Raw genomic sequence first — 46890 nt, 5'->3', positions numbered from 1 at the left:
TGAGATTTCCCTTTGAGCAATCAAGAAAGACCCCTCAGAGACGATGAGGTAGATAGGTCATGGGTGGAAGCACGGCGACGTGTGGAGCTGAATGATACTAATCGGTCGAGGCTTTGATCTAGTCTAATGGTTTGTATGAATTGATGAGTCTTCAGTTTTGAGAGAACAATCTCTCTATGTCTGGTGGCGATGGCGAAGTGGTCACACCCGTTCCCATGCCGAACACGGAAGTTAAGCACTTCAGCGCCGAAAGTAGTTGGGGGTCTCCCCCTGTGAGGATAGGACGTCGCCAGGCAAACGGTGGTTCTGGAGCATTCGCTCAAGGGCCGCCGCTTTTTTTATTTATATCGTGATTCAAATGAAAGAGAGGAAGAACAGATGGCCAAAAAAATCAAAGTATACGTCGAGCCAAACGAGACGATCGATGAGTGTTTAAATCGAATTGCTCAAATGGGGTATCGCCCGGTACGTAGGATTGAAAAGCCTGTCTTTGAACAAACGGGAACCAAAGACGAACCTGTACATTCCCATCAGTCGATTTTATTTGAGTGCGTCACTCTCGAATCATAATGCCAAACCGTCACGAACGAGTGACGGTTTTTTTGTATTTTGATAGCGCTAAAGACGAACGATGAATATTCAGACAATTAAATTGTTCGCAGTTTGTTGACATGTTTTAAAGGAACAAGGTACGATAGGCGTGTGAGTTAAGAAAATTAAATAGTGCTCCATATAATCGCGAGGAAATGGCTCGCAAGTTTCTACCTGATCGCCGATTCTGATCAGACTATGGGGTATAGTCGACATTTTTTTGTCGTGGTCTATACCCTAAACTGGTTATTCGGTTTAGGGATTTCTTTTTTTAAGGGGGACATTTAAGTGAAGGCAACAGTAGGTGTGATCATGGGTAGTTCATCTGATTGGGAAACAATGAGCCACGCTTGTGAAATCCTTGAAGAGTTGAGTATTCCATATGAAAAACAAGTTGTCTCGGCGCATCGGACGCCGGACTTAATGTTCGACTACGCCGAGGAAGCACGAGCACGTGGCATACAGGTCATTATCGCAGGAGCGGGAGGGGCAGCCCATCTACCAGGCATGGTCGCCGCAAAGACGACGCTTCCTGTCATCGGGGTCCCCGTACAATCCAAGGCATTAAATGGACTCGATTCATTGCTCTCGATTGTTCAAATGCCGGCAGGTGTGCCGGTCGCAACCGTCGCCATCGGTCGAGCTGGGGCGACAAACGCAGGTCTTCTCGCGGCACAAATCTTGAGCCTCCAATCTCCTGAATTGATTGAACGTCTCGAGAAGTACCGTCAAGCGAAACGAGATATGGCACTCAAAGCGACGGAGGAGCTGATTTGATGAGAATAGGAATTTTAGGCGGAGGTCAGCTAGGTCGGATGATGTCACTTAGTGCGAGTGCTATGGGATACGATACGCTAAGTCTTGATCCAAACCCAAACGCACCGGCCGCTCAGGTCTCACCAAGCATCGTGGCTACATTTGATGACGTCACAGCAGCTCGTGAACTCGCTCAACGTTCAGATATTATCACATACGAATTCGAAAATATCGATACAGCGATGATTGAAGCCATTGCTGATAAATGCCCGCAAGGGATGGATGTCTTGAAGGCGACACAGCATCGAATCTTTGAAAAGCAAATGATTGAAGGGGCAGGTCTTCAAGTCGCACCGTACATTCCAGTCCGTTCCGTCCGTGATGTCATTCGAGCAAGAGACGTGTTAGGTTTTCCGTTCGTGATTAAGACGTGCCGGTTCGGATATGACGGGAAAGGTCAAACGGTACTGAAGTCGGAACAAGATATTCGCGCATTTACGGATCAGTTCGAAGAGACGGAGTACGTGGCCGAAGCTTGGCTACCTTTTAAAAAAGAAATCTCTGTCATCGTAACGAGAGGGACGCACGAGACGACAACGTTCCCGATCAGCGAGAATATTCACCGGAACAATATTTTACACTTATCGATCGTGCCAGCACGAGTGGACCAAGACATTTTGGAAGAGGCCCGGCATTTGGCCCTTCAACTCGTAGACCACATCGGATTGATTGGAACGCTTGCGGTGGAATTATTCATCATGGAAGACGGTTCATTGTATGTGAATGAACTAGCCCCACGCCCCCATAACTCAGGGCATTATACGATTGACGCCTGTGAGACGTCACAGTTCGAACAACACATTCGGGCGATCGTCGGGATGAACCTTGGGAGAACGACGCTACGTACCCCGGTTGTCATGGTCAACTTGTTAGGCGAACACCTGGACGAGCTGAATCCGCAAACGTTACCGTCGAATGTTAAACTACATTTGTATGGGAAAGAAGAAGCGAAGGTTGGTCGGAAGATGGGGCACTTGAACGTGCTCGCCGATTCCGTCGAAGAAGCGCTTCAGACCATCGAACAATTGGCAATTTGGAAGGAGACCGTTTTATGATTTCACGTTATACCCGTCCCGAGATGGCGGCGATTTGGACAGATCAAAACAAATTTGAGGCATGGCTTCAAGTAGAGCTTTACGCATGTGAGGCGTGGAGCGAACTAGGCGTTATTCCGAAAGAAGACGTCTCGGTATTGTGGGACAAGGCATCGTTTGATGTCGAACGCATCCTGGAGATTGAACAAGAGACACGCCATGATGTCATTGCCTTCACTCGTGCCGTCTCAGAGACACTCGGCGAAGAGAAGAAGTGGGTACATTACGGATTGACTTCGACGGACGTCGTCGATACGGCCTTGTCGTACTTGATTAAGCAAGCGAACGACATTTTAGAAGCCGATATCGACCGTTTCATCGACATCCTCGCCGAGAAAGCAAAAGCACATAAGTACGACATCATGATGGGACGTACACACGGCGTTCACGCAGAACCGACGACGTTCGGATTAAAGCTCGCCCTTTGGTACGAAGAGATGAAACGTAACAAGAAGCGATTCATGGCCGCCCGTGAGACAATCGAGTTCGGAAAGATGAGTGGTGCGGTAGGCACGTTCGCAAACATCGATCCATTCATCGAATCGTATGTGTGTGACAAGTTAGGAATTCAAGCAGCGCCAATTTCGACACAGACGTTACAACGTGACCGTCACGCCGAGTACATGTCGACGCTCGCGTTAATCGCCACATCAATCGAGAAGATGGCGACAGAGATTCGCGGACTCCAAAAGACAGAGACACGCGAAGTCGAAGAATTCTTCGCCAAGGGCCAAAAAGGTTCGTCAGCAATGCCGCATAAACGTAACCCAATCGGTTCAGAGAACATGACAGGCCTTGCCCGTGTCATTCGCGGTCATATGGTGACGGCGTATGAGAACGTCCCGCTCTGGCATGAACGTGATATCTCGCACTCATCAGCCGAACGAATCATCCTTCCGGATGCGACGAGCCTCCTCAACTATATGTTGAACCGATTCGGCAATATCGTGAAGAACTTGACCGTCTTCCCGGACAACATGCGACGGAACATGGACCGGACGTTTGGTATCATTTTCTCACAACGGATTTTGCTCGCGTTGATTGAAAAAGGATGGTCGCGCGAAGCGGCGTATGACGCTGTTCAGCCAAAGGCGATGCAAGCGTGGGAAGAAGAGACGATGTTCCGCACCTTGATTGAACGAGACGAAGAGATGGGCGCGCTCTTCACGAGTGACGAGCTCGACGAACTATTCGACCCGAGCCATCACGTGCGACGTGTCGATACAATCTTTGAACGCTGTGGTTTGTGATCGTTGAGGGGCATCATGCCCCTCTCACTTTTAAGGGGGACGATACAGATGGAAGCAATTTACGAAGGTAAGGCGAAAGCGTTATTTGAGACAGAAGATCAGGGTGTGCTCCGCGTCTATTACAAAGACGACGCGACAGCATTTAACGGGGAAAAGAAAGAATCGATTGCCGGAAAAGGTGTTTTGAACAACGCCATTACGACGCGTTTGTTCGAGCTCATGCACGACAACAAGATTCCGACACATTTCATTAAGCGTCTATCGGACCGCGAGCAACTCGTGCGCCGTGTAAAAATCATCCCGCTTGAAGTCGTCGTGCGAAACGTCGCCGCCGGAAGCCTTGCGAAACGACTCGGTTGGGAAGAAGGGACACCGCTCCTGTCACCAATCGTCGAGTTCTACTATAAAGATGACGCACTTGGAGACCCGCTCTTAACAGAGGACCATATCCGTTTACTACAAGTCGCCACACACAAAGAAGTCGAAACATTGCGACAACTCGGCCTGTGGGTCAACGATGTACTGCTCGATTTCTTTAATGAACATGGCATCGATTTAATCGATTTCAAACTTGAGTTCGGTAAAGTCGACAGCACAATCATCCTTGCCGACGAGATCTCACCAGACACATGCCGCCTCTGGGACAAAGAGACGAAACAAAAGCTCGATAAAGACGTTTTTCGTAGAGACCTCGGATCTCTGACAGACACGTATAGCCAGTTGTTAACACGCATAGGGGGAATGAACTGATGAAAAAAGTAAACGTGTACGTGACATTACGTGAAAGTGTACTCGACCCACAAGGGGTCGCCGTCAAAGGCGGACTCGAACATCTCGGTTTTACAGGCGTTGAATCAGTACGGATCGGGAAAGTCATCGAACTCCAAGTTGAAGATGCAACGACCGAAGCGATGGTCCGTGACATGTGCGAGAAGCTACTCGTCAACACGGTCATCGAGAACTATCGGATCGAGATGGGGGTACTCGCATGAAATTCGCTGTCATCGTCTTCCCGGGATCAAACTGTGACCTCGACATGTACCATGCTGTAAAAGATGTCCTCGGCGAAGAAGCAGATTATGTGTTCCATACGGAAACGTCGCTTGACGGTTACGACGGTGTGCTCCTTCCAGGCGGATTCTCATACGGAGATTACTTGCGCTGTGGCGCCATCGCCCAGTTCTCGCCAATCATGAGTGAAGTCAAACGGTTCGCCGAAGAAGGGCGTCCAGTACTCGGCGTCTGTAACGGTTTCCAAGTGCTCGTCGAAGCGGGACTTCTCCCAGGCGTGTTGATGCGCAACCGAGACTTGAAGTTCATGTGCAAGACGGTCGAATTGAAAGTCGAGACGAACGAGACGATGTTTACGAACGATTATGGGCTCGGGGAGACGATTCAAGTCCCGATCGCGCATGGAGAAGGCAACTATTACTGTGACGAGGCGACGCTAGAGGAGCTCCGAGCGAATGGGCAAATCGCCTTCACATATACCGACAATCCGAACGGATCGGTCGCGAATATTGCAGGAATCACGAACAAACAAGGCAACGTGCTCGGAATGATGCCACACCCGGAACGAGCGGTCGAAGCATTGCTCGGCGGGGAAGACGGCAAACGATTATTCACTTCGATGGTGAAATGGGGGACTCGACATGCTACTTACAACTGAACCGACAGCAACACACATCCGTGAAGAGCGACTTTACGCCACGATGGGCTTGACCGACGAAGAATACGCGCTCGTTGTCTCACTCCTTGGACGTGAGCCGAATTACACAGAGATCGGGTTATTCTCGGTCATGTGGTCTGAACACTGTTCGTACAAAAACTCGAAGCCTGTCCTGCGGAAATTCCCTACCACTGGGAAACACGTCCTTCAAGGACCTGGGGAAGGTGCTGGCATCGTCGATATCGGCGATGGTCAGGCCGTCGCATTTAAAATCGAGAGCCATAACCATCCGTCGGCCATCGAGCCTTACCAAGGAGCGGCTACGGGTGTTGGCGGGATTATCCGTGACATCTTCTCGATGGGCGCGCGTCCGGTCGCACTCCTCAACTCGCTTCGCTTCGGAGATTTGAACGAATCACGTGTGAAACATCTCTTCGGACATGTCGTCTCAGGCATCGCCGGGTACGGCAACTGTGTCGGCATCCCGACAGTCGGCGGGGAAGTCGCCTTCGACCCGGCCTATGCCGGTAATCCACTCGTCAACGCCATGTGCGTCGGACTCATTCGCCATGAAGACATTCAAAAAGGAATTGCCGAAGGGATCGGCAACTCGGTCATGTATGTCGGTGCGACGACCGGACGTGACGGCATTCACGGAGCGACGTTCGCCTCGGAAGAACTCGGTGAGGATGCGGACGAGAAACGTCCGGCCGTCCAAGTCGGTGACCCGTTCATGGAGAAGCTATTGATTGAGGCGTGTTTGGAAGTCATCAAGCACCCGTCGCTCGTCGGCATCCAAGACATGGGGGCAGCCGGTCTCACGTCGTCTTCGGCCGAGATGGCATCGAAAGCGGGGATGGGCATCGAGATGAACCTCGACCTCGTGCCACAACGCGAGGCGGACATGACGCCTTACGAGATGATGTTGTCCGAGTCACAAGAACGGATGCTCCTCGTCGTTAAGGCAGGACACGAAGAGGAAATCGAAGCCATCGTCACGAAGTGGGGACTTCATGCAATCAAAGTCGGCGAAGTCATCGAAGACAAAGTGCTCCGTCTTCTTCATCACGGGGAAGTCGCGGCCGAAGTACCGGTCGACGCGCTCGCAGAAGACGCACCGGTTTACCATAAGCCGTCGAAAGTACCGGCTTATTATGAGACGTTCCAAGCGATGGAACCGGTCCAACCGGTCGTCACGGACGTGCTCACGACATGGAAAGATGTGCTCGCCATGCCGACCATCGCTTCGAAACGCTGGGTGTATGAGCAATACGATCATATGGTCCAAACGTCGACCGTGGTCGCACCAGGCAGTGACGCGGCCGTCATCCGGATTCGTGACACGGACAAGGCGCTCGCGATGACGACGGACTGCAACGCCAAATACGTGTACCTTGACCCACGTGTCGGCGGTGCGATCGCGGTCGCAGAGGCGGCGCGCAACATCGTCGCGAGTGGCGCCACGCCGCTCGCGCTCACCGACTGCTTGAACTTTGGTAGTCCGGATAAGCCAGAAGGCTTCTGGCAGCTTGACCAAGCGGTAGAAGGGATGGCCGAGGCGTGCCTTGCCCTCGACACACCGGTTATCGGTGGAAATGTGTCACTTTACAACGAATCGAACGGGGCGGCAATTTATCCGACTCCGGTCGTCGGTATGGTCGGTTTGATCGACAAGCCGGAACATATCACGACGTCGTTCGCGAAAGCGACAGGCGATATCATCTTCCTTCTAGGCGAGACGAAACCTGAATTCGGGGGCAGTGCGCTTCAAATGCTGCAAGATGGTAAAGTGAGCGGTCAAGCGCCGACGCTTGACCTTGAAACAGAGAGCCGTCAGCAACAAGCACTCCTCACGGCAATCCGTGAAGGACTTGTCACGGCGGCCCATGACGTCTCGGAAGGCGGACTCGCCGCGGCACTTCCTGAGCTCGTGTTCGGCACGGGCTTCGGCGCAGACGTCACGGTCGACACAGATCTCGTGACGACGCTCTTCAGTGAATCACAGTCACGATTCCTCGTCACGGTCGCGCCAAGTCATGCTGACACATTCGCCTCATTGACGAAAGCGACACGCATCGGGCAGGTGACAGACACGACACAACTGACGATCCGTGCGAGCGATCGTTTGATTGAAATGAACGTCACGGAACTTGAACGGGTATGGGAAGGAGCTATTCCATGTTATATGACATCCGAGGCATGAACGAGGAGTGTGGAGTGTTCGGGGTGTTTAATCACCACGAAGCGTCACACCTCGCCTACTACGGCCTCCACAGTCTGCAACACCGGGGACAAGAAGGCACGGGCATCGTCACGGCTGACGGTGAGCACTTGCACGCCAAACGCGGGCTCGGGCTCGTTGCCGAAGTGTTCGACGAACCGTCGCTCGACGCATTGACCGGGCAGCACGCCATCGGTCATGTCCGTTATTCGACGGCAGGCGGTAACACGCTCGAGAACGTTCAACCGCTCCATTTCAAGTCACTCACAGGTGACCTCGCGATGGCGCACAACGGCAACCTCGTCAACGCCAACGAGTTGAAACATATGCTCGAAGCGGAAGGGGCTATCTTTCAGACGACGTCCGACACGGAAGTCGTCGCCCACTTGATTAAGCGGAGCCGCGGTAATTCGATGAAAGAGCGAATCGCAGACAGCTTGGCTCGTCTCGTCGGCGCGTTCGCCTTCCTTTTCTTGACGGAAGACGCGCTCTATGTCGGCGTTGACGTCCATGGGTTACGTCCACTCTCGCTCGGGCAAACTGAGGACGGGGCTTACGTATTCGCCTCAGAGACATGCGCGTTTGACGTCGTGGGGGCGACGTACGTACGCGATGTCGAGCCAGGAGAACTGTTGATGATCACAAAAGACGGGATTGTGTCGGAGCGGTACAGCGAAGCAGCGGTCCGCGCGATGTGTTCAATGGAATACATCTACTTTTCGCGGCCGGACTCCATCATCGACGGGATTAACGTGCATACGGCTCGTAAGGCGATGGGGAAAAAAATGTTCGATGAGGCGCCGGTCGAAGCGGATGTCGTCACCGGCGTCCCTGACTCGAGCATTTCGGCGGCCATCGGTTATGCCGAGGCGAGCGGGATTCCGTACGAGATGGGACTCATCAAAAACCGTTACGTCGGGCGGACGTTCATTCAACCGTCGCAAGAATTACGGGAGCGCGGCGTCAAGATGAAACTGTCGGCGCTTCGAGGCGTCGTGAGCGGGAAGCGGGTCATCATGGTCGACGATTCGATCGTCCGCGGTACGACGAGCCGACGCATCGTCAAGTTGCTCCGTGAAGCCGGGGCGACCGAGGTGCACGTGCGCATCACGTCACCACCAATCAAGCATCCGTGCTATTACGGCATCGATACATCATCAAAGGAAGAGTTAATTGCGGCCACCAAATCCATCGAAGAGATTAAAGAAGAGATTGGGGCCGATTCACTAGCGTTCCTCACATTGGACGGGACGGTCGAAGCGATTGACCGTCCGTTTGAAGGGAACTTGCGCGGGCAGTGTGCCGCTTGCTTCACCGGACTTTATCCAACTGAACTGGCGGAACTTGTAACCGAGACAAAAGCTTGAGGGGGACTGACGATGAGTTTAAGATATGAACAAGCGGGTGTGAATTTAGAAGCAGGCTATGAGGCAGTATCACGTATGAAGCGTCACGTTGCACGGACGATGCGTCCAGAAGTGATGACTGGGCTCGGCAGTTTCGGGGCGATGATTGACCTTGGCTCGATGCAGTTGAAACATCCGATTCTCGTCAGCGGAACGGATGGGGTCGGCACGAAGCTTAAACTCGCGTTCGCGCTCGACCAACATGATACGATTGGAATTGACTGTGTAGCGATGTGTGTCAATGACTGTCTCGTCCACGGTGCCGAACCGCTTTATTTCTTAGACTATATCGCGACCGGCAAAGCGGAACCGGCCAAACTTGAGCGCATCGTCGCAGGCGTCGCCGAAGGATGTGTCCAAGCAGGCTGTGCCCTCGTCGGCGGCGAGACGGCCGAGATGCCGGGTATGTATCCGGACGGCGAGTATGATATCGCCGGATTCGCCGTCGGTGTCGTCGAGAAAGAAGCACTCATCGATGGACGAACGATTGAAGCGGGGGATATCGTCCTAGGGTTAGCATCATCGGGTGTCCACTCGAACGGTTTTTCCCTCGTCCGCCATATCGTCGAGTCGCAAGGACTTGCCTACACCGATGAGATCGCCATGCTCGACACGACGCTCGGGAACGCCCTCTTGTTGCCGACGCGCATTTATTCCGAGGCGGCGAAAGCGGCCATCGCGACGGGACGCGTCCAAGGCATGGCCCATATCACGGGCGGTGGGTTTTACGAGAACGTGCCACGCATGCTGCCGGAAGGCTTTGGTGTCACATTTGATGCCTCGAGTTGGCCGAGCCTGCCGGTGTTCGACTGGCTCGAACAAGTCGGACACGTCTCGAAACAAGAGATGTTCAACGTCTTCAACATGGGTATCGGCTTCATGATCACGGTCCGTCCTGAAGATGTCGAAGCCGTCGAAGCCGCACTCGAGCGCGCCGGCGAGACGTCACATCGCATCGGGAAAGTCGATGCCAAACCAGGAGTCCGCATCATGGGGGTCGACCAGTGAAAAAGTTTGCCATCTTCGCCTCCGGGTCCGGTAGCAACGCCGAAGCGATTTGGCAAGCCATCGACCGAGGTGACTTGTCAGGGGAATGCGTCCTCCTCGTCACGGACAAACCGGAAGCAAGAGTACTCGAACGGGCGGAGCGATTCAACATCCCGAGCTTCTCGTTCGAACCGAAGACGTATGCATCAAAAGTAGAATTCGAACAAGAGATTCTTGTCTTATTACAGGCACTCGGCGCAGACTATATCGTCTTGGCCGGGTATATGCGGTTGATTGGGGACGTGCTGCTTACCGCGTATCCAAAGCACATCATCAACATCCATCCGTCGCTCTTACCGGCATTCCCTGGTAAAGATGCCATCGGACAAGCACTCGCGGCGAACGTGCCGACGAGCGGCGTCACCGTGCACTACGTCGATGCCGGGATGGATACGGGACCGATGATTGCGCAACAAGAAGTCGTCATTTCAAGCTGTGATGCGGCCGAAGCGACACGACGCATCCAAGCGGTCGAGCATCAGCTCTATCCGCGCGTACTACAACAAGTGTTTATCCAACAGGAGGTTTTCAAGTGAGAGCATTACTGAGTGTGTCAGATAAAACTGGAATCGTTGAACTCGCACAAGCATTGCATGAAGCGGGTATCGAACTCATTTCGACAGGCGGGACGGAAGCGGCGCTCATCGCGGCCGGCCTTCCCGTGAAAAACATCTCGGAAGTGACATCGTTCCCAGAGATGCTCGACGGTCGCGTGAAGACGCTCCATCCGCTCGTGCATGGCGGACTTCTCGGACGCCGTGATTTGGACTCGCACGTCGAGCAGATGAAAGACCACGACATCGAACCGATTGACTATGTCGTCGTCAATCTGTATCCGTTCAAAGAGACGATCGCGAAAGAGAATGCGACGTATGATGAAGCGATTGAAAATATCGATATCGGTGGGCCGAGCATGCTCCGTTCGGCCGCGAAAAACCATGCCAGCGTGACGGTCGTCGTTGACCCGGCCGACTATGGTCATGTGGCCGAAGCAGTTCGTGACGGCGGGACGACGTTCGAAACACGTCAACGTCTTGCGACAAAAGCGTTCCGTCACACGGCGGCGTATGACGCCTTGATTGCCGACTATCTAGGACAACAGATCGGCGAGACGTTCCCAGAGCAGCTCACGGTCACGTATGAGAAAGTACAAGACCTCCGTTACGGGGAAAACCCGCACCAGCAGGCAGCGTTTTATAAGACGCCCCTCTATCACGGGATGACGCTCGCAAACGCAGTGCAGCTCCACGGCAAGGAACTTTCGTATAACAACATCCAAGACACGAACGCTGCGCTCGAGGCGCTAAGTGAATTGACGGAGCCGGCTGCCGTCGTCGTCAAACATATGAACCCGTGCGGCGTCGCCGTCGGACGGACGATTAGCCAAGCGTTCTCAAGAGCCCATGCGGCCGATCCGGTCTCGATTTTTGGTGGGATCGTCGCTTTGAACCGTGAAGTCGATGTAGAGACGGCAGAGGCGCTTCGTAACATTTTCTTAGAAATCATCATCGCACCATCCTTTAGTGAGGCAGCACTTGACCGATTGAAAGAGAAGAAGAATCTTCGGTTATTGACGCTCGAAATGGGTCAGATGACCGGTATGCGTTTGACCGCGGTCGCAGGTGGCCTTCTCGTGCAAGACGGGGACGACGTCACACTCGACGATGCGTCATGCCAAATCGTGACCGACCGTCGCCCGACGGCGTCTGAGTGGGAAGACTTGAAACTCGCGTGGCGCGTCGTCAAGCACGTGAAATCAAACGCCATCGTCGTAGCGAAAGATGAGACGACAATCGGTATTGGCGCTGGACAGATGAACCGCGTCGGCGCGGCGAAAATCGCTTTCGAACAAGCCGGTGAACGTGCGCAAGGGGCTGCGCTCGGTAGCGATGCGTTCTTCCCGATGGGGGACACGGTCGAAGCCGCAGCTGCAGCCGGGATCACAGCCATCATCCAACCAGGCGGATCGATTCGTGACGAAGAATCAATCGAAGCGGCGAACCGACACGGAATCACGATGGTGTTCACGTCAGTTCGACACTTTAAACACTGAGAGGAGCGATACGATGAACGTACTCGTCATTGGACGCGGCGGGCGTGAGCACGCACTCGCCTGGAAGTTGAGACAAGACGGACATGAAGTGTTCGTCGCTCCGGGTAATCTTAATATGAGCGGAGTGACGTGTGTGCCGATCGAAGAGACGGATGCTTCGGCTCTTGTCGCGTTTGCGAAGCGTGAAGCGATGGACTGGACGATTGTTGGTCCGGAGTCATCTCTCATGGCCGGCGTCGTCGATTTGTTTCAAGACCATGGTCAAAAAATCTTCGGACCGACGAAGGCAGCGGCGTTGCTTGAAGGCAGTAAAGCGTTCGCGAAAGAAGTGATGCGCGAAGCCAATATTCCGACAGCGGGGTATGACACGTTCACGGACGCAGCGTCAGCGCTACGTCATATCGATCAGTCGGCAGCCCCACTCGTCGTCAAAGCGGACGGGCTCGCTGCCGGCAAAGGCGTGACCGTCGCGTTCACACTCGATGAGGCGCGGGCTGCGATTCACGACATCTTCGACACCGATAAGTTCGGAGACCAGTCTCGTGTCGTCATCGAAGAGTTTTTGGATGGGGAAGAGTTTTCGCTCATGGCGTTCGTCTCAGGAGAGCACGTCATCCCGATGATCACGTCACAAGACCATAAGCGCGCTTATGACGGAGACGCGGGACCGAACACGGGTGGCATGGGCGCGTATAGCCCGATGCCTCACTTAGATGATGCTGTGTATCAAGAGGCGGTCGAACGTGTGCTCTTCCCGCTTGCACGGACGATGGTCGAGCGGGGCACCCCGTTCGAAGGGTTCTTGTACGCGGGTCTCATTCTAACAGAGGACGGTCCGAAAGTGATCGAGTTCAACGCGCGGTTCGGCGACCCCGAGACCGAGGTCATTCTCCCGAACTTGGCGTCCCCGCTCCTCGAGGTCATCGAGGCGGTCGTGGAAGAGAAGCCGTATCCGATTGAATGGGTGGATGGCTACACGATCGGTGTCGTCGTCGCAGCGGAAGGGTATCCTGATAAAGCGGCGACCGGCCAAGTATTGTCAGGTTTTGAGCGTTTACCAGACGATGTGATTGTGTTTCATGCAGGGACGACCCGTGACGGATCCCACATCGTCGGTAACGGGGGACGATTGTTCGTGCTCACGTCGACGAAACCAACGTTGCTCGAAGCGAAGACGGCCGTTTATACGGCACTCGAACAGCTCGAATTGCCTCAGACATTTTATCGTCGAGATATCGGTGGACGGGCATTGGCACAGATTTTTTAAAGGATGGGTCAACCCGTCCTTTTTTTCATGCGAAAAGAAGGGAATTCTCGCTTCCTGCTCTACAATAGTGGAGTAGATTGAAGGAAGAAGGTGGTCGACGTGCGCATTCGGACGAAGCTCATGATTGCAGTGGCCGTGAATATAATTGTGTTTGTCGGTGTCATCTTTTTTGGGGTCCGCCCTTATTTCATTGAGAAAAGCATGGAGCAAGACCGCCAAATGGTTGAACGGCGAATCGCCAGTGTGACTGAGACGTTGGTCAATCGAAAAAGTACGCTCGAACGGACGCTCGTCGATTGGGCGGTCTGGAATGATACGTATACGTTCGTTCAAAATCAGAATGATAAGTATATAAATAGCAACATCAGTGAGGAGACACTTGAAAATTTGGGTGTACAGGCGATGGTGTTTTTAAATCGTACAGGCGAGGTCGAATACTCGACATTCCGTCAAGAAGATTCGCCATTATCAAAAGCGAGTCAGCAAACGATTATCTCTGATATTACGAAACGGTTGAGACCGAACCTAGAACTACAAGACGGTGTATATGATAGCGAGTACGGGCCAATTTTATACGCCAGTCATCCGATTTTACGAAGTGATTCGAGCGGACCCGCACAAGGAACACTCGTCATGCTTAAATTCGTTGACGTTGATTTTTTGGCAGACTTAAGTGCTCAAACGAAAATCCAGCTGACCATTCAGCCTGCTCAATATAGCGAGACGAAGATGACGCTTCAAAATGATGGGACCGAGGTGGTCGTGCCTCTCGATACTGTTTTTCAAACAACAGACTTCGAAGTCAGTTTTATCGTTGAACCGACTCATTATCAGAACACGATTTCGATGCTGCGACTAGGTATGTTTGCGTTACTTGTGCTCGGGTTAGGTTTGTTTTTATCGCTTCTATGGACGATTCATCATGTTGTGATTCGACGATTGATAGAAATTGTCGATGAGTTGAAACAAATCACGCTCGAGCGAGATAGCCGGCTTCGACTCAGTCGTGACAAACATAGCCGAGACGAGATCGAACAGATGGCAATGAGCATGAACGAAGTGCTGTCTGCACTCGAAGATACACGGGCAGAAGTACTCGATCGCGCGTTCCGCGACGCATTGACCCAACTGCCGAACCGCCTCGGTCTCGAAGACTATTTTTCAACCGTGAGAGGAAGACATGGACGAATCGGTGTGATTGGTTTGGATTTGGATGACTTCCGACGGATCAACGACCAATACGGACATCGAACGGGTGACTCGGTTCTGATCTATATCGCCTCGCGACTCAATTTCTATAAAGAAGCCGGATTCGTCGCCCGCATCGGAGCCGATGAGTTTATGCTCGTGCACCCGGGGTGGACGCTCGAGCAGTTACAGCCGGTCGCCCGGCACTTGACGAAAGATTTGAAGGACTGGGCCGATGTCAACGGAGTGAAAGGGATGGCGGTGACGATTGGAATCGATGTGTTCACTTGTGCCGAACCGCACCATACGTACGAGATCATGATGGGGCGGCTCGACGTCGTCATTCATGAGGCGAAAATGTCCGGGAAAAACCGTGTCCTCACATTCCAAGAGATTGAGGATGGGAGCCATTATTTACAGACGCTCGAGATGGAACGCGATTTGCGACATGCCCTCGAGCATGATGAGTTTGAGTTATACTATCAGCCCATCGTATCGCCTCGACCATTTTCGGTGCGAGGCGTCGAAGCACTCATCCGTTGGAATCATCCGAGCAAAGGTCAAATCTCACCGGGGTTGTTTATCCCGGTCGCTGAACAGCTCGGTCTGATTTCAGACTTGGGACGTTGGGTGCTCGAACAAGCAGTCATGGAAATGACAGAGCAAGTGAAGCGCCATCACTTGTTCCTTTCGATTAACGTATCGAAACGCCAAATTGCCGACGGATCATTTTTAGATTCATTGGAACACGTACTGACCGAAACGGGATTTGACCCTCATCGTCTTCATGTTGAAATCACTGAAAGTGAGGTCGGTGGGAACTTGTATGAACTTCAGCAGTTCATCCACGCACTAAAAGCAATTGGTGTTAAAATCTCGCTCGACGACTTTGGTGTCGGCACGTCGTCGTTGTCCTTTTTACAGTCGCTTCAACTCGATATTATTAAAATCGATCAAAACTTCGTCAAAGGGATTCCGGAGAATACGTTCGACCGGGCCCTCCTTGAAGGACTTTACCAGACGTTCCACACACTCGGTCTTGATATCGTCACCGAAGGGGTCGAACGTCCCGAACAGCTCGCCTTCGTGCTCGAGCATAGTAGTTCACTCATTCAAGGTTATCATTACAGTAAACCGGTTCCGCTCGCTCAACTCGAGCATTATTTGAAGCAAACGGTCATGATGTATGACTGATGAAGACGCCTCCCGAGGGAGGTGTCTTTATTTGTGTGAATTTCATGTGAATTCCGTTACAATGGTCAACATAGCTTGCGACCCTTTCATAGAAAAGGTAAACTTGAAACAGATGAAAGAAAACGCTTACAAAATTATTGTTTAATAATAATGGCGAGGCGATTAAGGGAGGATTGGGTTCGATGCCAACAAAACGATCGGCGCGGGCACCGTGGTCTAAAGCGATGATTCGGTCACAATTAGAAGTCGTGAGCCAAGTCAGGCCACCTTCGCTCGTATTGACGAATGCCACATACTTGAACATGTACGTGAAGCAATGGAAACAAGCAAATATTTGGATCGAGCATGACCGAATCGTCTACGTCGGGCCGGATTTGCCGAAAACGGCCGTCGAGACGGTGGACGTATCCGGAAAATATATCGTCCCCGGCTATATCGAGCCACACGCTCATCCATTTCAACTTTATAATCCGGCGACGCTGTCGAAGTATGCAGGCGAGCGGGGGACAACGACGCTCGTGAATGACAACATGCTTCTTTTTTTACAAAATAAGGAGCAAGCGTTTGCACAACTCGACGCGATGCAACAGTTACCGACGAGCACGTATTGGTGGGCCCGTCTTGATACACAAACCGAACTCGACCGGGACAGTGTCCTTGTCGATTCAGAGCGGATTCACGACTGGTTCAATCATCCGGACGTCATCATGGCCGGTGAGTTGACGGCATGGCCGCGTACATTGAAGGGCGATGACGAGATGCTCCAATGGATGCTCGACGCGGAGACGTGCGGGCTCCCGGTCGAAGGACATTTCCCAGGTGCTTCGGCGAAGACATTGACGAAGATGGCGTTGATGGGTGTTCACAGCGACCATGAAGCGATGACAGCAGACGAGGCGCTATGCCGGCTCGAACACGGCTATACGACGACGCTCCGTCATTCTTCGATTCGTCCCGATCTTCCAGGATTGATCCGCGGTCTTCTCGACGCCGGACTTGAGGCGTTCGATCATGTGATGGTCACGACGGACGGATCGACCCCAGGTTTTTATCAAGACGGGCTTCAAGACGCGCTCGTCAAGATTATGATTGATGCCGGGTTGCCGCCGATTGAGGCGTATCGGATCGTGTCGTTGAATGTGGCGCGACATTTTGGTCTCGACCACGTCCTCGGTTCGATTGCGCCGGGGCGCATCGCCCATCTCAATATTCTTGATGCGATCGACGAGCCACGTCCGACCGCCGTCATCGCCAAAGGTCAATGGATTTATCGGGACGGGACGTCATTGTTCCCGAACGAGCTCGTCGATGCGGCGCTCGCGCTCATGCCATCGACGGACGTCGATATCGAACTGACGCCGAACGATCTGTCGTTCAGCATGCCGGTCGGGCTTGATATGGTCAACTCGGTCATCATGAAACTGTTCAAAATCTCGCACGACACCGGGCAAGATGAACTGCCGCGTGACGGGGACGAATCGTTCCTCATGTTGCTTGATAAAGAAGGGAAATGGCGCCTCAATACGGTGTTAAAAGGGTTTGCCAACGACTTTGGCGGTCTCGTCAGTTCGTATTCAATCAGTGGTGACTACTTGATTCTCGGAAAATGCAAACAAGATATGTTGATGGCGTTCGAACGAATGAAACAGCTCGGCGGCGGCATCGTTCTCGTCGACCGTGGCGAGATGATCGCGGAAATTCCGCTCCCGCTCTGTGGCATGACGTCGCAAGAGCCGGTCGAACAGTTGATCGTCCAAGAAGAGCGGTTGCGGTCTGAGCTGCTCGCGCGCGGATACAAGTTCGAAGACCCGATCTATACGCTCTTGTTCTTGGCATCGACACACTTGCCGTACGTCCGGGCCACACCGCTCGGAATTTACGAAGTGATGAAGAAACAAATACTATTTCCGGCGATTTTACGATGAACAGTTGAGTCCGAGCCGGTCGTGCTTTAGAATGATAAAGAAGTACGATGGAGAGAGGATGCTTGCGGATGCAACTCGATAAATTACGAGGACGAGAGCTCGATCAGCTGTTTGAGGCGATTTTGAAGCTCGATACACTCGAAGATTGTTATCAACTATTTGAAGATTTAGCGACCGTGAACGAAGTGCAGGCGCTCGCCCAACGGCTAGAAGTGGCCCGCCAAATTCGTGAAGGTAGCACGTACCATAAAATTGAAGAAGCGACAGGAGCTTCGACGGCCACGATTTCCCGCGTCAAGCGTTGCTTGAACTACGGGTCAGGCGGCTATGATCTTGCCCTTGAACGTCTACAACAATCAGAAGGTGGCTCATAAGAGTCATCTTGTTTTTGATGGGAGAGGAGGGGCGAGATGCAAGACAAGTTTATGAAGCGAAATTTACAGCTGTTCTTTCGGAAGCTGACACCGGTCCAGACACTCGTGTTGATTTATAGCGCGGCGGTCGTGTTGGCCGTCATTTTGCTCGCTTTACCGATTGCGCGACAACCGGGCGTCTCGATTACGTTCACCGATCTCGTCTTTTTCGCGGTCAGCTGTGTCAGCGTCACCGGATTGACCCCGATCGTCGTGACCGATACGTTCTCGACGTTCGGATTATTTATCATCTTGTTCATCGTTCAAGTGAGCGGGGTCGGTCTGATCAGTCTTCACGTCATCATGTGGATTTTGCTTGGCAAGCGCATCGGTTTTCGCGAGCGCCAGCTCATTTTACGTGACCAAAACCAGACGTCGATGTCTGGGATCGTCAAGTATATCACCGAGATCGTCATCACCGTTATCGCGATTGAAGCGGTCGGTGCGGTATTGCTTGGGGTCCATTACTTAAATTACTTCGATACGGCCAGCGAGGCGTTCCTGCAAGGCCTGTTCGGTTCGATCAGTGCGACGACGAACGCCGGCTTCGACATCACCGGCAGCTCGCTCGCACCATTCCGGGAAGATCCGTTCGTTATCTTTACGCAAATCGCGCTCATGACCGGTGGTGCCATCGGGTTCCCGGTCCTCGTCGAGATTCGCACGTATTTGACGAACCGGATCATTCGGAAGCGCGAGAATTTCCCGCGCCGGTTCTCACTGTTCACAAAACTGACGGTATCGACGTTCTTCATCTTGATTGCCATTGGGACCGTCGGCTTGTTCCTGTTTGAGTATGATAACGCGTTCAAAGAGTTACCGCTCTGGCTCGCACTCTCGGACTCGTTGTTCCAGTCCGTGACGACGCGAAATGGGGGGTTGTCGACCGTCGATGTCAACTTGTTCTCGGAAGGTAGTATGTTGCTACTGTCGATTCTCATGTTCATCGGGGCGTCACCGTCCTCGGTCGGTGGGGGGATTCGAACGACGACGTTCGCCGTCGCCGTGCTCGGGGTCATCGCGTTCATTCGCGGGGACTCGTCCATTAAAATCTTCGGACGTGAGATTGTGCTCGAGGACATTTGGAAAGCGTTCGTCATCATCACCGTATCACTGGCCGTCCTGTTGACCGGGGTCATGGTGCTGACGTTCTTCGAGGATGCATCGCTCACCCGGATTTTGTTCGAGGCATGTTCGGCGTTCGGGACGACCGGATTGTCGGTCGGCCTATCGTCTGAATTCAGTAACGTCGGCAAGTGGGTGCTCACCATTTTAATGTTCATTGGACGCATCGGTGTCATCGCCTTCATCTTGATTTTGCAGCGGAGACAGCCGAAGCGGATGTACAACTATCCGAAAGAATCGATCATCTTAGGGTAAGGAGATCAGAACATGAAAGCTTTTTGGATCAATTTCGGTTACGTGTTCGCCGTCCCGGTGTTGCCGTTCATCGCAGTCGTGAACGGAACGGCGCTCTGTTCACCAGATTCACCGCTACTTGATATTCCAGTGCTCGGCTTTTTCTTGGCCAACCCGCTTTGGTTCATCCCGGTGTACGGGCTGTTCGCGCTGCTCGTCGCCAAGTGGATGACGGCCCGCGAACAAAAGACGCACGCCAGACGTGCTTGAGACTTGCCTCGGCAAGTCTTTTTTTTGTTCAACAGATGCAAGCGACGGGAAAAATCGCTACACTAGAGAAGGTATCGAAGGGGAGGGAAGTCGAATGGATTTTCAATCGTGGCGCCACGTGTTTAAACTAGATCCGAATAAACCGCTCGATGATTCGGCGCTCGCGGCGCTCATTCGCTCTGGTACGGACGCCTTCCTCATCGGAGGGACCGACGGGGTCGATGCGGAGAACACATTCGCGCTCTATGCCCGACTCGAAGGGTGCGGCATTCCGCTCGCGCTCGAGATGAGCCATCCTGAGCAAGTGATTCGTGGTTTCGATCACTATTTTATTCCGACCGTCCTGAATGCTGGAACGGTTGACTGGCTCATCGGTCATCAAGTGAAGGCGTTTGAACGGCATGGACACTTGTTTCATGACCATGTGACCGGACAAGGCTATATCGTTTTGAACCCTGAGGCGAAAGTGGCTCACGTGACCGAGGCGAAAAGCAATCTCTCGATCGAGCAGGCGGTTGCGTATGCGGAAGCAGGTCATCGCTTGTTCCGTTTGCCTTCGCTCTACTTGGAGTATAGCGGCACACTCGGGTCCGTCGAGCTCGTCAAAGAAGTTCGCTTGGCGGTGCCGGACGCCCATTTGTTTTATGGGGGCGGTATTACCGGGTACGAGTCGGCCCGGATGATGGCCGAACACGCGGACACGATTGTCGTCGGCAATGTGATTTATGACAATTTCGAAGGAGCGCTTGCGACTGTCGCGGCACTCCGATAAAATAAGAACAAACGTTTGGTTATAGAAAGGAAACGATTATGTACAACTTGAGTGAAGAATTAGTCAAAGGCATGAACCCCCCGCAGGCGGAGGCAGTCAAATATACGGACGGTCCGCTCCTCATCATGGCCGGGGCAGGGTCTGGGAAAACGCGTGTCTTGACACATCGCGTCGCCTACTTGATGGCATCGAAACAAATCGCCCCGTGGAACATTCTCGCCATTACGTTCACGAACAAAGCGGCCCGCGAGATGAAAGACCGGATCGCCCGCCTCGTCGGTGGCGTCGCGGACGATATTTGGATTTCAACGTTCCACTCGATGTGTGTCCGGATTTTACGCCGTGATATCGATCGCATCCGCTATGACCGGAACTTCTCGATTCTCGATTCGTCCGATCAGTTGACGGCAATCAAGCAAGTGCTCAAAGAGTTGAACCTTGACCCGAAAAAATATGAGCCGCGGACGCTCCTCGGCATGATCTCGAACCATAAGAACGAACTCCGCACGCCGCAAGACGCAGCCGCACTCGTTGGCAACAACCCATACGAGAAAGTCATTTCGGACGTCTATACGGCGTATGAGAAGAAGTTGAAGCAGAACAACGTGCTCGACTTTGACGACTTGATCATGAAGGCGATCCAGTTATTCCAAGAAGCACCGGACGTACTCGCGTTTTATCAGAAGAAATTCCAATACATCCACGTCGACGAGTATCAAGATACGAACCGGGCCCAATATACGCTCGTTAAACTGCTCGCGCAAGCGCATGAGAACTTGTGTGTCGTCGGTGACTCGGACCAGTCGATCTATCGCTGGCGCGGGGCCGACATCGCCAACATCTTGACGTTCGAGAAAGATTACCCGAGCGCGCACGTCATCTTACTCGAACAAAACTATCGATCGACGAAACGGATTTTGGAAGCGGCGAACGGTGTCATTCAAAATAACTCGAGTCGTAAAGACAAGAAGCTCTGGACGGAGAATGTTGAAGGGGAGAAATTGCTCCTTCACGTCGCTTCGGACGACCGGGATGAAGCGTTCTTTATCATCAATCAGATGAAAGAACTCCGCCAAGAAGGCGTCGATTACGGCGAGATGGCCGTCTTGTATCGGACGAACGCCCAATCGCGTGGACTCGAAGAAATGCTCCTCAAGTCGAACATTCCATATAAGATGGTCGGTGGGACGAAGTTCTATGAGCGAAAAGAAATCAAGGATATCTTGGCGTATTTACGCTTGATCGCCAATCCGGATGAGGATATTTCCTTCGTCCGTGTCGTCAACGAACCGAAACGCGGCATCGGCGCCGCGACGGTCGATAAGCTCGGTGACTTTGCCGGGATGCAAGGCGTGTCGCTCATGGAAGCGATCCGTGACATCGAACTGTCTGGGATTGCCCCACGCACAGCGACGAAGCTCGCCGAGTTCCGTCAATTGATGGTCGATTTGCGTCAAATGGCCGATTACTTGTCCATCTCGGAATTGATTGAAGAAGTATTGAAGAAGTCAGGGTACGAAGAGATGCTTAAAATCGAGAAGACGCTCGAAGCCGAGAGCCGACTCGAGAACTTGCAAGAATTTCTCTCGGTCGCCCAAAACTTTGAGAAAGAGAGTGACGAACAGACGCTCGTCGCGTTCCTGACCGATTTGACACTCGTCTCGGACCTCGACACACTCGAAGAAGTCGATGAGTTGCACCAAGTGACGCTCATGACGCTGCACTCGGCCAAAGGACTCGAGTTCCCGGTCGTCTTCTTGATCGGGATGGAAGAAGGACTGTTCCCACACAGTCGTGCCTTGAACGACCCGGAAGAGATGGAAGAAGAACGCCGCCTCGCATACGTCGGCATCACCCGGGCCGAAAAGCGTCTCTATTTGACGCGGGCCCAGTCGCGTATGTTATACGGGCGTTTCCAAAACAACCCGGAATCACGATTCTTGCATGAGTTGCCAGAGACGCTCTTAGAGCGGTCGGGCAAAGCGAAAAAGCCGATGCCATGGAATCCGGTCGAGTCGCCTGGGAAACTTCCGGTGAACGGATTCAGCTCGAAACCAAAACCGAAACTCGCCCAGTCGTCCGGTGCCGAATCAATTGGTTGGGGAGTCGGAGACAAGGCAAATCATAAAAAGTGGGGACAAGGCACGGTCGTTCAGACGCGTGGCGAAGGCGATCAGCTCGAACTCGATATCGCGTTCCCGGCAGTCGGCATCAAACGCCTGCTCGCCAAGTTTGCCCCAATCGAAAAAGCGTGAGGTGATTCTATGGAGATGGCAGAACGTGTTGAAGCGATTCGTCAAAAGTTAAATCAATACGGGTATGAATATTATGTGCTCGACCGGCCTAGTGTTCCGGATGCGGAATACGACCGTCTCATGAACGAATTGATTGAAATCGAGACGGACTATCCAGAACTCCGCAGTCCGGACTCGCCGACGCAACGTGTCGGCGGTGCCCCGCTCGACGCGTTCGTCAAAGTGACGCATGACACACCGATGCTGTCGCTCGGGAACGTGTTCTCGAAAGAAGAGCTCGTCGAATGGGTCGAACGCATTGAAAAAGATCTCGGTTACAGTCCACTCTTCGTCGCCGAGCTCAAGTTTGACGGACTTGCCGTATCGCTTAAATACGAAGACGGGCGGTTCGTCCGTGGTGCGACGCGCGGTGACGGGACGACGGGGGAAGACATCACACAAAACTTGAAGACAATCCGCTCAATCCCGCTCCGATTGAACGAGGACGTGACGTTCGAGGTGCGTGGTGAGGCATATATGCCGAAGCGGTCGTTCGAACATTTGAACGATGAGCGGGAACGCCTTGGGGAACCGTTATTCGCCAACCCACGAAATGCGGCTGCAGGCTCGCTCCGCCAACTCGACTCGAAAGTCGCGGCGTCGCGGAACTTGGCGTTTTTCGCCTACGGGCTTGTCTCGACGGACGATCTCGTCGCCTCGCACGACGCGTCGCTTGCGTACTTGGGCCGTCTCGGAATTGCCGTCAGCCAAGAATACACGACGTGTCATACGGCCGATGAGTTATGGGACTATATTGAAACGTACGTAACGAAGCGGTCGGAACTGCCGTACGAGATTGACGGCATCGTCATCAAAGTCGCGGCCTACGAGGAGCAAGAACAGCTCGGCTTTACGGCGAAGAGTCCACGCTGGGCCGTCGCGTATAAATTCCCGGCCGAAGAAGTCGTGACGACGATCGAAGACGTCGACTTCAGTGTCGGGCGGACTGGAAAAGTCACGCCGCGGGCGCGGTTCGCACCGGTCTCAGTCGCAGGGTCGACCGTGACGTACGCGACGCTCCATAACGAGGACTTCATTTTAGAGAAGGACCTTCATATCGGGGACCGCGTCGTCATCAAGAAAGCCGGCGATGTGATCCCGGCCGTCGTCTCTGCGCTCGTCAGTGAGCGGACAGGCGATGAGACGGAAATCGTCTTCCCGACCCATTGTCCAGCTTGTGAATCTGAACTCGTCCGGTTAGAAGGGGAGGCGGACCATCGTTGCGTCAATCCGGAATGTCCGGCCCAACTGCTTGAAGGGCTGATTCATTTCGTGTCGCGCCCGGCGATGAATATCGATGGCCTCGGCGAGAAAGTGATCACACAACTCCACGCGTCCGGGCTCGTCCACAACGTGGCCGACCTGTACCGTCTCGACCGGGACGCGCTCCTCGCGCTCGACCGGATGGGCGAGACGTCGGTGACGAACTTGCTCGCGGCGATTGAACAGTCGAAACAGAACTCGCTCGAGCGTGTCTTGTTCGCCCTCGGCATCCGTCTTGTCGGCCAGAAAGCGGCTGTGTTGATTGCGGAGCGGTTCGAGACGATGGACGCGGTCATGGAAGCATCCATCGACGAATTGACGTCAATCGATGGCATCGGGACGAAGATGGCGGAATCGATCGCCTTATACTTCGAGAAGCCGGAAGCCCGTGACCTCGTCCGTGACCTCGGTGAGGCGGGTGTCAATTTGACGTTCAAAGGTGCAAAACGACCAGTTGATCTGGATGCCCCACTCGCCGGCAAGACGGTCGTCTTGACCGGGAAACTCCATGAGATGACGCGCGGCGAAGCCGGGAAGCGACTTGAGTTGCTCGGTGCGAGCGTCACGGGAAGTGTCAGCAAGAACACCGATATTCTCGTCGCTGGCGAGAAGGCCGGGTCGAAACTGACGAAGGCCGAATCGCTTGGCATCGAAGTCTGGGACGAGGCGGCGTTGCTCGCTTTCTTAGCAGAACAGTCTTAACAGAAAGGTCTTCCATGAGAAGGCCTTTTTTTCATTGACCTGATTTTCAACGGTTTTGAGATGGCGACGGGTTCGTTGGAACGTGCGATGGGTAATGAATAGTATCTACAAATACTTTTTGACACCAAGAACTCACACCACGACTCGCGCACAATCATCCTCCATTCCTCTCCCGTGCCGGAGCGTGTCATCGCAGACGTTCGTCACAGTTTGGCAGACACCTTAGAGGAGGAACCATCATGAGAAACACAAAACGACGTATGTTTGCACTCATCACATTCGTCCTCGTATTGATTAGTATGTGGGCACCGAATAGTATTTATGCGAACTCGACGATGACACCGACCACGATTTACGCACAAATTGAGTTGAGCACCGACGAAATCGAGGTGTACGAGGAAGCGAGCCTAATCTACGCGGACGTGACGTATTATGGGGCTCGTGAAACGGAAACGGTTTGGCGGTTCATGATTGACGCGACCGAGGTCGACGTGACGACTATCGATCAAGTCACGTTATATAACAATGAGGGCGTTCCGTATTCATTTCCGAGTGCCGTCTATGCGTTCGAGATGGAGGAACTTGCAGATGAGTCGAGTGAACCGGGTGACGATGGGACGGAGACGGTTCCGGACGTCGAAACACCAATCGAGCCTCCGCTCGTTGAACCGGAAGCATCGCCAGAAGAACCTGTGACAGAAGAACCTGTGACAGAAGAGGTGACTGAACCGTCCGCCACACCCGATGTGACGAGTGAGACGGATGTGACGAACGAAATGATTGGCCTCGAGGTCGGAAAAGAGGCAAATATTGACCAAGCCGTCGTCGGTGGGATGATCCCGTATACGTTCGTCATCGAGAACACAGGCGAGACGACACTCACGATTACATCCATCGAGGATGAGTTCTTTAGTGGCGACATCGACGCTGACAAGGTCGAAGCATTCAATGCTGACGTGCGTGAGCAGTTGATGGCGCTCATCGGGAAAAACGGCCTCGCTGCAGGTGAACGTGTCGAGACGACGGTCCACTTAACAATCCCGAGCGACTATGACCGAACGAACGCGCCTGAAATCGGGAACGTGTTCCGTGTCGCGGCGACTGATACTTACGGTCGGGTCATCGATGCCGAGAGTCAACAAATCGTCTTGTTGAATCAGGCCGATTTCACGGTCACGAAGACGGCGCGCCCGGAGACGGTGCACCCGGGAGAGACAATTCGTTACACGTATACGATCACGAACACGTCGAACGTCACGTTATATTTTGTCGACGTCATCGATGAATGGACGAGTGGGGCGTTGACGACCGAGGAACAACGCGAGACGACCGAGACACTTCGAGACGGTATGCGGGCCCTCGCTGAAATCGAGAACGGGCTCGTACCAGGTGAAGGAGTTGTGCTTGAGATGGAAAAAGTGCTTTTGCCGTCCTATGATGTGCGAGCGGGCGCGATCTTGACGAACCGGACGACGTTCACGTTCGAGGTCAATCGTGAGGCGCGTGTGTCGCGGACGGTCGAGGCGACCGTGCACGTGAAGCAACATATTCCGAAACCGGACAACGATAACCATGATGACCAAGATGAATCGGTCTATGTGCCGGAACCGACGACCCCGGTGACACCGGACCAAGCGACGTTGCCGATGACAGGTTCGACGGAAACGCGGGGGACGGTCATTGGTCTCATCTTGATCGGACTCGGTCTCTTGTTCGTGACACATCGACGCCGTCCAACCTCGAAAGCGTGAACGTGGCACCCTTCAGCGTGAGTTGGAGGGTGTTTTTTTATGAATCGGGACTGATTCCGCTTCGACACTTTTTTCGGCGGACGATTTTGTTATAATGGACGAAGTGTAACGAAACGAATCATCAAAGGAGTTTAGACATAGATGAAATGGAAACAATTGATCATCCCAGCTCTCGCCGCGACAGTTTTTCTCGGCGGATGCTCCATGAAAATCCCGATGGGGGAAGAGGAAGTCACACCGACGGGCGAAGAGACGGCGGCTGAAGGGGTCACGCAAGCGATCGAAGCACGCGACTCGTATTATCAAATGGTCATTCCGTTCAAACCTGCCGCGGCCCGAGGCTTGGCGCAGCGCCAAGTGAGCTCGTCGCTCGAACTTGAAGAAGTCGAACTTGGACTCATGCGTCATTCGACCGGTGCATTCAAACCGGGGGACTATGCGTATCAAGAAGGACAGCTGTTGACGAGCGAAGACGTCTCGCGTCTGCTCAGTCGTAAAGACAAAACAGCAGAGGGGCTCGTTCCCCTCAACCCGTCGTACGCGAACGGCACAGCCGAAGTGGCCGAAACCAAGTTCGTCGAAGAGAACAAAAAGTCTCCGCTTTATTTGGCGTCTCTCGTCGAACAGAATTACATGACGAAGACAGATAGCGGTTATGAACTCGGTGGCGTCTCATTCGCTTTGATTTTGAACCAGGAGTATGTGTTCCAAGCGCCGAACTTTGGTCCCACGTACACGGAGAAGCTTGACGAGAAGAAAGTCATTGCCGAAGGCGAGCGTATGGCCAACGAACTTATCGCCCAGCTACGTAAGCGGGAAGACTTCAAAGATCTCGACATCAACGTCGCTCTCTATATGAAGGCACCACAAGGCTCCCCGACGCCTGGTAACTATGTCAAATCGGCATTCGTCGGTACGGCCGAAGAGGTGACAGCGAACGACTGGAAAGCCATCGACGAAACGTATTATTACTTCCCGTCCGCGAAAGCGACGACGGAAGTGCGCGATGACGCCCAAAAATTCTCACTCTTCAGCGACCGGATCGCCGATGTGTTCCCGGATTTCAGTGGGATGATTGGAAAAGGGTTTTATCAGAACGGGGAGTTGTCACGGATTGAAATCGACATTCCGATCCAGTTTTATAGCCGGGCCGAACTCGTCGGTTTCACTCAGCACGTCGTCGGTCTGCTCGAAAACCGATGGGAGTATAACCGGAACGTACCTGTACGCATTAACGTCACCTCGCTCGGTGGCAATCAGGAAGTGACCATCGTGTTCGAAGAGGACATGGATAGTCCAAAAGTGTATTTCTAATCAACAAGAGGGCTTCGTGATGAAACGAATGCCCTCTTTTTTTCGTATGACAAGTAACGAGGAAAATCTTTGACCTTCTTTGACCAAATCGGTAGAATAGACTTAACAGAATCGGGAAAGGGATAGGTGAGGTGAAACGAGATGGCAAAAAACTATTATGACGTCCTTGGCGTGCCTAAACAGGCATCCGACCAAGACATTAAACGAGCGTATCGAAAGCTGGCAAAACAATACCATCCGGACGTGAACAAAGACCCGGGTGCCCAAGACAAGTTCAAAGCGATTCAAGAGGCGTTTGACGTGTTGAGCGATCCTGACAAGAAAGCGAACTATGACCGTTACGGAAGTCCGGATGGGCCGACGTTCGGCGGAGGATACAGCGGCGATGGTTACGGGGAAGGGTCGGCCCAGTTCGAGGACTTGTTCCGTCAATTCGGCGGCGGATCACGGACGACATCGCGGACGTTCGGGTTCGAGGACATGTTCGGCAGCTTCTTTGACCAGTCGGTCGAGGAAGACCTCGATGAGACGGTCCGCGTCAATGTCCCGCTCAGTCAGTTGACGAGTGAGGCCAAAGTGAGCCTGCGCCTACAGACGGGAACGGTCAACGTCAAAATCCCGCAAGGCGCCCATGAAGGACAAAAGCTGCGGCTTAAAGGCAAAAGCAGTAAAGTCGGACAATCGGGCGATCGTGGCGACGTGTACGTCGAGCTCCACTTCACCGATGACGACACGTATCGGCGGGAAGGAGCGAACGTCATCACTGTCAAACGGTTGCGACCGCTCGCTTTCCTTGACGGTACGGAAGTCGTCGTGGCGACACTCGATGGCGGTCGGGTCAAACTAAAAGTCAAACCGGGATCACGTCCTGGTCAACGGATGCGCATCCCGGGACGCGGATTCATGACCGCCTCAAAAGTCCGGTCAGATCTGTTCGTCCAACTCGAAGTTGATTTGCCGCTAGACGCCGCCCACCGATCTGTTTACGAACAACTCGAGCGCTGAGCCTAAGGAGGAAGCAGAATGGATTTCAATCGATTTACCGATAAAGCACATGAAGGCATCGTCAGCTCGCAGGCACTTGCGAAACAGTACCACCATAGCGAGATGAACGAATGGCACGTCTTGGCGTCGATGATCTCACAAACGGACGGCATCGCGCCGCTCTTACTTCAAAAAATGGAACTGAGCGTCGCCGATATCGAGGCCGAGGTCGCGATGGCGCTCAAAAACGCACCGAAACTTCAAACGCCGCCGACGCCGATGATTTCAGCCTCGTTGTTGAACGTGTTGACGACGGCGGAACGTGAAGCGACAGGGATGAGTGATGAATACGTCTCGGTCGAGCACATCCTGCTCGGGATCGTCATGAACAAGAGTCAAGCGCAAAGCATGCTCGAGCGTAAAGGCGTAACCGAGGAGAGATTGCGTGAGGCACTCGTCGCCGTTCGCGGTAATCGACGGATCACGTCGAAATCACCGGAAGCGACATACGATGTCTTGACGAAGTACGGACGCGACTTGATTCAAGAAGTGAAGACCGGAAAAATCGATCCTGTCATCGGGCGCGATAGCGAGATTCGGCGTGTCATTCGCATTTTGAGCCGGAAGACGAAAAACAACCCGGTCTTGATTGGAGAACCAGGCGTCGGGAAAACGGCGATTGTCGAAGGGCTCGCCCAGCGCATCGTCCGCGGCGATGTTCCAGAGAGCTTGAAAGATAAGACGATTTTCAGTCTCGACATGAGTTCGCTCGTCGCCGGGGCCAAATATCGCGGCGAGTTCGAAGAGCGGCTCCAAGCTGTGTTGAACGAAGTGAAAGAAGCGGAAGGGAAAATCATCCTCTTCATCGATGAACTACACACAATCGTCGGGGCCGGCAAGTCCGAAGGGGCGATGGACGCCGGGAACATGCTCAAACCGATGCTCGCTCGCGGAGAGCTTCATTGTATCGGCGCGACGACGCTCGACGAATATCGGCAATATATCGAGAAAGATCCGGCGCTCGAGCGCCGCTTCCAACAAGTGATTGTCGATGAACCGGACGTCGAGGATACGGTGTCGATCTTACGTGGTTTGAAAGAGCGCTTCGAGATTCACCACGGGGTGCGGATTCACGATAACGCGCTCGTCGCGGCTGCCGTTTTATCGAACCGTTATATTACCGACCGGTTCATGCCGGACAAGGCGATCGACCTCGTCGACGAATCGTGCGCGATGATTCGGACGGAGATGGAGTCGATGCCGGCCGAGCTCGATGAACTCGTCCGTCGCGTCATGCAACTCGAGATCGAGGAGGCGGCTTTGAAGAAAGAGAGCGATGACGCCTCGAAGAAACGGCTCGACACACTGCAGCAAGAACTCGCCTCGATTCGCGAACAGTCGGACGCGCTCCGGCTCCGTTGGGAGAACGAGAAAGAGTCGACGCACCGCGTGCAACATATCCGTGGGGATTTAGAGAAAGTGAAACTCGAACTGCAAGAAGCCGAGAGCCGCTACGATTTGAACCGGGCCTCTGAACTCAAATATGGTCGTATCCCTGAACTCGAGCGCGAACTTGCGGAAGCGGAACGGCTTGCCGGGTCCGTGACGCGTGAACTCGTCCGCGAGGAAGTGACCGAGGAAGAAATCGCCGAGGTCGTCTCAAAATGGACGGGCATTCCCGTGACGAAATTGACCGAAGGCGAGCGGGATAAATTGCTCAATCTCGAGACGGTACTTCACCAACGCGTCTTCGGACAAGACGATGCAATTCGTCTCGTCAGTGATGCCGTCATTCGGGCTCGGGCGGGTATTAAAGATCCAAACCGCCCGATCGGTTCGTTCCTCTTCCTCGGACCGACTGGTGTCGGGAAGACCGAACTCGGAAAAGCGCTCGCCGAGGCGATGTTCGATTCGGAAGACCATATCGTTCGTCTCGACATGAGCGAATATATGGAGAAACATGCCGTGTCGCGTCTCGTCGGGGCGCCTCCCGGCTATATCGGTTATGAAGAGGGCGGTCAATTGACAGAAGCAGTCCGCCGCAACCCGTATTCGGTGCTCCTGCTCGACGAGGTCGAGAAAGCGCACGCCGATGTGTTCAACATCTTATTGCAACTGCTCGATGATGGACGCTTGACCGACTCGCATGGGCGTGTCGTCGACTTCAAAAACACGATCGTCATCATGACGTCGAACATTGGTGCCGACATCTTGCTCGAAGCGGCGAAAGACGGCATCATCGATGAGGCGGAAGAACGCCAAGTCATCGAGCGACTCCGTCGCCACTTCCGTCCCGAGTTTTTGAACCGGGTCGATGAGACGATTTTATTCCATCCGCTCACGCGTGCTCAAATCGGTCAAATCGTCGAGAAAGCGGTCGCGCGCATGGGCAGTCGCTTGACGTCGCGATCGATTCAAATCGAGATTACGGATGCCGCGAAAGTGTTCATCGCCGACGAGGCGTATGAGCCACAGTTCGGGGCCCGTCCGATCAACCGGTACGTGCAACGGACGATTGAGACGAAACTCGCCCGTAGCATTCTCGCCGGAGACATCGAGGACGGCCAGACAGTCGTCATCGATGTCGAGAACGACGAGTTGACGCTTCGTCCCGCGACGGTCACTCACTGAATAAGGAAAGAGCGCTGGCTGATGCCGGCGCTCTTTGTTTATGCAATTGGTTCGGGTTGATAGATGCAATACGGTTCCTCGGCCTTATAATCGCCGGTGACAGCATAAGCGCGGGCTCGAGAACCTCCGCACACGTAGCGATATTCACAGTAGCCGCATTTCCCATGGTGTGTATCGGGATCGCGCAGCGACTTGAAGACCGGGTGGTGCCGGTAAATCTCGGCGAGCGGTGTCTGTTTCACGTTGCCGCACGGGATCGGCAAGAAACCGGACGGCTGCACGTCGCCCGTATGCGAGATGAAGACGAAACCGTTCCCGTCATTCGTGCCGCGGGGTGCCTTGGCGAGATCGTCATGCGGATGGCCGATGGGCGACAATCCAACTTGTTTTCGTTTCAAGTTCTCTTGCCGGGCGATGCGCCGATAAAACTGCGCCTCGGTCGTTGAGATGATGAACGGGACGTGTTCTTGCAACGCGAACGCCCAGCGGAGCACATCTTCATGCCGTTCCGGTGAGATTGGCTGTAAGAGCGACCCGCGACCGGTCGGTACGAGGAAGAACAACGTCCACACCGAGACGCCGAGTTCACCGACGAGCTTGGCAATCTCCGGGAGTTGGTCGACGTTATATTCCGTGACCGTCGTGTTGATTTGGAATGACATCGCTTCTTCTCGGAAGTAAGAGATGCCGCGCAGTGTCCGCTCGAAACTGCCGCGCGTACCGCGGAAGTAGTCGTGCGACTTGGCGTCCGGCCCGTCGAGCGAGAACGCCCAACGTGTCAAACCGGCGTCTTTTGCCCGTTTGACGGCGTCATGGGTCACACGTGGTGTCGCCGAGGGGGTCATTGACACGCGCATGCCGAGCGAGGCGGCATATTCCGTCAACTCGAACAAGTCTTCGCGCATGAGCGGGTCGCCACCGGTGAAGACTAGAATCGGATTGTCCATCGCGTGGATGTCTCGGATGAGTGCTTTACCTTGCTCCGTATCGAGTTCACCCGGATACCGATGGAACTGGGCCTCGGCCCGGCAATGGACGCACGACAGCGCACAGGCGCGCGTTACTTCCCAGATGACGATGAACGGGTTCTCATTGTAATCGACTCGCTTCATACGGACGCCGCCTGTCTCGCCATTACCCGGGAGACGGCTTGTTTGGCCGAGTCGACGCAGTCTGGGAGACCAACGCCATGCAAGATGGCCCCGCATGCCTCGACCCCGTCGAGCGTGGACAACTGCTCTTCGAAGGCACGCACGTATTGTTTATGTCCGACCTCATATTGAGGCATCGTATCGATATGTCGCTCGACTTTCGTGAAAATCGGAGTACCGACGTGTTGAATTTTCCGAAGCTCACGCAGCGCGAAGTCGGCGATGGCCTCGTCTGACTCCGCCAACAAGGCGGGGACGAACGCAGAGCCGATGTAGACGCGTAATAGCGCTTTGTTTTCGGGCGCCATGTGCGGCCACTTCTTATGCATCCAACTGCAGGCCGTCAAGGCATTCCCTTCCGCTTTGGCGATGACGTAACCGGTCCCGTCGAGTGCCGCCACATCTTTCTCGTCGAACGCCGCGAGCACGGTGATGGAAGACGTTCGTTTCAACCCGGACAATGTTTCTGCTTCCGGGAGACCGAGAATCGGGCCGAGCATATCCGGTGAGGTCGCCAAAATGATGCCATCGAACGATTCGGTCATCCCGTTGGCAAGCGTGACTTCATGGGACCGGACCGATGCGACTTTTGTCTCTGTATAGAGGCGGTCGATCGACGGACGAAGCGCCTCGATAAGGACGCCGAGACCTTGCCTGAGCGATAGGAATTTCCCGGATTCACGAGGTTTGACGCCGGCTTGAACGGGCGGGGTCAATGCTTTCATGCCGAGAATCAGGCTGCGTGTTTTCTGTTCAATCGTGATAAACTGAGGGAAAGTAGACTCGATGCTCATATCGTCGAGCGTCCCGTTGTAAATCCCCGAGAGAAGCGGTTCAATCATCGCATCGACGACTTCGGATCCGAGCCGGGTTCGGAAAAAATTGTCGAGCGAGATGTCGGTTCCCGTGTAGACGCGTGGAAGCACCAGGTCCATCCCGGCCCGAAGCTTGCCACGCCACGTGAACAGGTCGGTCTTGACCATCGGCCAAAACTTGGTCGGGATGCCCATGACCGATCCGTCCGGCATTTGTCGAAGCTGTTGACGGACATAAATATACGATGTTCCGGTCATCGATCGGACGAGATCATCGTCGAGTCCGAGCTCGGTGATCAGTTCGGTCAAGGTCGGTTTTCGGGCCATGTATCCGTCCGGTCCGCATTCTAAGACGAAGCCGTTTCGATAGACGGTCTTGATTTTACCGCCGACTCGATCGCTCGCTTCGTACAAGGTGACGTGCGCCCCGGCTTGTTTCGCGTAATAAGCGGCAGCCATACCTGTGATTCCTCCACCGATAATTGCAATCTTGTTCAATCGATTCACCCATTTCTATGTAGTGTTCTCCTAACGGTACCGAGAATATCGATGTAGACATAGGATAAGTCTCACGTGGTTCTAGACAAATTTGTCACGAATGGGAAGGAGAGGCTCCATATGGTTTGGTTCGGTATAACGGCGACGATCGTCGTGGTCGGGATTATCGCTTTCATCGCTTCGATGAATCGACACGGGGAGAAGCTCGAAGGGGATGAAGACAACCCGTCGGTCCTTTGGGCCGATGAGGAATGGTATAAACCAGAAAAAGAAGACGGGCCACTTGATGGTTAACCGTCTTGGAATATGATAAGATGACCCGGTTGAAAACTATCGGACACGAGGTGATTGGATGAACGTATTGGAACAACAGTTGGCGCATTTGGTCGACGAGTGTCGTCCGTATACAGCACAAGGAAAAGTTGCCGACTACATTCCTGAGCTCGCGCATGTACAGGACGATTTGCTCGGTGTGGCGATTTGCCTGCCTGATGGTTCATATATACATGCGGGGGACGTCCATCATAAATTTACGATTCAAAGCGTCTCGAAGGCGTTGACGCTCTGTTACGTCTTGATGGAATTTGGGGAAGATTACGTGTTTTCGAAAGTCGGGATGGAACCGACAGGCGACGCGTTCAACTCGATTGCCAAGCTTGAAGAGACAGTGCCATCGAAGCCGCTCAATCCGATGATCAACGCGGGGGCACTCGCTGTCACGAGCATGATCTTAGGGGACACGGCGGAACTGAAGATTTATCAGTTTCGCCAGTTTTTGGCGACGTTGCTTGACGTCCCGGTCGAGGAAATCACGTACAACGAAAAAGTCGCCCGCTCGGAATACGAGACGACCGACTTGAACCGGGCCTTGCTCTATTTCATGCGCCATCACGGAATCGTCGAGGGCGATGTTGATGAAATCATCGATGTGTACACGAAACAGTGTGCGATTGAGATTGACTGTTTTGACCTGGCCCGTATCGGTCGGATCCTGTCCGGTAATGGGGAAGACCCGGTCACAGGTGAGGAACTGATTCCGCGTCGCGTCGTCCGGATCGTCAAAGCGATCATGACGACGTGCGGCATGTACGATGCGTCTGGAGAATTTGCTGTCCGTGTCGGGCTCCCAGGAAAAAGCGGGGTGTCGGGTGCGATTCTCGCGACCGGTAAACATGAGCTCGGCCTGAGTGATGTCGGCTTCGGGATTTTCGGACCGGCCCTCGATTCGAAAGGGAACTCGATTGCCGGAATGAAACTACTCGAACTGCTCGTCGAGCGTTACACGTCCCGCTAAAGTTGGAGGGCGTTGACTGATTCGTTGAGCCGGCTCTGTAGCTCGTGCAAGACTTGTTCGTAATCATCGGTCAGCGTGGCCGGTGGAGTGAACTCCGTCCAACGTAGCAAGAGTTGATGCCGATCGTTCATATCGCCAAGCTCGGTCTGGAGCCGTTTCAGCTTTTGGATTTGATCTTTTGAAGCGCTCTCCTCGTAGTTCAACAAGTATTCGTTTAAATAGCGCTCGCGCTTCACGGCAAGCCTGACTTTGTGGAGCGTTTCGAGCCGGTCGGACATCTCCGTCGCGTCTCGATGCGTCTCGATGCGTCGTTTACGCTCACTCCTCGCTTTATCGATAAATGACGCGGCGTCCTGCTTTTTGAAGGCACGGAACAACTGTCCGCCGATAAAGCGACGAACTTGTTGGTCGAGCGAGGGGGTCATCTTTTCAGTGACGCGCGTATTTAACATCGTTCGGTCTTTGGCGCGGCTCGCTTCTACGTGTTCGGCGAAAGCCTGATCGAGCTTGGTCTCGACGGCGAGCCCTTCGAGAAGAACGTCCCCGTCACGCACTGCGCCGAGCGCATCCATCAACTGTTTTAACTGGCGATAGGTGGAAGGTTTCGTATCGTACAGGTGCATGAACGTCAATAGTTTCCGAAGGTGGACCCGCGCTTGGTGGATGTCTTCGCTGTTTTGGAACGTGAGCGCCTCGGTCATATAATGATTGAACGTATTCCACGTCTCCAAAAGCTCATATTTTAGTTTCTCCGCATTCCGTTGATTCATTCTAATTTTTCCTTTCTGAAATGAGATGAGGTTGTCCATGTATCAAACACATTCACTTAATGAAAAAATTAAACTGTTCTTCACCATCTTCTTCCCGATTTTGGTGACACAAGTATCCTTTTACTTAATCAGCTTTTTTGACACGGTCATGTCAGGCCGGGCCGGTGCCGTCGATTTGGCCGGCGTCGGTGTCGGTTCAAGTCTATGGATGCCAGTCTATACGGGGCTAAGCGGGATTTTGCTCGCTGTCGCACCGATTGTCGCGCAGGCGCTCGGAGCCCGTAATATCCAACAGATTCAACGCACACTGTATCAAGGGGTATACTTAGCGATCGGACTGAGCGTCGCGACGCTCGTGCTCGGCTTCCTTCTCGTCCCGACGGCTGTTGACGGCATGGGACTGAGCGAGGAAGGGAAACGGATTGCCAAAGGGTATTTGCTCGCCCTCGGATTCGGGGTGTTGCCGATGTTCTTGTTCAACGTGCTGCGCACGCTCATGGACTCACTCGGCAAAACGCGAATCTCGATGCTGCTTATACTATTAGGGTTACCCATTAACGTCGGGTTAAACTACATCTTCATCTTTGGAAAACTCGGAGTCCCGGCGTATGGCGGTGTCGGTGCGGGAATCGCCTCGGCCATCACGTATTGGTTGCTCTTCTTTATGGCGTTCGCGTTCGTTCGGAACGGCAAGCCGTTCCTCGAATATCGCTTCCTGCGGTCGGTGGAACGTGTCATGTGGCCGAGACAAAAAGAGTTGCTCAAGCTCGGCACGCCGATTGGTCTCGCCATTTTCGCCGAAGTGAGCATCTTTGCCGCGGTGACGTTGCTCTTGAGTGAATACGGCGATAATATCGTCGCCGCCCACCAAGCGGCGATCAACTTCGCGTCATTCGTCTACATGTTGCCGTTGTCGGCATCGAGCGCGCTGACGATCGTCGTCGGCTATGAGCTCGGGGCCCGGCGGCTGAAGGATGCCGTGCGCTATGCCAAAATCGGCATCGTCCTTTGTCTCGGTGTATCGTTGTTCTCAGGAGCGCTTCTGTTTTGGCAAAATGAACGGGTTGCTGCCATCTATACGAATGATGCGGCCGTCGTGGAACTCGCGGCTCACTTCATGATTTTTGCGGTCTTCTTCCAATTATCGGATGCGGTCGCCGCCCCGATTCAAGGGATTTTGCGCGGGTTCAAAGACGTCAACGTGACGCTCATCTTGTCGCTCATCGCCTATTGGGTCATCGGTCTCCCGCTCGGCTATGCGCTCGCCGAACAGTTCGGCTTCGGACCGGACGGTTATTGGATTGGGTTGATTGCGGGTCTAGCGGCCGGAGCCGTGTTGCTCGTCATGCGTCTCATCCATATCGTCAAACGATATGAGCCTAAACCACTCACGAACGAAACATCCTAACCGAGAAAGGTTGACGTTACGACGTCAGCCTTTTTGTTGTTTGAGGGAGAAACAGGACGGGCAAAGGATGGGGGAAATGGCGTTTAACTGTTAATTAAATTGGTCTATACAACTATACTGATTTTTGATATGATAACGATGAAGCTACTTGAAGAAAGGTGGATGACCGATTATGGTGATCATCAATGCACATATCGTTTCGGGGGACAACACGTGGGAACGAGGCTATATCCGGTTCGATGGCACGACGATTGTGAGCGTCGGTGCGATGGAGGACTATCAGGCAGGAACAGATTCAGAGCTCGACGTGCGCGGGGCGCTCGTGACGCCAGGAATGATTGACGTCCACATCCACGGCGGTTACGACGTCGATACGATGGATGCGGATGTGGACCGACTCCGTCACCTCAGCCATTCGATGTTCGCAGAAGGCGTGACGTCTTATTTTGCGACGACGATTACGCAGTCACCTGCTGCCATCACGAAGGCGTTGCAATCAGCCCGGACCGTCATCGAGGCGGGAGACACGTCACTCGTCGGCATCCATCTAGAGGGACCGTTCGTCAACGTCGATAACGCTGGCGCACAGCCGGCAGAATATATTATCGATCCCGACGCGGAACAGTTCCGGACGTGGCAACAGGAGGCAGGCGGACACATTCGTCTCGTCACATATGCCCCTGAACGTCCTGGGGCACGTGAACTCGAACGAGTGATGCGTGAGACCGGGGCGATCGGGTCGACCGGACACACGAACGCCACGTTCGCCGAGAACAAGGAAGCGAACGTCAAACACGCGACGCACTTATACAATCAGATGCGCGGACTTCACCATCGGGAACCGGGGACGGTCGGCTATTGTTTATTGGAGCGTGACGTCATGGTCGAAATCATTCCAGACGGGATTCACAGCCGTCACGAGATGGTCGACTTCGCCTATCGCATGAAAGGGGCGGACGGTCTCGTCGTCATCACGGACGCGATGCGCGCCAAAGGGCTTCCGGACGGTCGCTATGAACTAGGAGGCCAACCGGTCATCGTTGCGGACGGGGCAGCTCGCCTTGAAGCTGGAAACTTGGCAGGTAGCGTCTTGACGATGGACGCGGCATTTCGAAATGTGGTGACGTTCACAGGGTGTACGTTACCGGAGGCTGTGAAGATGACGTCAACGAACCAAGCGCGTGAATTCGGATTGACGAAAAAAGGGTCGATTGCGGCCGGATTTGATGCGGACCTCGTCATTTGGGACGATACGCTGTCGGTCACGACGACGATTCATCAAGGACGCGTCGCTTATTCGAAGGAGGATATGACATGAACATATTAGTCGCGAAAACGCCGACAGATGCAGAAACCATCGCTTATACGCTCATCACTGAACGATTGGCCGGGAAACGGGAGTTCGTGCTCGGACTTGCGACCGGCAGCACGCCGGTCGGCATGTATGAGATGTTCAAACGTGACGCGCTCGACTGCAGTCATGTGACGAGCGTCAATTTAGATGAATACATTGGACTCGCACCGAGCCATCCGCAAAGTTATCATCATTTCATGGAAGAGAAGCTGTTCCATGACGTCCCGTTCAAAGAGAGCCATGTGCCTCGTGGTGACGCAGCCGATCCGGAAGCGGAAGCGGGCCGCTACGAACAACTCGTTCGATCAATCGGGGTCGATCTTCAATTGCTCGGTATCGGGGAAAACGGACATATCGCCTTCAATGAGCCGGGGACGGCGCTCGATGCGAAGACGCACGTGATCGAGCTGACCGAATCGACGCGGGAAGCGAACCGTCGTTTCTTTGATACGATTGAGGAAGTACCGACGCATGCTATCACGATGGGGCTCGATACGATCATGAACGCACGCGAAATTGTTCTCGTGGCGACAGGTACTCGAAAAGCAGAAGCGGTTCACCATATGATTGAGAGCGTACCGACAATCGAGTGGCCGGCCTCCATCTTACAGGCGCATCCGAGCGTCACGATCGTGCTCGACGCCGAGGCGGCGTCCGGATGTAGTGACGTGTTACAAGCACGCGGCAGCGAAGCGGGCGACCGATTCTTTTCAATCCGTGCTTAACGACCTGGGGACAAACGTCTCCAGGTTTTTTTGTCGTCAACTGTGGGAAATTGTATGGAAATGGTTTTGTAATCAAAACGTTTTCGACAAAAGTCGAGGATTCCTCTATAATAGGTGAAGCTCATATCAATCGACCGTGAAGGAGAAAATCATGAATTCAAGAACCCAGGCTCGTAGACGTCGCAAAGGCCCGTCTGCGTTTTATAAGCTGTTCAGCGCCCTCGTATTGATCGCCGTCATCGTTGGCTCGAGCATGTATGGGACAGCGTTTTATCAAGCACATAACATGTTGTCCGGTACGCAAGTGACACTTGAGGATGATCCGACCCTCGAACCGACCCGATTCGATAAAGAGGATACCGAGAGCTTCCTCGTGCTCGGAACGGACTTGTCGCCGCAAAAGAAAGCGCGCGGTGAGTATGGTCGTTCAGATGTCATGATCGTCGTCATCTTGAATAAGAAGAACAAACAGACGACGATGCTAAGCATCCCGCGCGACTCGTACGTCAATATCGACTACACGGGCTTTAACATCCCATATGGTAAGACCGGTCTCGATCAAGATAAGATTACGCATGCGTATTACTTCGGATCGATGGACGAATCGAACCCGAACAACGGGATGCGGATGGCGACGAATACGATTGAGGATCTAGTCGGTATCGACATCGATCACGTCGTCTCGCTCAACTTCCAAGGGTTCGTCGACTTTATCGATGCCGTCGGCGGCGTCGAAATCGATGTCCCGTTCTCGTCTGAACAAAACAGTTATGACGCTTCTCGCGAAGTCGTTCAAGTCGAAGCAGGGCTGCAACAGTTGTCAGGTGAAGAGGCACTCGCTTACGTCAGGAACCGCTATGATGACCCGCGTGGGGATATCGGACGCGGACAGCGCCAGATGGAAGTGATCAATGCGGTCCTTGACCAAGCGCTCGGCACATCGCTCATCAACAACTACGACAAAGTGTTGAAAGCGGTCGGTGACAACATGCAGACGACGCTCGGTCCGAACGATTATATGCGTTTGATTGAAGACATCGGTGCCCTCAACAACACGGTCCAATATCAGTTGACCGGTGAAGGGGCCCGCGGCAATGACGGTCATTTCTATTACTTCTTGAACGAGCCGTTGCTCGAAGAAGTCCGTTATCGCGTCCAACAGGCCGATGCGGGCAATGAAGTGGAACCGATGACCGATACAGAGCTCGAAACGTATATGTACGACCCAGCTGGAATCACATACGAAGCACAATAAAAAATGGTTTGCCGTCCGCGGCAAACCATTTTTTACGTCCGGTCCATGGCCACGGTGAACGAGTAGGCGTCACCACGGAACAAGGAGCGGCTATATTCGAACATGTCCCCATTTTCGAGATACGTTCGTTGATCAATCAATAGGACAGGAGCGTTTGGAGAAATCGTCAACAACGTTGCGTCCTCAAGTCCCGCACTCCGTGCTTCGAGCGTTTGGGTCGCGTTTTTCAGCCGAAGGCCGGACTGCTCGGCAAACTCGTAAATCGAGCCGATGGCATCCGTCTCGGTCAAGTCCGGCAATAAGGCGACCGGGATGTACGCCGTCTCGAGGGCGAGAACTTGTTCATCGGCGAGCCGCAAGCGGCGCATCTCATAGACGGGGGTATCGAGGGACACGCTCAACTTTTGAGCGATTTTTGCCGGGGCCGGGATGGTCTGGAACGATAATAGGCGACTGAACGGACGCATGCCCCGATGTTTGATTTCTTCGGAGAAACTCGTCAATCCGGATAAGGCCATCGTGATTTTCTTATTGGCGACAAACGTTCCCCGGCCTTTTTGCCGGCTCAAATAACCGGCGTTGACCAAGTTGGTGATCGCTTGACGGACCGTCATCCGACTGACGTTATAGCGCTCGGAAAACTCTCGTTCGGACGGAATCGATTCACCGGGTTGGAGAATGCCGGCATCTATTTGTTGCTTTAAATAGGCTTCAATTTGATAATAAATAGGTAGCGGTGATTGTTTATCAATCTGTAACATGCATATCGCTCCTGACTTCAAAAGTAAGTGTTTCTTATTATAGACTAAATTAGACTAGTTGTCTGAACATATCCTACAGAAAAGGCGGCGACAGCAATGAATCCATGGCAATTTGAAACGACGGTGACCGAGACCCGCACCGATGCGCGCGGAACGTGGGTTGCGCTTGAATCAACGTTATTTTATGCGGAAGGAGGAGGCCAACCGCCTGACGCCGGTACACTCACCGGCGAGCCCGTGCTCGATGTGCAACAGGTCGATGACGTCGTTTGGCACTTGCTTGAACAGGAACTCGAACGTGGAGCGCGTGTGACCGGCGTCGTCGATGAGGCGGTCCGTCGCGACCATTCGATCCAACATACGACTCAACATGTGTTGACGGCCTTATTAGAAGACGAGTACGGCATTCAGACGTTAAGCTTTGGCATCGGACAAGAAGAATCGTCGCTTGAAATCGGGACAGAGACGTTCGATTGGATTCAAATCGAGTCGTTAGAACGAGACGTGCAACGCATCATCTTTGAAAACCGTCCCGTCTCCACATACGAACTCGCGTCTGAAGAGGTCGAGGTCGCACGGTTACGTAAACCGACCGATCGCACCGGGATGGTTCGGATCGTCGACATCGACGGCCTCGATTACAACGCGTGTGGCGGGACACATGTCGAGGCGACCGGTCAACTCGGGATCGTCCACGTGACCTCGATGAAGAAAGTCCGCGGGAACGTCCGTCTGACCTATGTCGCCGGTCACCGTGCTTTGTCCGCCATCCATTCGTCGCGAACCGCATTACGGACGATTCATCAAACGTTATCGACGACGAACGAGACGGTCGCTGCCCGCGTGATCGAGGAACGTAATCTTCGTCTAGAGCGGGACAAGGAAGTGAAAGCGCTCGAGGCACGGGTGGCGAAAGCGAAAGTCGCTGCCTTTTTGCAAGAAGACAATTATGTCATCACCCACATTGGCAAGACGGAAGCGGAGACGTTGACGACGACGATCGTCGAGCGCATCGCCGCGACGGGCCGGATTGCCGTCGGGGCAAACCACTCGGGACAAAAGTTGTGGCTCATGCATGACGGGACGCATGACATCGCCATCGGTAAATTTTTGAAACGGACGCTCGATGACCTCGGCATCGGTCGTGGCGGCGGTAGCCATAAACAAGCCCAAGCCCGCTTCGAATCGGTCAGCGAGTTGGAGCGCGCGACGGCAGAAATCGTGAAACGGCTTCAGGAAGGAATGGTATCATGTTGAAGATTGAACACGGCACGGAAGCAGAACTGATTGAACAGGCACGGGTTGTGCGAGCGACGGTGTTTATTCACGAGCAAGGCATCGACCCTGACCTCGAGTATGACGAGCTCGACCCAGATTGCATCCATTTCGTGGGGACAGTGAAAGGTGAGCCCGTGACGACGGCGCGTCTGCGTCCAATCGGCGATGGGATTGGGAAAGTGGAGCGAGTCGCCACACTCGCCACGAAACGCGGCAACGGATACGCCAAGGACATCATGCTCGCGATTGAATCTGTCGCACGGACAAGCGAGTTACACGAGCTCAAACTAGGGGCCCAACTGACAGCGCTCCCGTTCTATGAGCGGCTCGGGTATGAGGCGTACGGCGATGAATTTTTAGACGCGGACATTCCACATCGAATGATGCATAAGGTGTGGTGACCATTATTTGAAATTTTGCTTTTTTCTAAAAAAAGGTTGGCAAGCCGGGAAGCATTTGTTATAACTAAAACTAACAACTGACAGATAGAGGTTGCGAATGACATGAGTACGCTTGATCGACACGGACGCATTCCGGATCGAGCCGAAAGGGGAATTTCGCCGAAGTCGACGTTCGCATGCGTACGAACGAAGGCTGGGGTAGTCGTGAATAACGCCTACACTGCCATGGATGAAATGCCATGGAGCGCTATCTACGGAACGATTTTTTAATCGTTTTTCAACTGCGCGTACAAGCGGCAGACCGTAGGGAGAGTGCTTCCTACCGGTCTGCCGTTTTTTCTGTTGGTGGACATCATGAAAGTGGGGAACCTGATGACAACCGTATTGAAATTTGGAGGTAGCTCCGTTGCCACGATTGAACAACTCCAAGCCATTTCTGAATATTTACAGACACGGGCCGCGGCTGGAGAAAAGCTTGTCGTCGTCGTTTCCGCGATGGGGAAGACAACCGACTCGCTCTTGTCACTCGCCAAACAAATCACGGAACGCCCGATGATTCGCGAACTGGACCGCTTGCTCGCGGTCGGTGAGGAACAGACGATCAGTCTGCTCAGCATCGCCTTGAACTCACGAGGCGTCGCCGCCATCTCGCTCACCGGCCAACAAGCCGGAATCGACACGATGGGGATTCACACGAAAAGTAAAATCAAGGCGATTCGCAAAGAAGTGCTCGAAGAGAAGTTGCGGACATATGACGTCGTCATCGTCGCCGGCTTCCAAGGCGTCAATGAGTTCGGTGATGTGACGACGCTCGGACGAGGTGGATCGGATACGACCGCCGTCGCCTTGGCCGCTGTCCTTAGCAAACGTTGTGAAATCTACACGGATGTCGCCGGCGTCTACACGGCTGACCCGCGCATCCATAAAGCAGCACGCCGGCTAGATACCGTCTCGTACGACGAGATGATGGAGATGAGTGCACTTGGGTCGAAAGTGATGGAGATGCGTAGCGTCGAGCTTGCGAAAAAATTTGATGTGAACATCTTTGTAGGAAAGACGCTTGCGAGCGAAGGAGGAACATGGATCATGGATATGACACAGGCGATGGAACAAAAAGCGGTGACGAGCGTGAGCGTCGTGAAGAACGTGCTCAGCGTATCGATTAAACATATTCCACATTCGGTGGCAGGAGTCGCCGACATTTTCGAGAAGTTGTCACAGCGTCATGTCAATATCGATATGATCAGTCAGACGGCGTTCGACGGGGAAGTGTTCTTATCGTTCACGTGTCCGCTCGATGAAGAGGCGTTTCTCGAAGAGGCGCTCGCGGAATTGACCGAGACGTTCCCACAAATCAAAATCGACCGTCATACCGAGCATGCCAAAATCTCTGTCGTCGGCATCGGCATGCGTGACGCGACCGGGGTAGCCGCCGAGTTGTTCGCCACGTTCCGCGAGAGCGGGATTCCATTCTATCAAGTCACGACATCCGAGATCAGCATCTCGTACACGATTAACGAACAAGACGTCGAAGCAGCCGTCGCGGCCATCGCGACCCGCTTCAAGTTATAAGGAGGACGCCACATGTATAACGTAGCCGTCGTCGGTGCGACCGGTGCCGTCGGCCAAAAAATGATTGACGTATTGACTGAGTATGAATTTCCGATCAACGAATTGATGCTGTACGCATCGTCCCGTTCAGCTGGGAAGACCGTGAACGTGAACGGTACGGACGTCGTCATCCGAGAATTATCGGACGCGATTTACGCAGATCCGATTGATATCGCCCTCTTCTCGGCCGGTGGGAGCATCAGCGAACAATATGCGCCTCGCTTGAGTAAACAAGGGGTCATCGTCATCGACAACTCGAGTGCATTCCGGATGCAAGCGGACATTCCGCTCATCGTCCCGGAAGTGAACCGGGTCGAACTGAGCCCGGACAAGACGCTCATCGCCAACCCGAACTGCTCGACGATCCAATCGGTCGTCGCGCTCGCGCCGCTCGCCGAAGTATACGGGTTGACTCGCGTCGCCTATACGTCGTATCAAGCCGTCTCCGGATCAGGACAAAAAGGGATTGAAGACTTGGAGCGTGGCGCACGTGGGGAAGAGCCGAAGAACTATCCGTATCCGATTTATGATAACGTCTTGCCACATATTGATGTGTTCTTAGAGAACGGTTATACGAAAGAAGAGCAGAAGATGATCGAGGAGACACGCAAGATTTTAAATGCGCCGAACCTCGGTGTCACAGCGACGTGTGTTCGTGTCCCGGTCCGCAACAGCCACGCCGTCTCCATCACGGTCACGCTCGACCGCGACGCGACGCTCGCCGAAGTGAAAGCTGTGCTCGCGGACGCGCCGGGTGTCGTCTTGATGGATAACCCAGGGGAACTCGTCTATCCGACACCGCTCGATGCGAACGGGACAGACGACGTGTACGTCGGCCGTATCCGTGTCGACGAGTCGCAACCGAACACGTTCCATCTCTGGTGCGTCGCTGATAACGTTCGAAAAGGTGCGGCGGCGAACGCCGTTCAAATCGCCCAGTGCATGATCGGGCAGACCGCTACGAAATAAGGGGGAAATCAAATGTTTACAGGAGTCGCAACCGCACTCGCTACACCGTTCCAAGCAGACGGTCAGTTACATCTCACAGCGTGGGAAGCATTGATTGAAGATCAAATCAAAGAAGGCGTCAGCGGCCTCGTCATCGGGGGAACGACTGGTGAAGGCATGACCATCACGGACGAAGAGTTCGAGACGCTTCTCGTCAAAGCGATTGAAGTCGCTGCCGGCCGCACCGTCATCATCGCCGGAACCGGGTCGAACAATACGGCGCTCAGCATTCAAAAGACGAAACGAGCCGCCGAACTTGGAGCCGAGATGGCGATGGTCGTCACACCTTATTACAATAAATCGACGCAAGCGGGTCTGATCGCCCACTTCACAGCGATCGCCGACGCGTCACCGATTCCGCTCATGCTCTACAACGTACCTTCACGGACGGGCGTCGCGCTTGATCCGGCAACGGTCGGAGAACTCGCCGATCATCCACGCATCGCTGCGCTTAAGGAAGCGAGCGGCGATATCTCGGTCATGGCTCAAATGATGGCTCATGTACCAGAAGGCTTCCCGGTCTATTGCGGGAACGATGATCAAATTCTTCCTTATATGGCTTGGGGGGCGCAAGGTGTCGTCTCGGTCCTCTCGAACGTCTATCCGGGTGCGACGGTCGCGCTCGCCGAGGCGCTCCTCGCGGGAGACTTGGAGACGGCGCGCACATGGCAGCTCCGACTGCTCCCGGTCATCGACGAATTGTTCGCTGAAGTGAACCCGATTCCGGTCAAAGCGGCACTAAATGCGCGCGGCTTCGAGTTTGGCGCACCACGCCTCCCGCTCGTCCCGATGAGCGCGACGGCCGAAGCACGCCTCTTGTCGGCGATGGAGCAGTTTAATGAGGTGAGACAGTGAATTTACTCATTCATGGATACGGAGCGATGGGACAAATCGTCGAAGAAGTCGCCCGGACACAAAACGTGAACGTCGCGGCGATTGTCTCGCCGGCTGGAGGGGAACATCCTGCCTCGCTGCAAGACGTCGCCGCCGATGTTGACGTCGTCATCGACTTCTCGAACCCGGCACTGTTGGATGACGTGCTCGCGTTCGGAAAAGCCAAGCACATCCCGCTCGTCATCGCGACGAC

41 protein-coding genes, 2 rRNA genes and 2 riboswitches (1 of these 45 only partly in view) are annotated in these 46890 nt (G+C 53.8%); of the genes, 39 read left to right on the top strand and 4 right to left on the bottom strand.

Going from position 1 to position 46890, the window contains the following annotated elements; genetic code table 11:
• The 27 genes from EVJ33_RS11725 to clpB form a co-directional block, all read left to right on the top strand.
• Positions 1-121: ribosomal RNA gene (locus EVJ33_RS11725) — 23S ribosomal RNA — on the top strand; the annotation flags it as partial.
• Positions 122-179: 58 nt separating this feature from the next.
• Positions 180-295: ribosomal RNA gene (gene rrf / locus EVJ33_RS11720) — 5S ribosomal RNA — on the top strand.
• Positions 296-378: 83 nt separating this feature from the next.
• The gene (locus EVJ33_RS11715) at positions 379-570 is read left to right on the top strand and encodes an NETI motif-containing protein (RefSeq protein WP_131437343.1); all 192 of its coding nucleotides are present in this window, start codon (positions 379-381) and stop codon (positions 568-570) included.
• Positions 571-708: 138 nt separating this feature from the next.
• Positions 709-810: riboswitch (purine riboswitch) on the top strand.
• A 69-nt stretch (positions 811-879) separates the two neighbouring features.
• Positions 880-1368 carry a 5-(carboxyamino)imidazole ribonucleotide mutase gene (purE, locus tag EVJ33_RS11710; protein ID WP_131437341.1) on the top strand — a complete coding sequence of 163 codons (489 nt, stop codon included), beginning with the start codon at positions 880-882 and terminating at the stop codon, positions 1366-1368.
• On the top strand, positions 1368-2462 hold the full coding sequence (gene purK / locus EVJ33_RS11705) for a 5-(carboxyamino)imidazole ribonucleotide synthase (RefSeq protein WP_201739707.1): 1095 nt from the start codon (positions 1368-1370) through the stop codon (positions 2460-2462). The genes purE and purK overlap by 1 nt, the downstream gene beginning before the upstream one ends.
• A complete protein-coding gene (purB, locus tag EVJ33_RS11700) occupies positions 2459-3751 on the top strand; it encodes an adenylosuccinate lyase (RefSeq protein WP_131437337.1) in 1293 nt (430 codons plus the stop codon). The genes purK and purB overlap by 4 nt, the downstream gene beginning before the upstream one ends.
• A 48-nt stretch (positions 3752-3799) precedes the next feature.
• The gene (gene purC / locus EVJ33_RS11695) at positions 3800-4501 is read left to right on the top strand and encodes a phosphoribosylaminoimidazolesuccinocarboxamide synthase (protein WP_131437335.1); all 702 of its coding nucleotides are present in this window, start codon (positions 3800-3802) and stop codon (positions 4499-4501) included.
• A complete protein-coding gene (gene purS, locus EVJ33_RS11690; protein WP_131437333.1) occupies positions 4501-4743 on the top strand; it encodes a phosphoribosylformylglycinamidine synthase subunit PurS in 243 nt (80 codons plus the stop codon). Before purC ends, purS begins: the two co-directional genes overlap by 1 nt.
• On the top strand, positions 4740-5420 hold the full coding sequence (gene purQ, locus EVJ33_RS11685) for a phosphoribosylformylglycinamidine synthase subunit PurQ (protein WP_131437331.1): 681 nt from the start codon (positions 4740-4742) through the stop codon (positions 5418-5420). The genes purS and purQ overlap by 4 nt, the downstream gene beginning before the upstream one ends.
• A complete protein-coding gene (gene purL, locus EVJ33_RS11680; protein ID WP_131437329.1) occupies positions 5404-7623 on the top strand; it encodes a phosphoribosylformylglycinamidine synthase subunit PurL in 2220 nt (739 codons plus the stop codon). Before purQ ends, purL begins: the two co-directional genes overlap by 17 nt.
• Entirely contained in the window at positions 7599-9008 is a 1410-nt protein-coding gene (gene purF, locus EVJ33_RS11675; protein ID WP_131437327.1) for an amidophosphoribosyltransferase, read from the top strand. Before purL ends, purF begins: the two co-directional genes overlap by 25 nt.
• A 12-nt stretch (positions 9009-9020) precedes the next feature.
• Positions 9021-10055 carry a phosphoribosylformylglycinamidine cyclo-ligase gene (purM, locus tag EVJ33_RS11670; protein ID WP_131437325.1) on the top strand — a complete coding sequence of 345 codons (1035 nt, stop codon included), beginning with the start codon at positions 9021-9023 and terminating at the stop codon, positions 10053-10055.
• On the top strand, positions 10052-10630 hold the full coding sequence (purN, locus tag EVJ33_RS11665) for a phosphoribosylglycinamide formyltransferase (protein ID WP_131437323.1): 579 nt from the start codon (positions 10052-10054) through the stop codon (positions 10628-10630). The genes purM and purN overlap by 4 nt, the downstream gene beginning before the upstream one ends.
• Entirely contained in the window at positions 10627-12147 is a 1521-nt protein-coding gene (gene purH / locus EVJ33_RS11660) for a bifunctional phosphoribosylaminoimidazolecarboxamide formyltransferase/IMP cyclohydrolase (RefSeq protein ID WP_131437321.1), read from the top strand. The genes purN and purH overlap by 4 nt, the downstream gene beginning before the upstream one ends.
• Before the next feature lie 13 nt (positions 12148-12160).
• Positions 12161-13414, top strand: a complete 1254-nt coding sequence (gene purD, locus EVJ33_RS11655; RefSeq protein WP_131437319.1) for a phosphoribosylamine--glycine ligase — start codon at positions 12161-12163, stop codon at positions 13412-13414.
• Between the two features lie 99 nt (positions 13415-13513).
• Entirely contained in the window at positions 13514-15796 is a 2283-nt protein-coding gene (locus EVJ33_RS11650) for a bifunctional diguanylate cyclase/phosphodiesterase (RefSeq protein ID WP_236634611.1), read from the top strand.
• Positions 15797-15978: 182 nt separating this feature from the next.
• Entirely contained in the window at positions 15979-17721 is a 1743-nt protein-coding gene (locus EVJ33_RS11645) for an adenine deaminase C-terminal domain-containing protein (protein ID WP_131437315.1), read from the top strand.
• Positions 17722-17789: 68 nt separating this feature from the next.
• On the top strand, positions 17790-18095 hold the full coding sequence (locus EVJ33_RS11640; RefSeq protein WP_131437313.1) for a YerC/YecD family TrpR-related protein: 306 nt from the start codon (positions 17790-17792) through the stop codon (positions 18093-18095).
• A 36-nt stretch (positions 18096-18131) separates the two neighbouring features.
• On the top strand, positions 18132-19514 hold the full coding sequence (locus EVJ33_RS11635) for a TrkH family potassium uptake protein (RefSeq protein WP_131437311.1): 1383 nt from the start codon (positions 18132-18134) through the stop codon (positions 19512-19514).
• 12 nt (positions 19515-19526) lie between these two features.
• On the top strand, positions 19527-19763 hold the full coding sequence (locus EVJ33_RS11630; RefSeq protein ID WP_131437309.1) for a hypothetical protein: 237 nt from the start codon (positions 19527-19529) through the stop codon (positions 19761-19763).
• Positions 19764-19857: 94 nt separating this feature from the next.
• Positions 19858-20535: a heptaprenylglyceryl phosphate synthase gene (gene pcrB / locus EVJ33_RS11625; RefSeq protein ID WP_131437307.1), complete on the top strand. Its 678-nt coding sequence runs from the start codon at positions 19858-19860 to the stop codon at positions 20533-20535.
• Positions 20536-20573: 38 nt separating this feature from the next.
• Entirely contained in the window at positions 20574-22790 is a 2217-nt protein-coding gene (gene pcrA, locus EVJ33_RS11620) for a DNA helicase PcrA (RefSeq protein ID WP_131437306.1), read from the top strand.
• Positions 22791-22799: 9 nt separating this feature from the next.
• Positions 22800-24794: an NAD-dependent DNA ligase LigA gene (ligA, locus tag EVJ33_RS11615; protein ID WP_131437304.1), complete on the top strand. Its 1995-nt coding sequence runs from the start codon at positions 22800-22802 to the stop codon at positions 24792-24794.
• Positions 24795-25033: 239 nt separating this feature from the next.
• Positions 25034-26545 carry a DUF7507 domain-containing protein gene (locus EVJ33_RS11610; protein ID WP_131437303.1) on the top strand — a complete coding sequence of 504 codons (1512 nt, stop codon included), beginning with the start codon at positions 25034-25036 and terminating at the stop codon, positions 26543-26545.
• Positions 26546-26686: 141 nt separating this feature from the next.
• Entirely contained in the window at positions 26687-27859 is a 1173-nt protein-coding gene (locus tag EVJ33_RS11605; protein WP_131437301.1) for a CamS family sex pheromone protein, read from the top strand.
• A gap of 141 nt (positions 27860-28000) precedes the next feature.
• On the top strand, positions 28001-28864 hold the full coding sequence (locus tag EVJ33_RS11600; protein WP_131437299.1) for a DnaJ C-terminal domain-containing protein: 864 nt from the start codon (positions 28001-28003) through the stop codon (positions 28862-28864).
• A gap of 18 nt (positions 28865-28882) precedes the next feature.
• Complete coding sequence (gene clpB / locus EVJ33_RS11595) at positions 28883-31474, top strand: ATP-dependent chaperone ClpB (RefSeq protein ID WP_131437297.1); 2592 nt, start codon at positions 28883-28885, stop codon at positions 31472-31474.
• Between the two features lie 38 nt (positions 31475-31512).
• On the opposite strand, the gene EVJ33_RS11590 is transcribed toward clpB, so the two are convergent.
• Together EVJ33_RS11590 and hemG are read right to left on the bottom strand one after the other, a co-directional pair.
• The gene (locus EVJ33_RS11590; RefSeq protein ID WP_131437295.1) at positions 31513-32586 is read right to left on the bottom strand and encodes a TIGR04053 family radical SAM/SPASM domain-containing protein; all 1074 of its coding nucleotides are present in this window, start codon (positions 32584-32586) and stop codon (positions 31513-31515) included.
• A complete protein-coding gene (gene hemG / locus EVJ33_RS11585; RefSeq protein ID WP_131437293.1) occupies positions 32583-33947 on the bottom strand; it encodes a protoporphyrinogen oxidase in 1365 nt (454 codons plus the stop codon). The genes EVJ33_RS11590 and hemG overlap by 4 nt, the downstream gene beginning before the upstream one ends.
• Positions 33948-34058: 111 nt before the next feature.
• Here hemG and EVJ33_RS15565 point away from each other — a divergent pair, with 111 nt between their 5' ends.
• Both EVJ33_RS15565 and glsA read left to right on the top strand, forming a co-directional pair.
• Positions 34059-34232 carry a hypothetical protein gene (locus EVJ33_RS15565; protein WP_201739706.1) on the top strand — a complete coding sequence of 58 codons (174 nt, stop codon included), beginning with the start codon at positions 34059-34061 and terminating at the stop codon, positions 34230-34232.
• Positions 34233-34290: 58 nt separating this feature from the next.
• Complete coding sequence (gene glsA / locus EVJ33_RS11580) at positions 34291-35232, top strand: glutaminase A (RefSeq protein WP_034781271.1); 942 nt, start codon at positions 34291-34293, stop codon at positions 35230-35232.
• Here the strand turns inward: glsA and EVJ33_RS11575 are convergent.
• Complete coding sequence (locus tag EVJ33_RS11575) at positions 35229-36002, bottom strand: CHAD domain-containing protein (protein WP_131437291.1); 774 nt, start codon at positions 36000-36002, stop codon at positions 35229-35231. The genes glsA and EVJ33_RS11575 overlap by 4 nt on opposite strands.
• A gap of 37 nt (positions 36003-36039) precedes the next feature.
• Between EVJ33_RS11575 and EVJ33_RS11570 the strand changes: the two genes are divergently transcribed.
• The 4 genes from EVJ33_RS11570 (at position 36040) to EVJ33_RS11555 (ending at position 40744) form a co-directional block, all read left to right on the top strand.
• Positions 36040-37410 (top strand): MATE family efflux transporter, encoded by a 1371-nt coding sequence (locus EVJ33_RS11570; RefSeq protein ID WP_131437289.1) that lies wholly within the window; start codon positions 36040-36042, stop codon positions 37408-37410.
• A gap of 172 nt (positions 37411-37582) precedes the next feature.
• Positions 37583-38728, top strand: coding sequence for an N-acetylglucosamine-6-phosphate deacetylase (gene nagA / locus EVJ33_RS11565; RefSeq protein ID WP_131437287.1), 1146 nt, complete (start codon positions 37583-37585; stop codon positions 38726-38728).
• Positions 38725-39489, top strand: a complete 765-nt coding sequence (nagB, locus tag EVJ33_RS11560; RefSeq protein WP_131437285.1) for a glucosamine-6-phosphate deaminase — start codon at positions 38725-38727, stop codon at positions 39487-39489. Before nagA ends, nagB begins: the two co-directional genes overlap by 4 nt.
• A gap of 151 nt (positions 39490-39640) precedes the next feature.
• Positions 39641-40744, top strand: coding sequence for an LCP family protein (locus EVJ33_RS11555; RefSeq protein ID WP_131437283.1), 1104 nt, complete (start codon positions 39641-39643; stop codon positions 40742-40744).
• 32 nt (positions 40745-40776) lie between these two features.
• Here the strand turns inward: EVJ33_RS11555 and EVJ33_RS11550 are convergent, their stop codons facing one another.
• A complete protein-coding gene (locus tag EVJ33_RS11550) occupies positions 40777-41505 on the bottom strand; it encodes a GntR family transcriptional regulator (RefSeq protein ID WP_131437281.1) in 729 nt (242 codons plus the stop codon).
• A gap of 96 nt (positions 41506-41601) precedes the next feature.
• Between EVJ33_RS11550 and EVJ33_RS11545 the strand changes: the two genes are divergently transcribed.
• The 6 genes from EVJ33_RS11545 to dapB form a co-directional block, all read left to right on the top strand.
• On the top strand, positions 41602-42762 hold the full coding sequence (locus EVJ33_RS11545) for an alanine--tRNA ligase-related protein (RefSeq protein WP_131437279.1): 1161 nt from the start codon (positions 41602-41604) through the stop codon (positions 42760-42762).
• Positions 42756-43184: a GNAT family N-acetyltransferase gene (locus EVJ33_RS11540; protein ID WP_131437277.1), complete on the top strand. Its 429-nt coding sequence runs from the start codon at positions 42756-42758 to the stop codon at positions 43182-43184. The genes EVJ33_RS11545 and EVJ33_RS11540 overlap by 7 nt, the downstream gene beginning before the upstream one ends.
• Before the next feature lie 77 nt (positions 43185-43261).
• A riboswitch (Lysine riboswitch) is annotated at positions 43262-43442 on the top strand.
• 114 nt (positions 43443-43556) lie between these two features.
• The gene (locus tag EVJ33_RS11535; RefSeq protein ID WP_131437275.1) at positions 43557-44756 is read left to right on the top strand and encodes an aspartate kinase; all 1200 of its coding nucleotides are present in this window, start codon (positions 43557-43559) and stop codon (positions 44754-44756) included.
• Between the two features lie 12 nt (positions 44757-44768).
• Positions 44769-45764 carry an aspartate-semialdehyde dehydrogenase gene (locus EVJ33_RS11530; RefSeq protein WP_131437273.1) on the top strand — a complete coding sequence of 332 codons (996 nt, stop codon included), beginning with the start codon at positions 44769-44771 and terminating at the stop codon, positions 45762-45764.
• 12 nt (positions 45765-45776) lie between these two features.
• On the top strand, positions 45777-46658 hold the full coding sequence (gene dapA / locus EVJ33_RS11525) for a 4-hydroxy-tetrahydrodipicolinate synthase (RefSeq protein ID WP_131437271.1): 882 nt from the start codon (positions 45777-45779) through the stop codon (positions 46656-46658).
• Positions 46655-46890: the start of a 4-hydroxy-tetrahydrodipicolinate reductase gene (dapB, locus tag EVJ33_RS11520; protein ID WP_131437269.1), read on the top strand. The gene runs 514 nt beyond the window's last position; 236 of the gene's 750 nt are visible here — the first part of the coding sequence; its start codon is at positions 46655-46657; the stop codon falls past the right edge of the window. Before dapA ends, dapB begins: the two co-directional genes overlap by 4 nt.

The sequence above is a fragment of the Exiguobacterium sp. SL-10 genome (genome assembly GCF_004337025.1).
Classification (GTDB): Bacteria; Bacillota; Bacilli; order Exiguobacteriales; family Exiguobacteriaceae; genus Exiguobacterium.
Note: the sequence above shows the minus strand (reverse complement) of the source record. Positions and strands in the feature narration are given on the sequence as shown.

Bases quoted from the DNA above. Each gene is read 5' to 3' on its own strand.
- EVJ33_RS11715 (WP_131437343.1), top strand. From the start codon at position 379: ATGGCCAAAAAAATCAAAGTATACGTCGAGCCAAACGAGACGATCGAT.
- purK (WP_201739707.1), top strand. From the start codon at position 1,368: ATGAGAATAGGAATTTTAGGCGGAGGTCAGCTAGGTCGGATGATGTCA.
- purB (WP_131437337.1), top strand. From the start codon at position 2,459: ATGATTTCACGTTATACCCGTCCCGAGATGGCGGCGATTTGGACAGAT.
- purC (WP_131437335.1), top strand. From the start codon at position 3,800: ATGGAAGCAATTTACGAAGGTAAGGCGAAAGCGTTATTTGAGACAGAA.
- purS (WP_131437333.1), top strand. From the start codon at position 4,501: ATGAAAAAAGTAAACGTGTACGTGACATTACGTGAAAGTGTACTCGAC.
- purQ (WP_131437331.1), top strand. From the start codon at position 4,740: ATGAAATTCGCTGTCATCGTCTTCCCGGGATCAAACTGTGACCTCGAC.
- purL (WP_131437329.1), top strand. From the start codon at position 5,404: ATGCTACTTACAACTGAACCGACAGCAACACACATCCGTGAAGAGCGA.
- purF (WP_131437327.1), top strand. From the start codon at position 7,599: ATGTTATATGACATCCGAGGCATGAACGAGGAGTGTGGAGTGTTCGGG.
- purM (WP_131437325.1), top strand. From the start codon at position 9,021: ATGAGTTTAAGATATGAACAAGCGGGTGTGAATTTAGAAGCAGGCTAT.
- purD (WP_131437319.1), top strand. From the start codon at position 12,161: ATGAACGTACTCGTCATTGGACGCGGCGGGCGTGAGCACGCACTCGCC.
- EVJ33_RS11645 (WP_131437315.1), top strand. From the start codon at position 15,979: ATGCCAACAAAACGATCGGCGCGGGCACCGTGGTCTAAAGCGATGATT.
- EVJ33_RS11640 (WP_131437313.1), top strand. From the start codon at position 17,790: ATGCAACTCGATAAATTACGAGGACGAGAGCTCGATCAGCTGTTTGAG.
- EVJ33_RS11635 (WP_131437311.1), top strand. From the start codon at position 18,132: ATGCAAGACAAGTTTATGAAGCGAAATTTACAGCTGTTCTTTCGGAAG.
- EVJ33_RS11630 (WP_131437309.1), top strand. From the start codon at position 19,527: ATGAAAGCTTTTTGGATCAATTTCGGTTACGTGTTCGCCGTCCCGGTG.
- pcrB (WP_131437307.1), top strand. From the start codon at position 19,858: ATGGATTTTCAATCGTGGCGCCACGTGTTTAAACTAGATCCGAATAAA.
- pcrA (WP_131437306.1), top strand. From the start codon at position 20,574: ATGTACAACTTGAGTGAAGAATTAGTCAAAGGCATGAACCCCCCGCAG.
- ligA (WP_131437304.1), top strand. From the start codon at position 22,800: ATGGAGATGGCAGAACGTGTTGAAGCGATTCGTCAAAAGTTAAATCAA.
- EVJ33_RS11610 (WP_131437303.1), top strand. From the start codon at position 25,034: ATGAGAAACACAAAACGACGTATGTTTGCACTCATCACATTCGTCCTC.
- EVJ33_RS11605 (WP_131437301.1), top strand. From the start codon at position 26,687: ATGAAATGGAAACAATTGATCATCCCAGCTCTCGCCGCGACAGTTTTT.
- EVJ33_RS11600 (WP_131437299.1), top strand. From the start codon at position 28,001: ATGGCAAAAAACTATTATGACGTCCTTGGCGTGCCTAAACAGGCATCC.
- clpB (WP_131437297.1), top strand. From the start codon at position 28,883: ATGGATTTCAATCGATTTACCGATAAAGCACATGAAGGCATCGTCAGC.
- EVJ33_RS11590 (WP_131437295.1), bottom strand. From the start codon at position 32,586: ATGAAGCGAGTCGATTACAATGAGAACCCGTTCATCGTCATCTGGGAA.
- EVJ33_RS15565 (WP_201739706.1), top strand. From the start codon at position 34,059: ATGGTTTGGTTCGGTATAACGGCGACGATCGTCGTGGTCGGGATTATC.
- glsA (WP_034781271.1), top strand. From the start codon at position 34,291: ATGAACGTATTGGAACAACAGTTGGCGCATTTGGTCGACGAGTGTCGT.
- EVJ33_RS11575 (WP_131437291.1), bottom strand. From the start codon at position 36,002: ATGAATCAACGGAATGCGGAGAAACTAAAATATGAGCTTTTGGAGACG.
- EVJ33_RS11570 (WP_131437289.1), top strand. From the start codon at position 36,040: ATGTATCAAACACATTCACTTAATGAAAAAATTAAACTGTTCTTCACC.
- nagA (WP_131437287.1), top strand. From the start codon at position 37,583: ATGGTGATCATCAATGCACATATCGTTTCGGGGGACAACACGTGGGAA.
- nagB (WP_131437285.1), top strand. From the start codon at position 38,725: ATGAACATATTAGTCGCGAAAACGCCGACAGATGCAGAAACCATCGCT.
- EVJ33_RS11555 (WP_131437283.1), top strand. From the start codon at position 39,641: ATGAATTCAAGAACCCAGGCTCGTAGACGTCGCAAAGGCCCGTCTGCG.
- EVJ33_RS11550 (WP_131437281.1), bottom strand. From the start codon at position 41,505: ATGTTACAGATTGATAAACAATCACCGCTACCTATTTATTATCAAATT.
- EVJ33_RS11545 (WP_131437279.1), top strand. From the start codon at position 41,602: ATGAATCCATGGCAATTTGAAACGACGGTGACCGAGACCCGCACCGAT.
- EVJ33_RS11540 (WP_131437277.1), top strand. From the start codon at position 42,756: ATGTTGAAGATTGAACACGGCACGGAAGCAGAACTGATTGAACAGGCA.
- EVJ33_RS11535 (WP_131437275.1), top strand. From the start codon at position 43,557: ATGACAACCGTATTGAAATTTGGAGGTAGCTCCGTTGCCACGATTGAA.
- EVJ33_RS11530 (WP_131437273.1), top strand. From the start codon at position 44,769: ATGTATAACGTAGCCGTCGTCGGTGCGACCGGTGCCGTCGGCCAAAAA.
- dapA (WP_131437271.1), top strand. From the start codon at position 45,777: ATGTTTACAGGAGTCGCAACCGCACTCGCTACACCGTTCCAAGCAGAC.